This is a genomic window from Massilia sp. 05N420 (genome assembly GCF_056397205.1).
In genome coordinates this window covers 55,803-108,724 of sequence record NZ_JBFTMX010000017.1, presented here as the reverse complement: position 1 = coordinate 108,724, position 52,922 = coordinate 55,803, and the positions used below count along the sequence as shown (strand labels likewise).

64 protein-coding genes (2 of these 64 cut by a window edge) are annotated in these 52,922 nt (G+C 65.8%); 21 read left to right on the top strand and 43 right to left on the bottom strand.

The window, feature by feature from the left end; all coding sequences use genetic code 11:
- From AC1DIX_RS14180 to AC1DIX_RS14170, 3 genes are all read left to right on the top strand, one after another.
- Positions 1-1,062: the 3' portion of a urate hydroxylase PuuD gene (locus AC1DIX_RS14180; RefSeq protein WP_477325142.1), read on the top strand. 195 nt of this gene lie to the left of the window's left edge; only the last 1,062 of its 1,257 coding nucleotides appear in the window; its start codon lies off the left edge, out of view; its stop codon occupies positions 1,060-1,062.
- A gap of 70 nt (positions 1,063-1,132) precedes the next feature.
- On the top strand, positions 1,133-2,644 hold the full coding sequence (locus AC1DIX_RS14175; protein WP_477325140.1) for a nucleobase:cation symporter-2 family protein: 1,512 nt from the start codon (positions 1,133-1,135) through the stop codon (positions 2,642-2,644).
- Positions 2,641-3,483, top strand: coding sequence for an outer envelope protein (locus tag AC1DIX_RS14170; protein WP_477325138.1), 843 nt, complete (start codon positions 2,641-2,643; stop codon positions 3,481-3,483). Before AC1DIX_RS14175 ends, AC1DIX_RS14170 begins: the two co-directional genes overlap by 4 nt.
- A 7-nt stretch (positions 3,484-3,490) precedes the next feature.
- Here the strand turns inward: AC1DIX_RS14170 and AC1DIX_RS14165 are convergent, their stop codons facing one another.
- The 10 genes from AC1DIX_RS14165 to AC1DIX_RS14120 form a co-directional block, all read right to left on the bottom strand.
- On the bottom strand, positions 3,491-4,225 hold the full coding sequence (locus AC1DIX_RS14165) for an ABC transporter substrate-binding protein (protein ID WP_477325136.1): 735 nt from the start codon (positions 4,223-4,225) through the stop codon (positions 3,491-3,493).
- Positions 4,222-6,357: an FUSC family protein gene (locus AC1DIX_RS14160; protein WP_477325134.1), complete on the bottom strand. Its 2,136-nt coding sequence runs from the start codon at positions 6,355-6,357 to the stop codon at positions 4,222-4,224. Before AC1DIX_RS14160 ends, AC1DIX_RS14165 begins: the two co-directional genes overlap by 4 nt.
- A 106-nt stretch (positions 6,358-6,463) precedes the next feature.
- On the bottom strand, positions 6,464-7,243 hold the full coding sequence (gene pcaD / locus AC1DIX_RS14155) for a 3-oxoadipate enol-lactonase (protein WP_477325132.1): 780 nt from the start codon (positions 7,241-7,243) through the stop codon (positions 6,464-6,466).
- Positions 7,244-7,252: 9 nt separating this feature from the next.
- Entirely contained in the window at positions 7,253-8,035 is a 783-nt protein-coding gene (locus tag AC1DIX_RS14150) for a 1,6-dihydroxycyclohexa-2,4-diene-1-carboxylate dehydrogenase (RefSeq protein ID WP_477325205.1), read from the bottom strand.
- Entirely contained in the window at positions 8,035-9,072 is a 1,038-nt protein-coding gene (gene benC, locus AC1DIX_RS14145; protein ID WP_477325130.1) for a benzoate 1,2-dioxygenase electron transfer component BenC, read from the bottom strand. Before benC ends, AC1DIX_RS14150 begins: the two co-directional genes overlap by 1 nt.
- 30 nt (positions 9,073-9,102) lie before the next feature.
- A complete protein-coding gene (gene benB / locus AC1DIX_RS14140) occupies positions 9,103-9,594 on the bottom strand; it encodes a benzoate 1,2-dioxygenase small subunit (protein ID WP_477253532.1) in 492 nt (163 codons plus the stop codon).
- A complete protein-coding gene (gene benA / locus AC1DIX_RS14135; protein ID WP_441933268.1) occupies positions 9,591-10,958 on the bottom strand; it encodes a benzoate 1,2-dioxygenase large subunit in 1,368 nt (455 codons plus the stop codon). The genes benB and benA overlap by 4 nt, the downstream gene beginning before the upstream one ends.
- A 9-nt stretch (positions 10,959-10,967) precedes the next feature.
- Complete coding sequence (catA, locus tag AC1DIX_RS14130; RefSeq protein WP_477325128.1) at positions 10,968-11,888, bottom strand: catechol 1,2-dioxygenase; 921 nt, start codon at positions 11,886-11,888, stop codon at positions 10,968-10,970.
- A gap of 24 nt (positions 11,889-11,912) precedes the next feature.
- On the bottom strand, positions 11,913-12,203 hold the full coding sequence (gene catC / locus AC1DIX_RS14125; protein WP_477325126.1) for a muconolactone Delta-isomerase: 291 nt from the start codon (positions 12,201-12,203) through the stop codon (positions 11,913-11,915).
- A gap of 19 nt (positions 12,204-12,222) precedes the next feature.
- On the bottom strand, positions 12,223-13,332 hold the full coding sequence (locus tag AC1DIX_RS14120; RefSeq protein WP_477325124.1) for a muconate/chloromuconate family cycloisomerase: 1,110 nt from the start codon (positions 13,330-13,332) through the stop codon (positions 12,223-12,225).
- 102 nt (positions 13,333-13,434) lie between these two features.
- Here AC1DIX_RS14120 and AC1DIX_RS14115 point away from each other — a divergent pair, with 102 nt between their 5' ends.
- From AC1DIX_RS14115 to AC1DIX_RS14105, 3 genes are all read left to right on the top strand, one after another.
- Entirely contained in the window at positions 13,435-14,349 is a 915-nt protein-coding gene (locus tag AC1DIX_RS14115; RefSeq protein ID WP_477325122.1) for a LysR family transcriptional regulator, read from the top strand.
- Positions 14,350-14,469: 120 nt separating this feature from the next.
- The gene (locus AC1DIX_RS14110; protein WP_477325120.1) at positions 14,470-14,652 is read left to right on the top strand and encodes a hypothetical protein; all 183 of its coding nucleotides are present in this window, start codon (positions 14,470-14,472) and stop codon (positions 14,650-14,652) included.
- Between the two features lie 61 nt (positions 14,653-14,713).
- The gene (locus tag AC1DIX_RS14105) at positions 14,714-16,003 is read left to right on the top strand and encodes an amidohydrolase (protein WP_477325118.1); all 1,290 of its coding nucleotides are present in this window, start codon (positions 14,714-14,716) and stop codon (positions 16,001-16,003) included.
- Positions 16,004-16,005: 2 nt separating this feature from the next.
- Here AC1DIX_RS14105 and AC1DIX_RS14100 read toward each other — a convergent pair whose 3' ends face one another.
- A complete protein-coding gene (locus AC1DIX_RS14100) occupies positions 16,006-16,905 on the bottom strand; it encodes a LysR family transcriptional regulator (protein WP_441933245.1) in 900 nt (299 codons plus the stop codon).
- A gap of 106 nt (positions 16,906-17,011) precedes the next feature.
- Here AC1DIX_RS14100 and AC1DIX_RS14095 point away from each other — a divergent pair, with 106 nt between their 5' ends.
- The 6 genes from AC1DIX_RS14095 to AC1DIX_RS14070 all read left to right on the top strand — a co-directional run bounded on the left by AC1DIX_RS14095 (position 17,012) and on the right by AC1DIX_RS14070 (position 23,032).
- Positions 17,012-17,656: a trimeric intracellular cation channel family protein gene (locus AC1DIX_RS14095; RefSeq protein WP_477325114.1), complete on the top strand. Its 645-nt coding sequence runs from the start codon at positions 17,012-17,014 to the stop codon at positions 17,654-17,656.
- A 3-nt stretch (positions 17,657-17,659) separates the two neighbouring features.
- Positions 17,660-19,366, top strand: coding sequence for a peptidoglycan D,D-transpeptidase FtsI family protein (locus tag AC1DIX_RS14090; RefSeq protein WP_477325112.1), 1,707 nt, complete (start codon positions 17,660-17,662; stop codon positions 19,364-19,366).
- A gap of 132 nt (positions 19,367-19,498) precedes the next feature.
- Positions 19,499-20,479: a sensor domain-containing diguanylate cyclase gene (locus tag AC1DIX_RS14085; protein WP_477325110.1), complete on the top strand. Its 981-nt coding sequence runs from the start codon at positions 19,499-19,501 to the stop codon at positions 20,477-20,479.
- 55 nt (positions 20,480-20,534) lie between these two features.
- A complete protein-coding gene (locus AC1DIX_RS14080) occupies positions 20,535-21,434 on the top strand; it encodes a LysR family transcriptional regulator (RefSeq protein ID WP_477325108.1) in 900 nt (299 codons plus the stop codon).
- 105 nt (positions 21,435-21,539) lie between these two features.
- Positions 21,540-22,325: a dioxygenase family protein gene (locus tag AC1DIX_RS14075; RefSeq protein WP_477325106.1), complete on the top strand. Its 786-nt coding sequence runs from the start codon at positions 21,540-21,542 to the stop codon at positions 22,323-22,325.
- A gap of 20 nt (positions 22,326-22,345) precedes the next feature.
- On the top strand, positions 22,346-23,032 hold the full coding sequence (locus tag AC1DIX_RS14070) for an alpha/beta hydrolase (RefSeq protein WP_477325104.1): 687 nt from the start codon (positions 22,346-22,348) through the stop codon (positions 23,030-23,032).
- Positions 23,033-23,158: 126 nt separating this feature from the next.
- Here AC1DIX_RS14070 and AC1DIX_RS14065 read toward each other — a convergent pair whose 3' ends face one another.
- The gene (locus AC1DIX_RS14065; RefSeq protein ID WP_477325102.1) at positions 23,159-23,461 is read right to left on the bottom strand and encodes a hypothetical protein; all 303 of its coding nucleotides are present in this window, start codon (positions 23,459-23,461) and stop codon (positions 23,159-23,161) included.
- 64 nt (positions 23,462-23,525) lie between these two features.
- Between AC1DIX_RS14065 and AC1DIX_RS14060 the strand changes: the two genes are divergently transcribed.
- Positions 23,526-23,708: a hypothetical protein gene (locus AC1DIX_RS14060; protein ID WP_477325100.1), complete on the top strand. Its 183-nt coding sequence runs from the start codon at positions 23,526-23,528 to the stop codon at positions 23,706-23,708.
- 63 nt (positions 23,709-23,771) lie between these two features.
- Here AC1DIX_RS14060 and AC1DIX_RS14055 read toward each other — a convergent pair whose 3' ends face one another.
- The 31 genes from AC1DIX_RS14055 to AC1DIX_RS13905 all read right to left on the bottom strand — a co-directional run bounded on the left by AC1DIX_RS14055 (position 23,772) and on the right by AC1DIX_RS13905 (position 48,035).
- Entirely contained in the window at positions 23,772-24,278 is a 507-nt protein-coding gene (locus tag AC1DIX_RS14055) for a hypothetical protein (RefSeq protein WP_477325098.1), read from the bottom strand.
- Positions 24,275-24,745: a glycoside hydrolase family 24 protein gene (locus AC1DIX_RS14050; protein ID WP_477325096.1), complete on the bottom strand. Its 471-nt coding sequence runs from the start codon at positions 24,743-24,745 to the stop codon at positions 24,275-24,277. Before AC1DIX_RS14050 ends, AC1DIX_RS14055 begins: the two co-directional genes overlap by 4 nt.
- The gene (locus tag AC1DIX_RS14045; RefSeq protein WP_477325094.1) at positions 24,742-25,137 is read right to left on the bottom strand and encodes a hypothetical protein; all 396 of its coding nucleotides are present in this window, start codon (positions 25,135-25,137) and stop codon (positions 24,742-24,744) included. Before AC1DIX_RS14045 ends, AC1DIX_RS14050 begins: the two co-directional genes overlap by 4 nt.
- A 2-nt stretch (positions 25,138-25,139) precedes the next feature.
- Entirely contained in the window at positions 25,140-27,551 is a 2,412-nt protein-coding gene (locus tag AC1DIX_RS14040) for a glycosyl hydrolase family 28-related protein (RefSeq protein WP_477325092.1), read from the bottom strand.
- 55 nt (positions 27,552-27,606) lie between these two features.
- Positions 27,607-28,044, bottom strand: a complete 438-nt coding sequence (locus tag AC1DIX_RS14035; RefSeq protein WP_477325090.1) for a gp53-like domain-containing protein — start codon at positions 28,042-28,044, stop codon at positions 27,607-27,609.
- Complete coding sequence (locus tag AC1DIX_RS14030) at positions 28,041-29,465, bottom strand: hypothetical protein (RefSeq protein WP_477325088.1); 1,425 nt, start codon at positions 29,463-29,465, stop codon at positions 28,041-28,043. Before AC1DIX_RS14030 ends, AC1DIX_RS14035 begins: the two co-directional genes overlap by 4 nt.
- Positions 29,466-29,633: 168 nt before the next feature.
- Positions 29,634-31,838 (bottom strand): hypothetical protein, encoded by a 2,205-nt coding sequence (locus AC1DIX_RS14025; RefSeq protein WP_477325086.1) that lies wholly within the window; start codon positions 31,836-31,838, stop codon positions 29,634-29,636.
- Positions 31,838-33,154, bottom strand: a complete 1,317-nt coding sequence (locus tag AC1DIX_RS14020; protein WP_477325084.1) for a hypothetical protein — start codon at positions 33,152-33,154, stop codon at positions 31,838-31,840. The genes AC1DIX_RS14025 and AC1DIX_RS14020 overlap by 1 nt, the downstream gene beginning before the upstream one ends.
- Complete coding sequence (locus AC1DIX_RS14015) at positions 33,155-33,877, bottom strand: hypothetical protein (RefSeq protein ID WP_477325082.1); 723 nt, start codon at positions 33,875-33,877, stop codon at positions 33,155-33,157.
- The gene (locus AC1DIX_RS14010) at positions 33,874-34,227 is read right to left on the bottom strand and encodes a hypothetical protein (protein ID WP_477325080.1); all 354 of its coding nucleotides are present in this window, start codon (positions 34,225-34,227) and stop codon (positions 33,874-33,876) included. Before AC1DIX_RS14010 ends, AC1DIX_RS14015 begins: the two co-directional genes overlap by 4 nt.
- Positions 34,214-34,639, bottom strand: coding sequence for a hypothetical protein (locus AC1DIX_RS14005; protein WP_477325078.1), 426 nt, complete (start codon positions 34,637-34,639; stop codon positions 34,214-34,216). Before AC1DIX_RS14005 ends, AC1DIX_RS14010 begins: the two co-directional genes overlap by 14 nt.
- Positions 34,636-35,082 carry a hypothetical protein gene (locus AC1DIX_RS14000; protein ID WP_477325076.1) on the bottom strand — a complete coding sequence of 149 codons (447 nt, stop codon included), beginning with the start codon at positions 35,080-35,082 and terminating at the stop codon, positions 34,636-34,638. The genes AC1DIX_RS14005 and AC1DIX_RS14000 overlap by 4 nt, the downstream gene beginning before the upstream one ends.
- A 54-nt stretch (positions 35,083-35,136) precedes the next feature.
- Entirely contained in the window at positions 35,137-36,348 is a 1,212-nt protein-coding gene (locus AC1DIX_RS13995) for a P22 phage major capsid protein family protein (RefSeq protein ID WP_477325074.1), read from the bottom strand.
- Between the two features lie 11 nt (positions 36,349-36,359).
- Positions 36,360-37,139, bottom strand: a complete 780-nt coding sequence (locus tag AC1DIX_RS13990) for a hypothetical protein (RefSeq protein WP_477325072.1) — start codon at positions 37,137-37,139, stop codon at positions 36,360-36,362.
- Between the two features lie 48 nt (positions 37,140-37,187).
- Positions 37,188-39,302: a portal protein gene (locus tag AC1DIX_RS13985; protein WP_477325070.1), complete on the bottom strand. Its 2,115-nt coding sequence runs from the start codon at positions 39,300-39,302 to the stop codon at positions 37,188-37,190.
- Positions 39,303-40,817, bottom strand: coding sequence for a terminase large subunit domain-containing protein (locus AC1DIX_RS13980; protein ID WP_477325068.1), 1,515 nt, complete (start codon positions 40,815-40,817; stop codon positions 39,303-39,305).
- The gene (locus tag AC1DIX_RS13975; RefSeq protein ID WP_477325066.1) at positions 40,808-41,242 is read right to left on the bottom strand and encodes a terminase small subunit-like protein; all 435 of its coding nucleotides are present in this window, start codon (positions 41,240-41,242) and stop codon (positions 40,808-40,810) included. The genes AC1DIX_RS13980 and AC1DIX_RS13975 overlap by 10 nt, the downstream gene beginning before the upstream one ends.
- 355 nt (positions 41,243-41,597) lie before the next feature.
- The gene (locus AC1DIX_RS13970; RefSeq protein WP_477325064.1) at positions 41,598-41,948 is read right to left on the bottom strand and encodes a hypothetical protein; all 351 of its coding nucleotides are present in this window, start codon (positions 41,946-41,948) and stop codon (positions 41,598-41,600) included.
- Between the two features lie 88 nt (positions 41,949-42,036).
- Positions 42,037-42,405, bottom strand: a complete 369-nt coding sequence (locus AC1DIX_RS13965; protein WP_477325062.1) for a hypothetical protein — start codon at positions 42,403-42,405, stop codon at positions 42,037-42,039.
- A complete protein-coding gene (locus AC1DIX_RS13960; RefSeq protein WP_477325060.1) occupies positions 42,402-43,139 on the bottom strand; it encodes a deazapurine DNA modification protein DpdA family protein in 738 nt (245 codons plus the stop codon). Before AC1DIX_RS13960 ends, AC1DIX_RS13965 begins: the two co-directional genes overlap by 4 nt.
- A gap of 109 nt (positions 43,140-43,248) precedes the next feature.
- Entirely contained in the window at positions 43,249-43,701 is a 453-nt protein-coding gene (locus AC1DIX_RS13955) for a RusA family crossover junction endodeoxyribonuclease (protein ID WP_477325058.1), read from the bottom strand.
- The gene (locus AC1DIX_RS13950) at positions 43,698-43,901 is read right to left on the bottom strand and encodes a hypothetical protein (protein WP_477325056.1); all 204 of its coding nucleotides are present in this window, start codon (positions 43,899-43,901) and stop codon (positions 43,698-43,700) included. Before AC1DIX_RS13950 ends, AC1DIX_RS13955 begins: the two co-directional genes overlap by 4 nt.
- Positions 43,902-43,962: 61 nt before the next feature.
- Entirely contained in the window at positions 43,963-44,406 is a 444-nt protein-coding gene (locus AC1DIX_RS13945) for a Gp49 family protein (protein ID WP_477325054.1), read from the bottom strand.
- 12 nt (positions 44,407-44,418) lie between these two features.
- Positions 44,419-44,679 (bottom strand): hypothetical protein, encoded by a 261-nt coding sequence (locus AC1DIX_RS13940; protein WP_477325052.1) that lies wholly within the window; start codon positions 44,677-44,679, stop codon positions 44,419-44,421.
- Entirely contained in the window at positions 44,676-45,332 is a 657-nt protein-coding gene (locus tag AC1DIX_RS13935) for a DUF6475 domain-containing protein (protein ID WP_477325050.1), read from the bottom strand. The genes AC1DIX_RS13940 and AC1DIX_RS13935 overlap by 4 nt, the downstream gene beginning before the upstream one ends.
- Entirely contained in the window at positions 45,325-46,332 is a 1,008-nt protein-coding gene (locus AC1DIX_RS13930) for a DUF1376 domain-containing protein (RefSeq protein WP_477325048.1), read from the bottom strand. Before AC1DIX_RS13930 ends, AC1DIX_RS13935 begins: the two co-directional genes overlap by 8 nt.
- The gene (locus AC1DIX_RS13925; protein ID WP_477325046.1) at positions 46,329-46,958 is read right to left on the bottom strand and encodes a hypothetical protein; all 630 of its coding nucleotides are present in this window, start codon (positions 46,956-46,958) and stop codon (positions 46,329-46,331) included. Before AC1DIX_RS13925 ends, AC1DIX_RS13930 begins: the two co-directional genes overlap by 4 nt.
- On the bottom strand, positions 46,955-47,158 hold the full coding sequence (locus AC1DIX_RS13920; protein WP_477325044.1) for a hypothetical protein: 204 nt from the start codon (positions 47,156-47,158) through the stop codon (positions 46,955-46,957). The genes AC1DIX_RS13925 and AC1DIX_RS13920 overlap by 4 nt, the downstream gene beginning before the upstream one ends.
- A gap of 2 nt (positions 47,159-47,160) precedes the next feature.
- Entirely contained in the window at positions 47,161-47,352 is a 192-nt protein-coding gene (locus tag AC1DIX_RS13915; RefSeq protein WP_477325042.1) for a hypothetical protein, read from the bottom strand.
- 74 nt (positions 47,353-47,426) lie between these two features.
- Positions 47,427-47,678 (bottom strand): hypothetical protein, encoded by a 252-nt coding sequence (locus AC1DIX_RS13910; RefSeq protein WP_477325040.1) that lies wholly within the window; start codon positions 47,676-47,678, stop codon positions 47,427-47,429.
- 105 nt (positions 47,679-47,783) lie between these two features.
- On the bottom strand, positions 47,784-48,035 hold the full coding sequence (locus AC1DIX_RS13905) for a hypothetical protein (RefSeq protein ID WP_477325038.1): 252 nt from the start codon (positions 48,033-48,035) through the stop codon (positions 47,784-47,786).
- Positions 48,036-48,144: 109 nt separating this feature from the next.
- Here AC1DIX_RS13905 and AC1DIX_RS13900 point away from each other — a divergent pair, with 109 nt between their 5' ends.
- From AC1DIX_RS13900 to AC1DIX_RS13865, 8 genes are all read left to right on the top strand, one after another.
- Positions 48,145-48,918, top strand: coding sequence for a LexA family transcriptional regulator (locus tag AC1DIX_RS13900; RefSeq protein ID WP_477325036.1), 774 nt, complete (start codon positions 48,145-48,147; stop codon positions 48,916-48,918).
- A gap of 4 nt (positions 48,919-48,922) precedes the next feature.
- Complete coding sequence (locus tag AC1DIX_RS13895) at positions 48,923-49,528, top strand: hypothetical protein (protein ID WP_477325034.1); 606 nt, start codon at positions 48,923-48,925, stop codon at positions 49,526-49,528.
- A 32-nt stretch (positions 49,529-49,560) separates the two neighbouring features.
- Positions 49,561-49,878: a hypothetical protein gene (locus AC1DIX_RS13890; protein ID WP_477325032.1), complete on the top strand. Its 318-nt coding sequence runs from the start codon at positions 49,561-49,563 to the stop codon at positions 49,876-49,878.
- 214 nt (positions 49,879-50,092) lie between these two features.
- Positions 50,093-50,458: a hypothetical protein gene (locus AC1DIX_RS13885; RefSeq protein ID WP_477325030.1), complete on the top strand. Its 366-nt coding sequence runs from the start codon at positions 50,093-50,095 to the stop codon at positions 50,456-50,458.
- 448 nt (positions 50,459-50,906) lie between these two features.
- On the top strand, positions 50,907-51,308 hold the full coding sequence (locus AC1DIX_RS13880) for a hypothetical protein (RefSeq protein ID WP_477325028.1): 402 nt from the start codon (positions 50,907-50,909) through the stop codon (positions 51,306-51,308).
- The gene (locus AC1DIX_RS13875; protein WP_477325026.1) at positions 51,305-51,478 is read left to right on the top strand and encodes a hypothetical protein; all 174 of its coding nucleotides are present in this window, start codon (positions 51,305-51,307) and stop codon (positions 51,476-51,478) included. The genes AC1DIX_RS13880 and AC1DIX_RS13875 overlap by 4 nt, the downstream gene beginning before the upstream one ends.
- 103 nt (positions 51,479-51,581) lie before the next feature.
- Positions 51,582-52,571: a recombinase RecT gene (locus AC1DIX_RS13870; protein WP_477325024.1), complete on the top strand. Its 990-nt coding sequence runs from the start codon at positions 51,582-51,584 to the stop codon at positions 52,569-52,571.
- Positions 52,568-52,922: the beginning of a lambda exonuclease family protein gene (locus AC1DIX_RS13865; RefSeq protein WP_477325022.1), read on the top strand. It continues 620 nt past the right edge of the window; 355 of the gene's 975 nt are visible here — the first part of the coding sequence; its start codon is at positions 52,568-52,570; its stop codon lies off the right edge, out of view. Before AC1DIX_RS13870 ends, AC1DIX_RS13865 begins: the two co-directional genes overlap by 4 nt.

Genomic DNA, 52,922 nt, shown 5'->3' with positions numbered 1-52,922 from the left:
CCGCAAAAATACCTGGTCGCACCCAAGGCCATGCCCGAGAACCTGCACTGGTTCTATTGGGAGAGCTACGCCACCTGGCTGTCCGGCTTTGGCCTGTTCACGGTGCTCTACCTGTTCAATGCGGGCACCTTCATGGTCGACAAGACAGTCCACGACTGGTCGTCCGGCGCCGCCGTCGCCACCGCGCTCGGCTTCCTGGCCGCCTTCTGGTTCGTCTACGACATCATCTGCCGCGCCTTCGGTCGCAGGAAGAACGGCGACCTGATCGTCGGCGCCTGCGTGTTCGTCTTCGTCGTCTTCGCGGCCTGGCTGGCCTGCCAGCTGTACGCGGGCCGCGCCGCCTTCCTGCTGGTGGGCGCGATGCTCGCGACCTCGATGAGCGCCAACGTCTTTTTCTGGATCATCCCGGGCCAGCGCAAGGTGGTGGCCCAGCTGAAGGCCGGCCAGCCGGTCGACCCGATCTACGGCTGGCGCGCAAAGCAGCGCAGCGTGCACAACACTTACTTCACCCTGCCGGTGCTGGTGGCGATGCTGTCGAACCACTACGGCTGGCTGTACTCGGGCGGCAACAACTGGTTCGTGCTGGTGCTGCTGATGCTGGCCGGCGCCCTGATCCGCCACAGCTTCGTGGCGCGCCACAAGGCCCTCGTGCTGGGCAAGCGCGTCCCCTGGGAACACGCGGTCGGCGGCGTCGCCGCCCTGCTGGCGCTGGCCGTCTGGCTGGTGCCGACGCCGGAAGCCGAAGCGCCGATGGTCGCCAGCGCGCCTGCCGCCGCCGCTCCTGCCGCCACCGCCGCCGCGGCCGGCGTCACCGTCCACCAGGTCAGCTTCCAGCAAGTCAAAGGCGTGATCGACCAGCGCTGCGTGATGTGTCACTCGGCCCAGGTGCAGAGCAAGGGCCTGGCCTTCGACAATCCCGCATCGATCAAGCGGCACGCGCAACAGATGTATCAGCAGGCCGTGGTACTGAAACTCATGCCGTTGAATAACGCCACGCAGATCACCGCCGGAGAGCGGGACTTGCTGAAGCGTTGGTACGAAGAGGGCGCCCCGGTGGAGTAAACATCCGGGATGGCCAGCAGCATGCAATCTTTGGTTTCGGACGTACGTCAATAATAATCAGGAGACAAGCATGAAACACCAGAGCCGCCATCCGGTGGATGAAAGACTACCCCTCGGGAGATTGACCGCCCTGGGGCTGCAGCATGTGCTGGTCATGTACGCGGGCGCCATCGCGGTGCCCCTGATCGTGGGCCGCGCCCTCAAACTCTCGCCGGCGGAAGTCACGATGCTGATTTCGGCCGACCTGTTCTGCTGCGGCCTGGTAACCCTCATCCAGTCGCTCGGCCTGTCTCCATGGTTCGGCATCAAGCTGCCGGTCATGATGGGCGTGACCTTCGCGGCGGTCGGCCCGATGGTGGCGATCGCGAATGCCGTCCCCGGCGTCGACGGGGCAAGGGCGATCTTCGGCGCCGGCATCGGCGCCGGCGTGCTGGCGATCCTGATCGCGCCGCTGATGAGCCGCATGCTGCGCTTCTTTCCGCCGGTCGTCACCGGCACCATCATCCTGGTCATCGGCGTCAGCCTGATGCGGGTCGGAGTGGGCTGGGCGATGGGCGGCCCCGATTCGGCGGCCCAGAGCGTCGACGTGGCGCGCCTGGCCGTGATGGTCGACGATGCCAGGGCGACTGCCGCCGCTGCCGCCGCGGCGGCCCCCGAACAGGCCGTGGCGCCGGCGCTGAAACTGGCCGGTCCGGTGCCGATGACGCCGAACCCGTCCTATGGATCGCTGGACAACCTGGCGATCGCCGGCTTCGTGCTGCTGGTGGTGCTGGCGTTGGTGAAGTACGGCCGCGGCTTCATCTGCAATATTTCGGTCCTGCTGGGCATCGTGGCCGGCTGCGGCGTGGCCTACAGTGCCGGCAAGATGCACTTCGATAAGGTCGGCAAGGCCCCGTGGTTCGAGATCGTGACCCCGTTCGCCTTCGGCATGCCGACCTTCGACATCGTCATGATCCTCACCCTGACCGTGGTCATGATGGTGGTGATGATCGAATCGGCCGGCATGTTCCTGGCCCTGTCGGACATGACGGGCAAGGAGATCGACCGCAAGAGCCTGGCCGCGGGCCTGCGCACCGACGCCCTGGGCACCCTGCTGGGCGGCGTGCTGAACACCTTCCCGCACACCAGCTTTTCGCAGAACGTCGGCCTGGTGGCCGTGACCGGCGTGAAGAGCCGCTGGGTCTGCGTGGCGGGCGGCATCATCATGATCGTGCTGGGCATGCTGCCGAAGATGGCCTCGCTGGTCGAAGCCATTCCCCAGTTCGTGCTGGGCGGCGCCGGCCTGGTCATGTTCGGCATGGTGGCGGCCGCCGGCATCCGCATCCTGACCCGGGTCGACTTCAAGACCAACCGCTTCAATCTCTACATCGTGGCGCTGTCGATCGGCTTCGGCCTGATTCCGCTGGTGGCGCCGCGCTGGGCCCAGCAGATGGCGCACAGCCTGCATCCGCTGCTGGAATCCGGCATCCTGCTGACCGCGCTCGCCGCCGTGGCGCTGAACCTGTTCTTCAACGGCACCCGAGGCATACCCGAAGAATCGCATGAGGAAGTGGAACCGATGGCACAAGGGAGCAAGGCATGAAGCGCGCGGTACTGACATTCGCATTGATCGCCGGCGCGGCGGCGTCAAGCATGGCCGCCGACTGGAGCGATACCTCGATCGCCTACCGCACCGGCACCCGCTTCGCCGAGCCCTTCAACGCCAACGACATCCGCAAGGACATCGTGCAGTTCACGCATGCCAGCGGCTACAAGTACGGCAGTAACTTCGTCAACCTGGACATCCTCCTGTCCGACAAGACCGATCCCTCGTCGAAAGGGGCGAGCTCTGGCGCCCAGGAGTTCTACGTGGTCTACCGCCACACGCTCGAATGGGGCAAGCTCACCGGTGCGCCGGTGCGCTTCGGCCCGGTGCGCGACCTGGGCCTGACCGGCGGCTTCGACGTCAACACCAAGACCGACGCCGGCTACAACTCCAAGAAGCGCATGCTGGTGCTGGGGCCGACCCTGATGTTCGACGTGCCCGGCCTGCTCAACGTCGGCGTGTATCAGCTATGGGAGAGCAATGCGCCCTACAGCAGCTTCACCCAGGTCAGCACGCCGCGCTACCACTACGATCCGCACCCGATGCTGGGCGCGGTCTGGGCCTTCCCGCTTGGGGCCACCAGGCTGTCCTTCGAAGGTTATGCCAACTTCATCGCCGCCAAGGGCCAGAACGAGTTCGGCCGGGGTACCAAGCCGGAGACGAATATCGACATGCAGCTGATGCTCGACGTCGGCGCGCTGCTCGACACCAAGCCGAAGCGTTTCCGCGCCGGTATCGCCTACCAGTACTGGCGCAACAAGTTCGGCAACGACAGCAACACGATTCCCGGCGCGACGGCCAGGACGCCGATGGTCAAGGCCCAGTACCACTTCTAGTGCTTGGTCACGCCGCGGCCGGTGCCACCGAGGCGCCGTCGATGCGGTGGCGGGCGAGGGCGGCCGCCACGAAGCCGCTGGCTTTCATGTGTTCGACGAAGCGGGCGAGGAAGACGGCGGCTTCCGCGCCGCGGCTCTTCGGCGTGCCCATCGCCTGCTGGATGACCATGAAGCGGCCGTCAAGCAGGCGCAGCCCGCCGAAGCGCCGCGCATCCGCTTCCAGCTGCTGCTTCACCCCGGCCGCGACTTCCGCCCCCAGTTCCATGAAGGTGTCGACCACGGTGGGCGAGGTCGGCGCCCGCAGGATCCGCGCATGCGCCAGCGTGCGGCTCAGGTGGAGATCGTAGGCGCTGCCCTTGCCGACCACGACGCGGTTTGTCTCGGCGTCGACTTCCTCGTTCGCCTTCAGCGGCGAATCCTGTTTCACCAGATAGCAGCCCTCGATCAGCACATAAGCGGCGCTGAAGGCGATGTTCGCGCCGCGCAGCGGGTCGATGGCGAAGAAGCCGATGTCGGCCTGCTCCGAGGCGACCGCGTCGACCGACTTTCCGGCCGCATCGACGACCACCAGTTCCAGTTCCGCGCCCAGCAGGCGCGCGAATTCGCCGGCGAGGTCGACGGATACGCCGCGGGCGCCGCCATCCTCGCCCTGGCAGGCCAGGATCGGGTTGCCGAGGTTGATGGCGGCTCGCAGCTTGCCGGTGGGGGCAAAGGCGGAGCGGATGGAAGGAGTAGTAGTCATGGTGCACCGGTTGATGTTTCAAGAACCTGTCCAATCGCGTCGCCGCATAGCGCCACCTGGGCCGCATCCTCCTGCAGCAAACGCAGCCTTCGCTGCAACGGCGCCCAGCCCGGCCATTCCGCGATCCAGACCGTCGCTTCGCCGGCAGGTGCAAGGCCGGCCTGCGGCGCTTCCCCGAGTGTGGCACGGACTTCGGCGAACATGCGTTCGAGCGCGGCATCGACCTCGGCGCGCGGCAGGTTCTCCGCGTAGCGCTGCAGCAGCAGGCGCAGCGCCGCCATGTGGGCCACCAGCAGGTAGTTCTGCACCGTGAAGCGGGCCAGTTCGGCCGGGGCGCGCTGCTTGCCGGCCGGCTCGTCCAGCATGCGGCCGAGCGCCGCGCTGAGGGCCGCCAGGCTGTCCATGAAGCGCTTGCGGGCGATCCGGTAGTGGAAATCGTCGCCGTTGCGGCGCCTCAGGAGTTCGCCGGCGGCGTCCACGTATTTGCGGTTGGCCTCGCGCACCGCGTCCACCAGCAGCGGCAGGTTCTGGTATTCCCAGTTCGGCAGCACGTAGCTGAAGAAGGTGGCGATCAGGGTGCCGACCACGGTGTCCAGCAGGCGTTCGCCGATGGCGCCGCCGCCGTGCGGCACCGTCAGGCCGATCAGCAGCAGGGCCTGGACGCTGGCGGCGATCGCCGTGTAGCGGTATTTCACGTACAGGAAGGTGGGTCCGGCCGCGGTGGCGACGAACAGGAAGCCGAACAGGATGGCCGGCGCGTGGACGAAGTGCAGGATCACGGCGGTCAGCATGCAGCCGATCAGGGTGCCGGTCAGGCGGTCGGCGCGGCGCTGGCGGGTGATGCTGAAGCTGGGCTTGAGGACCACGGCGATGGTCAGCGCGGTCCAGTAGCCGTGCGTCTTGTAGGGCAGCCATTCGGCCGACATGAGTCCGACCGAAATCGCCATCGCCACCCGCAGCGCGTAGCGAAAGGTCGGCGAGGTCCAGCGCAGGTTCGACAGCAGGATGCCGATGTTGTAGCGCTGCTGGGTAAGGAGGGGCGTGAGGTCGGCGTCGCGTGCCGTCGGCAGCTCGCCATGGGGCGCCTGGCTGGCCGCGTGCAGGCGCGCGATCATCGCGATCAGCTCGCGGATCTTGTTGGAGGTGGCGCGCAGCACGGCCTGGGCGCCCCCGGCCGGGCCTTCGCCGGGGGGCAGGGTGCGCAGGGCCTCCTCGAGCGCGCGCAGTTCCGCGCGGTAGTCGGTGGCGGCCCAGGAGGGCCGGTTGCGCGTCATCGCATAGGCGACCGATTCGATGTCGCGCGCGGCCTTGCCGATCAGGTCGCCCAGCAGAGGCAGGACCGGGCCATCGGCGAAGTACTCGCGCAGCAGGGCGTAATCGGTGTGGGTCGACAGCACCAGTTCGTACAGGTCGAACATGGCGTAATGGACCTGCACCAGCACCGCTTCGTCGGGCCTGGGCCGGCCGCGCAGGATCAGGTCGCGCGAGGCCTGCTGGCGCTCGGCCAGCACGCTCTGCTGGCGCACCAGCTTTTCCAACTGCGCCGGCAGCGGATTCGCCAGGTCGTAGCAGCCGGCCTTGTTGCTGGTGTAGGCCGCCAGTTCGTACAGCGCTTCGGCCAGCACCTGCTGCTTGAGACGGCGCCGCAGGATCCACACGACCACCATCGCATAGGCCATGTAGCCGGCGCCGCCCAGCAGGAACAGGCCGCCGTGCCGCAGCGCCTGCAACGGCGTGGCCGCCGCCTCGCTCGACAGCATCATCACGAACAGGGCCACGAACTGCAGCGGCATCGCCTTCCTGCCGTAGACCACCATCATGCTGGCCAGGAAGGAGACCAGCACGATGACGCTGCGCAGCAGCCAGGGCACCGGCGAACAAAGGCTGACCAGCAGCGCCACCAGGGAGCATGACAGCACGCCGGCCAGCATCTCGTTGAACTTGTGGCGCAGCGGGCCGGGCATGTCCATCAGGCTGGTGCACAGCGCGCCGATGGCGACCGCCATCGCGGCCGGCAGGTCGGCGGCGAGGTAGGTCAGGTAGGTCAGGCCGACGATGCCGGTGGCGATCCGCAGGCCGGTGTAGAAGTAGTGGCTGAACAGGAAGGTGCGCGGTGCTAGGGTGTAGTGCATGGGATCGAATGGGCCGCGCCTGCCAGGAGTCGGGTAGGCTTTGCTGGCGATTCTAGCAAAAAACGCCAGCCGGGCCGGCCCATCGCACAGCCATTCGTGTCCGTATTTACGCCGGCAGGAAGCGCCGCAGCAGCGCCGTGAATTCCTCCGCCGCCTCGATACTGGACAGGTGGGAGGCGTCGAGCACCGCCAGCTGCGCTCCCGCCACCTGGGCGGCCAGCCATTCGCCGTCGGCCACCGTGGTCACCGGATCGTGGCGGCCGGCGATCACCAGCGTCGGACTGGCGATGTCCTGCGCCTGTTCGCGCAGGTCGCAGCGGGCAAGCGCATCGCAGCAGGCGGCATAGCCCTCGGCGTCCTGTTCGCGCAGGCGCCCGATCAGGTGGCCGACCACACTGGGCTGGCGTGCGATGAAGGGGGCGGTGAACCAGCGCGATGCGGCGCCGTCCGCCACGGCGCCCATGCCTTCGACGCGGACCAGCGCGGCGCGCGTCGCCCAGCCATCCAGGTTGCCGATGCGGGCGGCGGTATTCGCCAGCACCAGCTTGTGGACGCGCTGCGGCGCATGGATGCCGAGCCATTGGCCGGTCAAGCCGCCCATCGAGATCCCGCAGAAGTGCGTCCGCGTGATGTCGAGATGGTCGAGCAGGTCGAGCACGTCCAGGCCCAGGCGCGCGATGCCGGCCGGACCGGTTCCGCGCACGGAACCACCGTGTCCGCGGGTGTCGTAGCGCACCACATAAAAATCCTCGGCCAGCGCCGCGGCCTGCGCGTCCCACATGCCCAGGTCGGTGCCGAGGGAGTTCGAGAGGAGGAGGCAGGGGTTCCTGCGGTCGCCGTCGGTCCGGTAGTACAGCCGGCCGTCATCGAGGTGTGCGTAAGGCATGCGTTCTCCTCAGCCAAGGTCGCCGCCGGCCACGGGCAGGACGGTACCGGTGATATACGAAGCCTCGCGCGAGGCCAGGAACAGGATCGCGCCGACCTGCTCGTCGATGCTGCCGTAGCGGTGCATCAGGCTGGTGGCGACGGTCTGGTCGACGATGCCCTGGTACCACGCCTGCTCCGGTCCGCTGAGCGGCTCCGGGTTGCGCGGCACCTTGCGCGGCGGTGCCTCGGTGCCGCCGGTGGCCACCGCGTTGACGCGGATGTTGTCGCCGGCATGCTCGAAGGCCAGGCTGGCGGTCAGCGCGTTGACGCCGCCCTTGGCCGCCGAGTACGGGATGCGGTAGATGCCGCGCGTCGCCACCGAGGACACGTTGACGATGGCGCCGGCCTGGCGCCAGATCATCGACGGCAGCACGGCGCGACAGCACCACAAGGTGGGAAACAACGAGCGCCGGATCTCCGCTTCGATCTGCCACTCCTCGTATTCCTGGTAGGGCTTGGCCCAGATGGTGCCGCCGACGTTGTTGACCAGGATGTCGATCCGGCCGTAGTCGTCGAGCGCGTGCGCCATCAGGGCTTGCGCGCCGTCCCAGGTCTCGAGGTCGACCTCGGCTACCACGACTTGCGCGCCAAGCGCGACTGCCTCCTGCGCGACTTCGTTGACCAGCGCCGAGCGGTCGGCCAGCACCAGCTGGGCCCCTTCGCGGGCGGCGGCCAGCGCCACCCCGCGGCCGATGCCCTGGGCGGCGCCGGTGACGACCATGACCTGGTCCTTGAAACGGTCGGGATGCATCATGCGGCGACCCTCTGGCCGGCGGCGGCGCTGGCGGAAAATTTCTCGAAGTAGAAGTTGGCCGGCTTCACGCCCGTGGTTTCCAGCCAGCCGCGCACCGCCTCGACCATCGGCACCGGGCCGCACAGGTAGACGTCGACGTCGCCGCCGTTCATCCAGCCCGCCTCGACGTGGGCGGTGGCATAGCCCTTGCGCGGGTGGCCGCTGCTTGCCGCGGCGACGCAGGTCAGGTACTCGAACTGCGGATGGGCGGCGGCGATGCGGTCCAGGTGGGCCAGTTCGACCAGGTCATGGTCGTTCGTCACCGCGTAGACCAGCCTCACCGGCTGCGTGAAGCCCTTGGCGGCGAGGACGTCCAGCATGGACAGGAAGGGCGCGATGCCGGTGCCGCCGGCCAGCATCAGCAGGGGACGCTGGACCGGCCGCAGGTAGAAGCTGCCGAAGGGACCGCTGAAGGAGACTTCCTGGCCGGCCGCGGCGCGCTGCGCGAGGTAGCCGCTCATCAGCCCGTCCGGCACGTTGCGCACGACGAAGCTGGCGAGGGCCGCGCCGGGCGCGGAGCGGAAGGAATAGGAACGGGTCTCGCTCGTTCCGGGTACCGTGACGTTGACGTACTGGCCGGGCAGGAAGTCCAGCAGATCCGGCTGGTCCAGGGCCACCGAGAAGCGGATGGTCGAGGGCGAGAGCTGCTCGACGGCGGCGAGCCTGCCCTGGTATTCCGCGACGCCGGTGCGGYAGGCGCCCGAGGTGGCGGGAATCTTCACCACGCAGTCGGAGGTCGGCCGCATCTGGCAGGCCAGCACGTAGCCGGCGGCGGCATCCTTTTCGTCCAGCGCGTCCTCGATATAGCTTTCGGGCGGCATCTCGTACTGCCCCGACTCGCACAGGCCGCGGCAGGTGCCGCAGGCGCCGTCGCGGCAGTCGAGGGGAATGTTGACCTTCTGGCGGTAGGCCGCGTCGGCCAGTTTTTCGTTGTCGTTGCAGCTGATGAAGCGGGTGACTCCGTCTTCGAACTGCAGCGCGATCGTATGCGTCATGATCGGCTCCTGCTTTGCATGGTGCGTTGCTTAGATGTGGTAGATGTCGATGACCTGGCTGATGTAGTCGTTTTTCAGGACGACGTACTTGTCCAGGATCTGCGGACGCGGACCGGAAAAATCGATCGCGTAGCGCGACATGCCGAAATAGCTGTGGTTCGTGTGGTAGCGGTGGCTCAGCGTGTGCCAGTTGAAGCGCACGGTGAGCACGCCGCCGTCGACCCGTTCGAGTTCCACGTTGGCGATGTTGTGGCTGGTGCGGGTGTCGGGAATCGTCGCGCTGGAGCGCTCGGTCTTGATCCGGAACACCCGGTCTTCCAGGCCCTGGCGGTTCGGGTAGAAGATCAGCGAGATCTCGCGCTGCGGATCGGTGACCAGCTTGCCGTCATCGTCCCAGGACGGCATCCAGAAGCGGGCGTCCGGGTGGTAGCACTCCAGCCACTCGTCCCACTGCTCGTCGTCGAGCAGGCGGGCCTCGCGGTAGAGGAAGGCGAGGATGTCCTGCATGCCGGCTGCGCTCATTTCGTCTCTCCCTGTGCGTCGATGGCCTTCTTCATGACGTCCAGCCAGTAGCGGTGCTGCACCGTGTACAGGCCTTCGTCCTCGGTGCGCACGCCGCTCATCACCGGCCGCAGGCCGATGTCGCCGGCGGCCGGGTCGGCGCCCGCGATCCAGTGGGTGGCGCCGCGGCACATGTCGTTCCAGGCCATCGCCGCGCCGGCATAGCCCTGCTGGCAGGCGCGGAACTCTTCCAGGTCGTCCGGGGTCGCCATTCCGCTGACGTTGAAGAAGTCTTCATACTGGCGGATGCGGTGGGCGCGTGCCTCGTCGGATTCGCCCTTCGGCGCGATGCAGTAGATCGTCACCTCGGTCTTGTCCACCGACAGCGGACGCAGCACCCGGATCTGGGAGCTGAACTGGTCCATCAGGTAGACGTTCGGGTACAGGCAGAGGTTGCGCGAGCGCTCGACCATCCAGTCCGCCATCGGCTTGCCGTGCTTTTCGGCGTATTCCGCATGGCGCCCGAAGTTCGGCCGGTCTTCCGGATTCGCCCACTGCGACCACAGCAGCATGTGGCCGTGCTCGAAGGCGTAGAAGCCGCCGCCCTGGCGGCCCCAGTTGCCGGCATCCATGGCGCGGACCTTGTCCTCGCGCGCCTGTTCGTCCTTGCGGTGCCTGGTGGTGGCGGCGTAGTTCCAGTGCACGGCCGTCACGTGGTAGCCGTCGGCGCCGTTCTCGGCCTGCAGCTTCCAGTTGCCGTCGAAGGTATAGGTCGAGGAGCCGCGCAGCACTTCCAGCCCTTCCGGCGACTGGTCGACGATCATGTCGATGATCTTGCCGGCTTCGCCCAGGAACTCGTCGAGCGGCGGCACCTCCGGGTTCAGGCTGCCGAACAGGAAGCCCTTGTAGCTGGCGAAGCGTGCCAGCTTCTTGAGGTCGTGCGAGCCCTCCTTGTTGAAGCATTCCGGGTAGCCGGCGCTTTCCGGGTCCTTCACCTTCAGCAGCTTGCCGCTGTTGTTGAAGGTCCAGCCGTGGAACGGGCAGGTATAGGTCGCCTTGTTGCCGCGCTTGTGGCGGCACAGCTGGGCGCCGCGGTGGCTGCAGGCGTTGATGAAGGCATTCAGCTCGCCCTGGCGGTTGCGCGCGATGAAGACCGGCTGGCGTCCGATGTGGGTGGTGTAGTAGTCGTTGACGTTCGCGACCTGGCTCTCGTGGGCGAGATAGATCCAGTTGCCTTCGAAGATGTGCTGCATCTCCAGTTCGAACAGGCCTTCGTCGGTAAAGGCATTGCGGTGCAGGCGGTACTGGCCGGTGGCGGCGTCCTCCACCAGGTAGTCGTCCAGGCTCCTGGGTTTGAACGCGTTGACGGGACGGATCGGGATCATGGCGGGTCCTCAGGCGGCGGCGCGGTTGCGCTCGACGATGGTGCTCGGCGCGGCTTCGGTGTCGCGGTACAGGTGGAAGTCGAAGTCGATCGAGGCGAACGGCTTGTCCAGGCGCCTGGCGTCGATCGCGGCCGGATCGTCGATGCGGGCGATGGCCGGCACCAGGCCTTCGCGGCTGGCGAAGGCGAAGTCGTCCCACAGGTATTCGTCGCCGTCGATGTTGATCTGGGTAGTCAGCTTGCGGTGGCCGGGTGCGCTCACGAAGAAGTGGATGTGGGCCGGGCGCTGGCCGTGGCGGCCGAGAAGATCGAGCAGTTGCTGGGTGGTGCCGTCCGGCGGACAGCCGTAGCCGACCGGGATGATGCTGCGGAACTGGTAGCGGCCGTCGGCGTCGGTCACGATGGTGCGGCGCAGGTTGAAGTCGGACTGGGTGCGGTCGAAGAAGGAATAGTTGCCCAGCAGGTTGGCGTGCCAGACTTCGACCTTCGCGTTCGGCAGCGGCTTGCCTTCCTGGTCGAACACCGTGCCCTGCATGAACAGGGTCTCGGCGCGGTCGGACTCGCTGCCGTCGTCGAGGCGGGCGAAACCCACGCTCTCGGGTGCGCCGGCCACGTACAGCGGGCCTTCGATGGTGCGCGGCGTGCCGCCTTCGAGGCCGGCCTTTTGTTCGGCCTCGTCGGCGCGGATGTCGAGGAAGCGTTCCAGGCCGAGGCCGGCGGAGAGCAGGCCCAGTTCGTTGGCCGCGCCGGCCGCCGACAGGTAGGCGATGCCGTGCCAGAACTCGGTCGGCGTGATGTCCAGGTCTTCGATCGCCTTGCACAGGTCGCCCAGCAGGCGCTGCACGACCTGCTGCACGCGCGGGTTGGCGGGGCGGCTTGCGGCGTCCACGATCCAGTTCTTTACCAGGGTGTCGATGTCTGCGTGATTCATTGCGGTCTCCTTCGTGTTATGGGCTTACTGGTCGTTGCTGCGGATCGAGGACGGGTGGCGGCACAGCGGCATCACCTCGATCTGCATATAAGGGAACAGGGGCAGGGAGGTCAGCAGCGCGTGCAGCTCCTCCACGCTGCCGACGTCGAAAACGCTGACGTTGGCGTACTGGCCGGCGATGCGCCACAGGTGGCGCCACTTGCCTTCGTGCTGCAGGCGCTGGGCGAGTTCCTTCTCGTCCTGCTTGAGTTTCGCGGCCTGCTCGGGCGGCATCGCCGGCGGCAGGTTGACGTTCATTCGTACATGGAACAGCATCAAGGTCTCCTTGGGTGTCTCAGTTGCGCTGCATCCGGCGCAGTTTCTCGATATCGATCTCCACGCCCAGGCCGGGGCCGCTCGGGACCTGCAGCATGTGGTCGCGGTAGACCAGCGGCTCGCGCAGCACTTCCTCGGTCAGCAGCAGGGGGCCGAACAGTTCGGTGTCCCAGGCCAGTTCGGGGAAGGTGGCGCAGAGGTGGGCGGTGGCCGCGGTGCCGATCCCGCCTTCGAGCATGGTGCCGCCGTACAGGCCGACGCCGGCCAGGCGCGCCACGGTGGCCACTTCCAGCGCCGGCAGCAGGCCGCCGGACTGGGCGATCTTGACCGCGTAGACGTCGGCCGCATCCATGCGCGCCAGCGCCAGCGCGTCGTCCGGGCCATGCAGGGCTTCGTCGGCCATGATGGCGACGTCGAAGCGCTGCTTCAGGCGGGCCAGGGCGCCGACGTTGACGGCCTTCACCGGCTGTTCGATCAGGTCGATGCCGCCGGCTTCCAGCGCCGCGATGCCGCGCACCGCGTCCAGTTCGCTCCAGGCCTGGTTGACGTCGACCCGCACGCTGGCGCGCTCGCCGAGGGCGCGCTTGATCGCCAGCACGTGCTTGACGTCGTCCTCGACGCTGCGCAGGCCGATCTTCAGCTTGAAGATGCGGTGGCGGCGAATCTCGAGCATGTGCTCGGCCTCGGCGATGTCCTTGGCGGTGTCGCCGCTGGCCAGGGTCCAGGCCACCGGCAGCGCATCGCGCACCCGGCCGCCCAGCAGTTCCGAGAGCGGCACGCCGAGGCGGCGCGCCTGGGCGTCGAGCAGGGCGGTCTCGAGGGCGCATTTGGCGAAGCGGTTGCCCTGGATGATCTTGCGGATCTTCGCCATGGCCTTGGCCGGCTGCCGCGCGTCCATGCCGACGAGCAGGGGCGCGATGTGGGTGTCGATGTTCACCTTCACGCTTTCCGGGCTTTCGTCGCCGTAGTTCAGGCCGCCGATGGTRGTGGCTTCGCCCCAGCCTTCGATGCCGTCGCCGCAGAGGACGCGCACCAGCACCAGGGTCTGGGTGCTCATCGTCGCGACGGACAGCTTGTGAGGCCGGATCGTCGGCACGTCGACGAGGATGGTTTCAATAGTTTGAATCATATTTATTTCGTATAATGCGCTAAGGTGATGACACGATATTCCTGCAAATAATGGCCGTCCAACACCGTTTTGGTATCCCTTTAATACCTCAAAGGTATGGTTATGGAATTGCGACACTTGCGGTACTTCGTTGCGGTGGCAGAAGAAAGGAATTTCACGCGCGCGGCCGAGCGCCTGCACATCGCCCAGCCGCCGCTCAGCCGGCAGATCCAGCAGCTCGAGGAATACCTGGGCGTGGCGCTGATCGAAAAGGGTTCGCGGCCCCTGAAACTGACCGAGGCCGGGCAGTTCTTCCTGGCGCATGCGAAGCCGCTGCTGGACCAGGTGCGCGACCTGAAGGCGATGACCCAGCGGGTGGGCAAGCTGGAACGCACGCTGTCGGTGGGTTTCGTCGCCTCGACCTTGTACGGCCTGCTGCCCGACATCATTCGCCGCTACCGCGAGCGCCATCCCGAGGTCGAGGTGACCCTGCAGGAGATGACCACGGTGGAGCAGTTGAAGGCGCTGAAGGAGGGACGGATCGACGTCGGCTTCGGCCGCATCAAGAGCGAGGATCCGAGCATCCGCCGGATCCGGCTGCGCGACGAAAGGATGGTGGCGGCGTTGCCGGCCGGCCACCGGCTGGCGCAGCGCCAGGAAGGCCTGCGCCTGGTGGACCTGCTGCACGAGCCGCTGCTGGTCTATCCGAAGGCGCCGCGGCCCAGCTTTGCCGACCAGGTGCTGGCCGCGTTCAGCGACGCCAACCTGATGCCGGACCACGTGACCGAAGTGCGCGAACTGCAGATCGCGATGGGGCTGGTGGCCGCGGGCGAGGGCATCTCGATCGTGCCGGAAAGCGTGCAGGGGATGCACCACCGGAACGTGGCCTATCGTGCGATCGAGGACAAGCACGCCTTTTCGCCGGTCCTGTTCAGCGTGCGCCACATGGACCGCTCGCCGGAACTGGAAAACATGCTGGCGGCGGTGTACTCGATCTACGACGACATGGGCCTGCTCTACGAGAAGGAAGGCCTCTGACGCCGGCCCGGCGATCGGGCGGGCCTGATTCAGGCCGCCACGGAAATCCCGGCCGCCCTCGCGGCAAGTCCGCGTAGCCATTCGAGCCCCGGCCAGCAGGCCGGCCGGCAGGGTCGAGACATGGTCCGACATCCATTCATGAGCGACACCAACATGCTGACCCCCAACATCCAGTACGAGATCCATCCGACCACGCGCGGCTTCGCGACCGCGGGACGGGACATCGGCGATCCGCTGGTGCTCGACCTCAAGCTGACCGCGGATCTCGGGCGGGTCGGCGGTTTTGTGCGCGCGCCACGCTGAATCGCCCATGTCTATACTCGGAGCTGCGCCGGAGCTCCGGTGCGGATTCCGGGGAGTCGTCATGGAAAATCGCCTCGGGCAAGGCGCCGGCCAGGTGCTTGCCCCCCTGAAGCAAATGTTGCCGGCGCTCGAAGCGCTGTACACCGACGTCCACGCGCATCCCGAACTGTCGATGCAGGAACACCGCACCGCCGGGCTGGCCGCCGAGCACCTGCGCGCGGCCGGCTATGACGTGACGGCCGGCGTCGGCGGCACCGGCGTGGTCGGGGTGCTGCGCAACGGTCCCGGACCGACCGTGATGCTGCGCGCCGACATGGACGCGCTGCCGGTCAAGGAAATGACGGGGTTGCCGTATGCGAGCACGCTTGATGCCGTCGACCGCGAGGGCCGCACGGTGCCGGTGATGCACGCCTGCGGCCACGACATGCATGTGGCCTGGCTGGCCGGCGCCGCCAGCCTGCTGGCGCAGGGACGCGCGGCGTGGAGCGGCACGCTGGCGGCCGTGTTCCAGCCGGGCGAGGAAACCGCCGAGGGCGCGCGCGCAATGCTCGACGACGGCCTGTACAAGCATTTCCCGAAGCCCGATGTCATCCTCGGCCAGCACGTGATGGTCGCGTCGGCGGGCGAGGTCGGCGGGCGTACCGGCACCATCACCTCGGCCGCCGACAGCCTGCAGATCCGCCTGTTCGGCCGCGGCGCGCACGGTTCCATGCCGCAGGCGTCGATCGACCCGGTGGTGATGGCGGCGGCGACCGTGATGCGCCTGCAGACCATCGTCGCGCGCGAGCTGTCGCCGAACGAGGCCGCGGTCGTCACCGTCGGCTCGCTGCAGGCCGGCACCAAGGAAAACGTGATCCCGGACGAAGCCCTCATCAAGCTGAACGTGCGCAGCTACGACCCCAAGGTGCGCCAGCGCGTGCTGGACGCCATCGCGCGGATCGCCAACGCCGAGGCGGCAGCCTCCGGCGCCCCGCGGCCGCCCGAGATCACCACGCTGGACAGTTATCCGATGGGAGTCAACGACGATAGTGCGGGCGAACGCGTCGGCAACAGCTTCCGCGACTACTTCCCCGCCGCCCGCGTGCATCGGACCGGCCCCACCTCGGCCAGCGAGGATTTCGGCTCCTTCGGCCAGGCCTGGCAGGTGCCGGCCGTGTTCTGGTTCGTCGGCGGCACCGATCCGGACACCTATGCGGCGGCCAAGGCGTCAGGTGAGGTCAACAAGATCCCGAGCAATCACAGTCCCTATTTTGCGCCCGTGATCCATCCGACCCTGGAGACCGGGGTGGAAACCCTGGTGGTGGCGGCGCTGGCCTGGCTGGGGAAAGGCGTTGCCGCCGCGCCGGCGTGAGCTCAATCGCGCAGCCGCTCGGCGGCGAAGGCGCGCAATACCGCCATCACCGGCGCCTCGGTACGGCCGGCCAGGGTGACGTAGGCGAAGCGCGCATTCGCCTCGAGCCGGGGCCGCACCGGCAGTTCGACCAGCCGGCCCGACTCGATGCCTTCGCGCGCCGCCGCCGCCAGTCCCAGGAACACCGCCTGCGAGCGCTCGACGGCGCCGATCAGGCTGCCCACGTCCTCGCACTGCAGCGTCGTCATGTGTTCCGGGTCGGCCTGCGGTCCGTAGAGCTCGGCCAGCAGGCGGGCAATTTCGTCCGACAAGGGCGCCGACGCGATCGGGTAAGCCAGCGCCTGCGCCAGCGTCACGCTGGCCAGCCGGGCCAGCGGATGATCGGCGCGGCAGACGAAGCAGGTGCGCAGTTCCCCCACGATGTCGACCCGCAGGTCGGCGGACGGCGCGACGCTGCGGGCATCGACGATCAGCGCGTCGAGGCGGTTGGCGCGCAGCTGCATCAGCTGCAGTTCGGTCGGGCCGCGCGTGATGGCGACCTGGACTTTCGGATGCGCCTGCGCCATATGGCAGAGCAGGGGTGTCATCAGCATGGCGCCGGGGTTGGCGCCCATGCCGATCCGCATCGACCCGCCTTCGCCCTGCATGAACAGCTCGGCACTGCGGCGCAGCTCGCCGGCATCGCGCACCAGCCGCTCGGCGCGCGCCACCACGTCCTTGCCCAGCGGCGTCAGTTCGTTGCGCTTGCCGATCCGGTCCAACAGGGGCGCGCCGAGTTCTTCTTCGAGGGCCTGGATGCTGCGGCTCAGGGCCGATTGGGTGATGAACAGCTGCTCCGCCGCCCGGCTGAAGGAGCGCGTGCGTGCCAGGGCCAACAGGTGCTCGAGTTGCTTGATGTTCACGTTATGCAAAGAATGAATGAAATTCAGAAAAATAATGCATTGGACACATGGATACGTGGATCGTACCATGGCCGCGTTTCCTGCAGTCGCCCATAGCGGACCCTGAATGACCCTGCTTCACACGATTTACCTGGTCGCCATCGCCGCCGAAGCGGCGTCCGGAGCCCTGATGGGCATGCGGCGGCGCATGGACCTGTTCGGCCTGTGCGTGGTGGGCACCGTCACCGCCCTCGGCGGCGGCACCATCCGCGACATCATCCTCGGCCACTATCCGCTCGGCTGGGTCGCGCATCCCGAATACCTGGCCTTCACGGTCGGCGCGGCCATTGTCGCCGCCCTGCTGGCGCGCCGTATGCACAGGCTGAAGACCGCCTTCCTGTGGATGGACGCGCTCGGGCTGGTGGCGTTTACCGTGATCGGCTGCGATATCGCGGCCTCCACCGGCGCCAACCCGGTCGTCGTGATCCTGATGGGGATGACCACCGGGGTGTTCGGCGGCCTGCTGCGCGACGTCCTGTGCAACCAGGTGCCGCTGGTGCTGCGGCGCGACCTGTACGCCACCGTCTCGCTGGTGACCGGCATGCTGTACGTCGGTCTCCTGCACGGCGGCGTCGGTGCCGGACTCGCCACCTTCTGCGCCATCGGGACCGGCTTTGCCCTGCGCCTGCTGGCGATCCGCTTCGCGCTGGCGTTGCCGGTGCTGGAAGCGGATCTCAGTTCCTTCGACGACGGGCTCGGCGAGCACCACTGAACCATGCGCCCGGTTTGCCAAGATCCGCAGGCCTGGCGTTCGCGCCTGGTGCTGTTCCTGATGTTCGCGGCATTCGCCGTGCTGGCCGGGCGCGCGGTCTGGCTGCAGCTGGTTTCCGACGAGTTCCTGCGCCAGCAGGGCGCGGCGCGGCAGGTGCGCACGCAGGAGCTGGCAGCCAGTCGCGGACGCATCCTCGACCGCAATGGCCATGTGCTGGCGATGTCGCTGCCCGTCAAGGCGGTATGGGCGGTGCCCGACGAGGTGCGCGGCGCCGCTCCGCAACAATTGGACGCGTTGGCGCGGCTGCTCGGCCTGGGCCGGGTGGAGCTGGACGCGAAGCTCGCTTCGCCGCGCAGCCTGGTCTACCTGAAGCGTCAGGTGGAGCAGGACAGCGCCGAGCGCATCCTGCGACTGGGCATCCGCGGCATCGAGACGCGCGGGGAATACAAGCGCTACTACCCCTACGGCGAGTTGACCGCCCACGTGGTGGGCTTCACCAGCATCGAGGACGCCGGGCAGGAAGGCATGGAACTGGCCCACCAGGCCAGCCTGGCCGGCGCCGCCGGCAGCCGCCGGGTGCTCAAGGACCGCCTCGGCCACCTGCTCGAGGACATGGGCACGACGCGCCAGGCACGCGACGGCAAGGACCTGACGCTGTCGATCGACCGCAATATCCAGCACATCGCGCAGTCGCACCTGAAGGCGGCGCTGGAAAAGCACCAGGCCCGGGCCGGCGGCATCGTCGTGCTCGACGTGCGCACCGGCGAGGTGCTGGCGCTGGCCAACCTGCCGAACTACGACCCCAACGACCGCGGCCGCCTGACCGGCGCCCAGCTGCGCAACCGGGTGCTGACCGACACCTTCGAGCCGGGATCGGTGATGAAGCCCTTCACCATCGCCCAGGCCCTCGAGAGCGGCCTGGCGACGCCGGACACCATCGTCGAGACCGCGCCGGGCAGCCTGTCGATCGGCCGGGCGACGATCCACGACGCCAGCCGCCACGGCGCCCTGACGGTGGCGGAAGTGCTGCAGAAATCCTCCAATGTGGGCACCGCCAAGCTGGCGCTGCGGATGGCGCCGCGCGAGATGTGGGCGCTGCTCACCAGGGCCGGCTTCGGCCAGGCGCCGGCGCTCGGCTTCCCCGGCAGCGCGGCGGGAAGGCTGCGGCCTTACGCCGCCTGGAAGCCGATCGAACAGGCCACGATCAGCTACGGCCACGGGGTCTCGACTTCGCTGATGCAGATGGCGCAGTCCTACCTGATGTTCGCGCGCGACGGCGACGTGGTCCCGGTGACGCTGCTGAAGACGGACGCCGCGCCGCCCGCCCAGCCGGTGATCTCGGGCGCGACCGCGAACGCCGTGCGCGGCATGATGGAGCGCGCCGCCGGACCCGGGGGCACCGCGCCGCGCGCCCGGATTCCGAGCTATCGCGTGGCCGGCAAGACCAGCACCGCCCACAAGGCGGTCGGCGGCCGTTATACGAATACCTATGTCGCCGCCTTCGTCGGCTTCGCGCCGGCGTCGGCGCCGCGCGTGATCGTTGCGGTCATGATCGACGAGCCCTCGGCCGGCGGCCACTACGGCGGCACGGTGGCGGCGCCGGTATTCGCGGCGGTCGCGCAGGACACGCTGCGGGCGCTCAACGTGGCCCCCGATGCGCCGGTCAGCGACATCATCGCTCCCCTCGAGGCGACCGACGAAGAGTCCTGAGCGCGGCGAGGGCACGGCGTCCCGGTCGCGGACGCCGAACAACAGATCCTGCCGATCGGCGGTCTTTTGTTGACGGGACGCCTCCGTTCATACTACATTGCCTTCCCCCGCAATTGCCGCATGGAAAGCAATATGAGCAAGGAAGTACCGAACCGGCAGGTGCCGCCTTTGCCGGAAGACGGCATCCATGACTTCGCCGCCGCCTTGCTGGTGCAGCTGGTCGTTCCGGCGTTCGTGCTCGACGCGCAGGGGCGGGTGGCGATCTGGAACCATGCCTGCGAGCGCCTGACCGGCATTCCGGCGGCCGAGATGGTGGGGACGTCCAATCACTCGCTGGGCTTCTACCATGCGGCGCGGCCGACGCTGGCGGACTTGATCCTGAACGGCCGCATCGAGGATGCGAAGACCCTGTACCGGGTCTATGACGACGGCCAGCAGCGGGGCACCGTGAGCGGAGCGGGGTGGTGCGACATGCCGCGCACCGGCGAGCGGCGCTTCCTGGTGATGGATGCCGGCCCGGTCTACGGCAGTTCAGGACAGCTGTTCGGGGTGCTCGAGACCTGGCGCGACATGACGGTGCAGAAGGAAGCGCAGCTGGCGCTGGAACGCCTGGTGATGCGCGACGGACTGACGGGCATCGCGAACCGCCGCTGCTTCGACGAGACCCTGCACAGGGAATGGGAGCAGGCGCGCCGGAACGGCCATCCCCTGTCCCTGCTGCTGCTCGACGTCGATCACTTCAAGCATTACAACGACAGCTACGGTCATCCGGCGGGCGACGAATGCCTGCAGCGCGTGGCCGCGATCGTGGCGAAACAGGTCCGGGTCTACGATCTGGTGGCCCGCTACGGCGGCGAAGAGTTCGCGGTGATCCTGCCGCAGCAATCCCTGGCCGGCGCCGCTGCCGTCGCCGAGCGGATCCGCGCCGCCGTCGAGCAGAGCGCGCCACCCGACCCGGCGCAGGCCGGCGGCAAGGCCACCGTCAGTATCGGTGCGGCCACCTTCGCCGGCAACGAGCCGTCTTCGCCGGAGGCACTGCTGGCCCAGGTCGATGCCGCCCTCTACCGGGCCAAGCGCGAAGGCCGTAATCGCGTCGTGCTCCACGGTTCTTGAGGCATGTCGGGATAATCGTCGTAGAATCGGCCAAATTGTTTCACTTGCCGAGATGATGGACAAATTCCAGGAAATGAAGGTGTTCTCGGCCGTGGTCGAGGCCGGGAGCTTCACGGGTGCGGCGCACGCGCTGGCGATGTCGAAGGCGGCGGTGTCGCGTTACGTGGCCGAGCTCGAGCAAAGGCTGGGCGTGCGCCTCCTGCACCGGACCACGCGCAGGCTGTCGCCGACGGCGGAAGGCGAGGTCTTCCACGCCCGCTGCCGCGAGCTGCTGGAAAACCTCGACGAGGCCGAGGCCGAGATCACTTCGCGCAGCGGCGAGGCGAGCGGGCTGCTCAAGGCAAACGTCCCGGTCAGCTTCGGCCTCATGCACCTGGCGCCCCTATGGCCGGCGCTGATGGCGCGCCACCCGGGCCTGGCGCTCGACGTCACGCTGTCCGACCGGGTGGCCGACCTGGTCGACGAAGGTATCGACCTCGCGGTGCGCATCGGGCAGTTGCCGGCATCCTCGCTGGTCGGCCGCAAGCTGGCGTCGACGCGGCTGGTCCTGTGCGCCTCGCCCGCCTATCTGCAGGCGCGCGGCGAACCCACGCGTCCGGACCAGCTGCCGGCGCACGACGTGATCTCGTACAGCCTGTTCTCGGCGGGCGAGCACTGGCGCTTTGCCGGACCCGCCGGCGAGGTGACGGTGAAGGTGTCGCCACGCATGCGGACCAATAGCGGCGACACCTGCCGCGCCGCCGCGCTGCAGGCCCAGGGCATCATCCTCCAGCCCAGCTTCCTGGTCGGGGCCGACCTGGCGGAGGGCCGGCTGAAGGAGATCATGCCGGACTACCGCGCGGACACGCTCGGCATCTACGCGGTCTACCCGTCCAGGAAATTCCTGGCGCCGAAGGTGAGAGTGGCGATCGATTTCCTCTCCGAGGTGTTTGCCGCGCCGGACTGGGGCGATTAAGCTGGCAATTGTTCCACTTTCAGGAACAGTATTGTGAGCATGGACCCGTTTATTCCGGCTATCGGGAAGATTACACTGGAGGCTGTTGATCGAACGAGGTAAGACATGAACAGGCTTCCCACACTATTCGTTTCCCATGGCTCGCCCATGCTGGCGTTGCAGGACAGTCCCGCGCGCCGCTTCCTGCAGGAGCTCGGCAAGTCCCTGCCGCGGCCGCGGGCCATCGTGGTCGTCTCCGCGCACTGGGAGACCGCCAACAGCCCGGCGGTGAGCCTGGCGCCGCAGCCCGAGACCATCCACGACTTCGGCGGCTTTCCGCGCGCCCTGTTCGAGATGCGTTATCCGGCCCCGGGCGCGCCGGAAGCCGCCGAGCGCGCCGCCACGCTGCTCGAGGCGGCCGGCATCGCGGTCGGCCGCAGCGCGCAGCGCGGCCTGGACCACGGGGCCTGGGTGCCGCTGCGCCTGATGTATCCGGACGCCGACATCCCCGTCGCCCAGCTGTCGGTGGTGCGCGGCGCCAGCCCGGCGGTGCACGAACAAATCGGGCGCGCGCTGGCGGCGCTGCGCGAGGAAGGCGTGCTGGTGCTGGCATCCGGCTCGCTGACGCACAATCTGTACGAGTTCCGCGGCCAGCACCTGGACGCCCCGGTGCCGCACTGGGTGGCGGAGTTCGAAGTCTGGATGAAGGCGCGCCTGGAGAACGACGACCAGGCCGCGCTGCTGGACTACCGCCGCGCCGCGCCCTTCGCCGCCGAAAACCATCCAACCGACGAGCACCWGCTGCCGCTGTTCGTGGCGATGGGCGCGGCGGGGCCCGGTGCCAGGGCCAGGCAGATCCACGCCAGTTACGAGCATGGGATCCTCGCCATGGACGCCTACGCTTTCGAATAATGAGTATGAAAAGGAACGATATGTTAGACACGCTCGCTGAACTCCACACGGATCCGGCGTCCGGGCTCGCCTACCGCATCCGCCCGCCGCAAGCGGGCCAGGACAAGGCGCCCTGCCTGCTGCTCCTGCACGGCGTCGGCGCCAACGAGTCGGGATTCGTCGAGATGGCGCGCCGGCTCGATCCGCGCCTGGCCGTGATCCTGCTGCGCGGCCCGCTGGTGTTCGCGCCCGGCCGCTTCGGCTGGTTCCAGGTGAAGTTCACGCCCACCGGACCGGCCATCGACCCCGACCAGGCCGAGGAGTCGAGGCTCAAGCTGCTGCGGTTCATCGGCGAGCTGCCGGTGGCGCATGGCGTCGACCCGCAAAAGACCTGGATCGCCGGCTTCAGCCAGGGCGGCATCATGAGCGCCAGTGTCGGGCTGACGGCGCCGCGCAGCGTGGCCGGTTTCGGCCTGCTCAGCGGCCGCATCCTGCCCGAGATCCTGCCGCTGGTGGACCGCAGCGATCCGCGGCTGGGCAGGCTGCAGGCTTTCGTCAGCCACGGCGTGGGCGACCAGACCCTCGGCATCCATTTCGCCCACAAGGCGCGTGCGCTGCTGGAGGAGTTGGGGGTGCCGCTGGAATACCGCGAGTATGCGGCCGGCCACGTGCTCGACGGCGACATGGTTGGCGACTTCCAGCGATGGTTGGGAGAGCGGATCGGCTAGATCCTGATGGTGCCGGTGACCGGAAACCAAAGCCGAGTTATATCAGAGACTTACGAGGGTGGCGCGTAATTTATGCGAAGTGCTGCTGAGGTTTTGCGAAGCGGGATGTGGCGTCTTGATGGCATTCTAACGCGTCACGACCACGACCGCCCATTCCTGGATGTATTCCGGCCCGGTCTCGCCCTGGGGCCGCTCGACACCCCAGAACATCATCTTCTCGTTGCGCAGGCCGACCAGCTCGACCCTGCATAGATCGGGAATCAGGGACGGGCTGACGCTGTCGCTCGGGTTCCGCAGAGACATGACTCGCTCAAGCGTCCACTGCTGGCCGGACATCGAGAGTTCGCCCTCGACAGGCTGGGTGTTGGCGATTTCTTGGTCCGTGAGGCGCTGGCCGCGGTGGCGCAGGCGTTTGACTTTGGCATACATGCGGTCGAGTATAACTCTTGAGGTAGCGCAACCCCTACCTCGACGGCGCCGGCACCATTACCGGATGCCCACCGACCGCCCAAACTGCCGCCTGGCCGCCGACGTCGAGCTGGCCCTGGTGCTGGCCAAGCAGGCCGGCGTCCGCGCCGCGGCGCGGTTCCTGGCTGAGCGCGGCGCCGGCTTCGCGCTCATTTGCCGGGTGCTGGCTGAGCCGGCGCAGCGGCGGGCGGCGCAGACGGCACGATGACCCGGCCGTCGACCACTTCCACCACCAGTTGATCGCCCTGCGGGGTGAGCAGGTGGATCTCCATCACTTCGCGTTCACGGCGCGGCAGGCGTCGAACCGGTCGACGACCTGCTGGTATCGCCGCACGAGTCCCGCAACGTCTGCGGCGTCGCCGAGAAGCGCTGCAGCAGCCTCCGGCACAAGGTCCGGTCCTTCTCGGTCAGCAGCAGGTTCGGCGGCAGCGGGTCGATCACCGGCCGGGGTGGCGGGCTGTACGGGACTGGCTGCCGGGCAGCGCAGGCTGTCAACGCCAGTGCGCACGCGGCGCTGAGCAGCTTCGAGGTTCGATGCATATTCCTGTTCCTTTCGTAGAGCGAGTGTGTCTTGCTCGAGCAAGCGCGTGCGCAGGCCCGATTCGATGGCGAGGTTGGCGGTGGCGGCGCTGTCGCGGACTTCCTTGCCGGCAGCGACGGCCGCTTCGTAGCCGGCCTGGTACTGCTCGGCGCCGCAGTGGTGAACCCACCAGGCGCCGCCCAGCAGCAGGATCAGCACCAGGACCACGCCGGCCGTCAGCCGCTCGAGCGCGCTCATGCGATCACCCCGCCGGAGCGGCGGAAAGCAAGTGCGAGCGTGTCGAAGTCGTTCTCGCGCTGACCGTAGCCGGCGCCCGGCAGCGAAGCCCAGCGCGAGCGGCACTTGTTGATCGCGGTGGCCAGGCGGCCGGCTTCGATGTCGCCCAGCGCTCCGCACTCGCGGATCATCTGGACGGCGATCGCGTCCTGACTGGCCGGCGAGAAGTCCTTCAGGCCGAGCTGCTTCTTGTACGTGTCGAAGTAGCGCGCGAGGATCTGGTAACGTCCGGCTGCCGTCGACTTCACGCCGAGCCTCGGCAGATCGACCAGCTGCCGGGGATGGTCGGTATAGCTGGAGAAAAGGCGCGGGTGGTCCGGCGTGCTGCCGACCAGGATGTTGTAGCCGTTGTCCGAGATGGTGAGGAGCCGCGCGGTGAGCTCGCTGACGGCGATCATCTGCAGGAAGGCGCGAAGGTTCGGGCTCACACCATCTCCTTCACGTCCTTGACGATCTCAGCCAGGTCGGCGTCCTTCTTCTTGTTCAGGTAGTTGAACAGCGCGCGCACCAAGGCCCAGGCTGGCAGGCCACAGGCGAACGACAGGGCCAGCATCGCGACCATGCCGAAGGGATCAGCAGCCCAGTGCTGAATCCCGAGGTAGCGCACCAGCGCGGCGCCGCCGCCGATTGAGCCGACCAGGGTGCTGGCCAGGGCTACGCGCCATTCTTTCTCATCCTTGGGCTTGGTCATGCTCATGACGACGAAGGCGGCGAAGCCTGCACCGATGGCACCGGTTGCGGCGAGGCCGGACAGCAGTTTCCAGCCTGCTACGCCGGCCGCGCCGGTGGTAATGGGTTCGCTCATATCTTGGACTTTCATGGTTAGATTTCGTAGGTGATGGAAAAAGCAATGACGTTTCCGGCATGGGCGCCAGAGATCGGTAGCAGGGTCACGCTGGCGTTGTCCGCCGTCTGCCAGAACAGCAGGCTCGATGCGGCGCCGGTGGTGCCGAAATAGCAGCTGATCTGTGTACCGTTTCCGTAGTCGATGCCGGAGAACGCGCCGATGCCATACGCGGCGGAGTTCGCGCGCTTCGGGAACGGGATGCCGGACACCATCAGGTTGCCGGTCCCGCCGCCAGTGATCGCAGCAGCGAGCACGATGTACGCGTTGATGTGCACCAGGTTGCCGACACGGGTGGCGGTCGCCCGCGTGAGCGCCGCGTTGATCTCGTAGGTGCCTCCAACTGCATCGCCCTGAATTACCGGTGCCCACACAAACGGCACATCGACGTCGTACAGGGTTGCGGACCCCATCGGGGCCGAAATCACGCCCTTCGGCATAGAGTTGCGCGCGACCTGGGTCTCGTTGAACAGCGCCGGATTCCCGCTCAGGATCAGGCCGTAATCCGACGTGGTATTCCCGAAGCACTCCAACGTATTGCTGCTCACATAGGTGAACATGTTGTAGCTCGCCGTCGCGGCCAGGTTGCCCGTGTCGCGCCCAATGACGCGATCGCCAGACGTCACACGCAGTCGGCTCCCCGAGACCTTCAGGTTGCCGCCGCCATACGTGCGGATCGCGGCCAGGCTGCCCGCGATATCGGCGCCACTCACGTTGAACGCCACATTGTCGACCGCCCACAACCCATACTGCCCGCCATTGATCCGGCATCCGACGACATTGATCTCGCCGCTGGTGTAGCCGGCCACCGTGACCCCGCTGGACACGTTGAAAACCTGGCTTGCCTGAGCGGCCCAGTATGAAGTCGGCTGAATGTCCATGCGCACGCCGATGAAGGAGACGTCGGCGCCGCCGTTGGCCGTGCCGATCGCGACGTGGGCGCCAGTGACGGCGCAGGCGTCGAAGTAGCCGCCCGAGACCCGGCACCACGATTTGTCGACGGCACCGCCGCGCTTTTGCCACGAAACGCCGATGTAGCAGTTCTTCACCGATACACCCGACATCGTCAGGCGCGTTTCGAAGCAGCTGATGCCGGCGCCGAGGTACAGCACGTTGCTCCCGGTCGCGCAGTCTTCGAAGGTGCCGCCGGCCACCTCGAGATTGATCAGGCGGCCAGTTTCCTGGTCGCCCTCGGCCGCGATGCCGGCCTTGGCCGAGACGTCCGCATCTTCCTTGGCGACGCGGCAGGCCACAAGCTTGTAAGTGCGCTTCGGCTTGAGATCGCTGTGGGCCCAGTTGTCGATCGCGAAGCCGGCGTAGCCCACGCTGCGGGCGTTGGCGAAGCAGTTGATCACGACGACGTCTTCGCAGGACGACAGGTACACCACGCCGCACGAGCCGCAGCGGCGCGCATCGATATTCTCGATCAGCACGTTGTCGCTGCGCGAGACCACCAGGGCGCTGCCGCCGAACTTGCCGATCGCCTGGGCACGCGGATCGCCGCCGGCGAGGGCGCCGTAGGCGTCGATGTTGCCGTACGATTCGCCCTTGCTCTCGATGACCATGTCGTGCACGGTCAGGTAGCTGCACAGGTCGAACTGGATCGTGCTCGGGTAATCCTGCTTCACGGGCGCAACGCCCTGCACCGAAGGGCGCACGACGGTGGCCTTGCCGTCGCCGAAGACGCGAATCCGCTGTTTGTTGAGGAAGGTCACACAGGCGGTGTCGACGATGTACGTACCGGCCGGGAAGTAGAGCGCGCCGCCGTTCGGCAGGGCGTTGGCCGCCTTCTGCAGCGCCGCGGCGTCGTCGGTCACGCCGCCGCCCTTGGCGCCGAACTGTTTCACGCTGATTTCCGAGGTCGCTGCGATCTTCCAGCGGCCGCCATCCGCCGCCACGATCACTGTACCGCCGTTGTCGGCCGAGGCAGAGTCCGCGGCGTCGAAGTAGTAGATGCCGCCGCCGCCATCGCCAGGAGCGTAGTAGCCAGTCACCATCACCTGGGTGTTCTTGCTCTTGTCGACAGCACGCAGCGCCGAGACGGAGCCCACGACCTTGTGCAATGACGTTTTCAGGATGTCGCCCAGCTGCGCGCCGGCGTAGATGATGCTGGAAACGTCGGTGCGGTTCGAATAGTTCGTTACCGTGTAGATCACGATGCCGTTCGCGTCAGTGACCTTGACGTCGTAGGCGCCGTCCCAGAACACCAGGGCCTCGCCCCGGGCGTTAAGGATGATCGGATTCGGGTTCTCGACGGCACCTGCGGCATCCTGATAGGTAGCCTTCGGCGTGGTGGTGCCGGCGTCGAAGGTGTAGATCTTCCCGCCCGCGAGTGGCACGCCTACGTTGTTGGTGAACTGCTGCTTCCCGGTCGGGAGTAAGCTCGGCATCGATTGCTCCAAGAAAAAAGCCGCCCAGAGGCGGCCTGTGTTGAAAATTGTTCGGTCAGTACCCGATCGCTTCCCACGTGAAGCGCTTTGCTGCATTCGTGGTCCCTGCGCCCGAGCTGAACACGGTCACCTGGTCAGCGGCCGGTTCGCCGTGCGAGAACGTGATGCCGCTGGGCTCCGTAGCGCCCGTTTCCTCGCACTTCAGCGTGACGCATCGCACCTTGAAGGGCATCGGGAACTCGATCACCACGGTGCCCTGGTCGTCGGTCGCTGCCGCACCCCACTGCCGCATCAGGCCGCCGGGGAAGACCTGATAGCCGGTTTCGCCCAGCAGCTGGCTCTTGCCGGTAAAGTCGGCCAGGCTGAGAAGTTCGGCGGCCACGCCGCCCACACGGTCGAACAGCTGCTGGAAGTAGTTGAACCAGGTGCGGGAGAACAGGCCGGTGCGCGGATCGATTGCCGGCTCCCGGGATGAGGGCGGAGTCACCTTCATGAGGTGCCCATCCTGACCTGCCCGGATCCGCCGAGGATCACCACCTTGACCGGGTCGGAGAGCGTCAGGCGGAACACCCGGCTACGGCTGCGCCCCAGGCGTCGCCAGATGGCCCTGGCGTTGTAGTTACCAACGGAGCCGATCGAGCGCGCGTGCTGGTGGCTCCAGACCTTGGCTTTGTCCGACCACTCCAGCACCGCTTGCGGATCGCTCCCCTGGCCAGACTGCAGGCCGACACCAGCCTCGAACTCCACCTGCACCGAATCGAAGTGCATGTGGTGCGATTCCGGATTCGCGACGTACCCGGTCACCCGGATGCGCGGCAGCGGCGCGCCGTTGTCGGTGTAGCAGTCCATGTCCAGTGCATACAGATTGCCGTTCTCCCAGTCGCCCACCACGTGCTGGCCGGCGAAAGCGATATGGCAGTTCGAGCGGTGCCGGTTCAGGCTGCCCCCGGCCGGATCACGCCACAGGCGCTCGTGCCATTCACCGGTTGCGGCATCGAACACCCAGGTCGCGTTCGCGGTCGGGAACGACAGCACGTAGAACGTGTGCCCCTCGTGCTCGTAGGCGTAGGCGATCGCATCGCTGACCGTTGCGTACTGCGATATCGCGTAGTCGATCGCTTCCGTCGAGATGCGTGCCGGCTGGTAGCCCTGTGCCCGATACACGGCCAGGGAGCCCGAATCGTCGGCGCCGAGCCAGATCAGGGAGTTATCCATGCGCGCCACCGACCAGGGCGCCGAGCAGCCGACCTGGATCGATGTCGAGGTGCGTGACAGCGGGAAGTCGGCGTCGCCGCTGTTCACCCAAACCTCGATGTTGTTCCGCTTGAAGAACCACAGCTCCCGGTGGTCGACGATGTGGCGCACGATCTGATCGGCCGTGCCCTCGACGCTGGCAAAATCCAGGGCGTCGAACGTCGTGGCGAACAGACTGGAGATGTAGAACTGCGCGGTGCCCGGCTTGTTGAAGATGAAGTAGCCGTCGAGGTAGACCACCCAGTTCGCGCCGTAGAAGGCTTCGTCGACGATCTGCTTCAGGGTGTTGTCGGTTAGCCCCAGGCTGTAGCCGTTTGCACCGTCGACGATCATGGCCGTTTTGCCGTTGTCGGCGATCGACACCGGTCCGGTAGCGGTGGCCAACGTGCCGACCAGGGTTGCACCCCATACTGCATTGACGCGGAAGACCGACGACCCCTGCACGATGATCGGATCGCCGACCGACGGCACGTGCATCCCACGGATGCCACCGGCGCCGGGCAGGGCCAGCAGCAGGCGCAAGCCGGGCGTGCCGTACATGGCGGTTACCGTGCGCGCGCCGCCGCTCTGGTCGACCACCGGGAACAGGTTGATGCTGCGCTGGGCGTCCATGCCGCGCGAGCGGAGGGCATAGGCGCCGCCTACGAATGGAATTTGCATGGTATTTGTCGTAAAAAAAGCCCACTGGGTGAGGGTGGGCTACAATGCTTTCTCAACAACACAAACAGGCCGAAGCCCAGCGAGACATGAACTACACCGATTACCTGCTCTGGAAATTCATCGTCCTGGTGGCGATCGTCTTCGTCTGGAAGTTCTTCGAGGGCATGCTCAGCGGTCGTGCGAACTTGCGGGAGCTACGCGAAGTAGAGGCTGAGCGAAAATCGGATTCTCAAGGAATCGTTCCAGGGCGGATCGACCGCTCGTAGCCTGCTGACGCGCCAGCAGCGCCGCCGTATTCGGATCAAGCACTGCATCCGCCAAGAGCTTTTGAATCTTTGGATCGGCCACGCCGCCATACAGCATATTCAGCGGTTTGCCGAGCACCGTATTGGTGAAGGCGCTCTCTGCGAGAGTGTTCCCCAGTAGCGACTGAAGAATGTTTTGCGAGGCCAGCCGCTGCGCAGATGCCGAGCCAGGCCCGTTTCCGGCTCGAGCAACAGCAGCCGTCTGACCGAGTTCATCAGCCACACCACGAATCGCCGCGATCTGTTCAGGCTCCATCACGTCGGCTAGGCTCTTGATACCCTTGACGCCAGTCGCCTGCTTGATGAGCTTCCCTTCGTCCTGTAAAGCCCGATTGAACGCTTCAGCTCGCAATTGCGGATTCCCCGAGAGGTCCTTCGTCGCCGAGGAATAGGCCTGCAGCAGCCGATTCCCGATGTCCATCTGATTGACTGGCCTGTTCATCTGAATGTGGCTTTGCCGCGCTACTTGGTACGACTCCGGCAGAAGATCGAGTAGCTTGTTGCGGGTCGCCATGACGGCTGCGGCCTCGCGCCCGGCGATGCCGAGCGTTGGGTCGGACAGCAGTGCGTCCATGCCCATCTTCAGTGTGTGCATGTCCCGTACCGGCACTGATTCCACCGGCGGGATGTCGACGAAGGTTGGCGCGCGGCCGCTGGGCACCGACATATTCCTCACGCCGGCGGGCAGGTCGATGTACATGTCGACCGAATCTCCCGGGATGCGCCGCGGCGTCACGACAGGCTGTGGGTTCATGGTCAGCGGAGAAACTTGTTGGCTCACGTCGTCCACGATGGAATCTGGTAGCCGACGCGTGCCGGCGTAGACCGGGCCCGGGTTGTCCGGCACGACAAAGCCAGATTCTGGAAGCTCGCGCATGCCCGCATACACGCTGCGTGGCCGCATGTCCTCCAAGCGCGCTTCAAACGGCGTCCCTTGCTCGCGCGCCAGCTGGATCGCTCGCGCCTCGGCCTTCTGCACCGACGGCTTGCTGACCAGGCGTTGCAGAGCAGGAGTTACCGGGACATTCTCCTGGAATGCTTCGCCATACAACTGCTTCGCCTTGGCCTCGACAGCGGCTACAGCTGCCTCGCGGTCCGATGGGGACTTGGCGATTCCCTGCAGCGTGTTGACGCGTGCAGCGTTGTTCGCGGCTAGCCGGCCACCGATCATGTTTTCGATCTGCGGGTCTACCGAGCGCAGCGCGTCCTGCAGGCGTGCAATACCAGCGTCGCCGGTCGCCTCGGCGACAGTTGGAAGTGCACCGGTGACCGATTGTCCGCCAGACGCAGCAGCAATCTTGCTCGGGTCGTCGGCAAACCGGTTTAGCGTACGCCCGACAATCGTGGCACGGCCAGCTTCGGTAAATGGCTCGATAAGCGACATTAGCGCGTTGCCGCCGTAGCTGGCGAGCTTGCCTGCGCCGACCAGTGCGGGCGGCAAGGCAGCGCTGATCGCTGCACCGCGAGCGGCATGGTCAGGGTCGACCAGCGCGGCAGATGCGCCGCCAGTGATTGCGCCACCGGCTGATCGGATGCCCATCTGCGCGAGCTTGCCGCCGATGGTAGTTGCCTGTGGCAGCCCGGTGACGAAGCCGCTCGACCCGATGGAATTGACCAGTGGCGCGGCAGCACGTGCGACTATCGGGATCTTCGAAAGACCTTGGGCCAGCGCTCCGCCAACCGGCAGCGTTGCGGCTATGTTGCCTCCGACGCGACCGAGGTTGAAGCCGGTCGAATCCTTGTTCGCCTCGGTCAGCGCGTCGAAGTCAGCGTTCTTTGTGCGGATGAACTGCTGGGCGGCTTCCGGCAGCGGCAGCTTGCCGGCGAGGTTCAGCACCGTGCGCCCGACGTCGGCAATGCCCAGGGCCGCGCCGGCGGCGACCCGGCCGGCCAGGTTGTCCGGGCTGTTGGCCGGCGCCGTCTTGAACTTCAACGGGCCGGCCTGAGCCGGTGCGCCGGCGTCAGCGGGCAGCGCCTGGATATAGGTCGCCAGCTTGCGCGCGCCTTCGGCGTCGCCAGCCGCATCCGCGTTGCGCAGGGCGGTGTACAGCTCTTCGCGAGTGGGCATTACTTTCCTCCGTGTTTCTTGATCAGGGCCGCGATGTCGGCGGGGACGCCTGGAGTATCGGCCGGCGCCGAGAAAGCTGCATGTCCTGCATTGTTTCTAAGTCCCTGGACCGCCAGCTTCCGGTTAGCGGCTTTCTGCTGGATCACCGCTGCGCTATCGCCGGGCTGCGGGAAATACTGCTTCCGCGCGTTCTCGAACTCACCTGTGCTGATGGCTGCGCCGGATTCCTGGCGCAGCACGGCATTGACAAAATCGCGCTGCGCCTGCTCGGCCTTCTGGTCAGCTTCGCTCATGCCAAGCTTGTTGGTTGCCGCGCCCAGCGCGCCACCGACCAACCACGTGTTTTCGACGGTGTTCTTCGAGTTGATCATGGCCGGCCTGTATTGCCCCTGCAGGCCAGTCAGGATCTTGTCTGCCTGCTCCGCGCGCGCGCCGAACGCTGCCGACTTGCCCTGAAACTCGGTCGGCGCCTTGTTGCCCTGGTCGGCCGGGCCGCCGGGGATTGCCACGAGCGTGCCGTCCGGGTTCTGGCGATAGCCAGAGGGCACCTTTCCTTGGGCCAGCTGCTCGCGGGCGCGGGCGTCGTTCAGGTCCTGGCCGCGCACGGTCGCCGCCACCGTCGCCGCGGTGTTCGCGCGCGAGGTGTTCGCCTGGAGCACAGCATCTGGCGACACGGTGTTTTTGACCGTGTTCACAACCTTGACCTGGCCGGTAACGGGGTCGATTGCGAGGGTTTCGGTCGCGCCACCCGTGTTGCGGGTCTCGGTCTTCGGCAGCAGCTCCTTGGTCGCTATGGCATGGCCGGCGGCCCATTGCTTGATCTGGTCCGGCGTCTGCAGGTTGGCCAGCAGCTGCCGTTGGGCGGCCACATCGGCGTCGACGTCGAAACCGAGCGCTTTCCCGTACTGCTGGAAAGCGTCGAGCGCGGCCGTAGCGGTCGCTATGTCAGGAGTCGCGACCACGCGGCCCAGCAGCTCGTGGCCGGTGGTCATGAACTTGCCGAACGCCTCGGCCTTCTTCGCCTGGGCTTCGGATGCCGTCTTGGTGCGATTCTGGATCGCAGTATCGACCTGATCAGCTTCGTTGAGGTAGCCGTTGTTACGAAACGCGGTACTGAGCTGCTCGCTGGTCGTTCCGGGCGGAAGCTCCTTCAGCAGCTTGTTCTTGCCGTTTTCCCGATCCACACTGCGCTGGCGATCCTGCAGCAGCAGGTTCGTGATTCTGTTCTGATTCCCAGCCTGAAGGCCAGACTGGAACGAATCGGCAAGGTCGGGTTGCTGGCGGCCCAGCGCATAAATTGAAGTATCGATGCCCATTTATTTCCCCATGCCGCCGGTCATGTACTGTCCGGCCAGCTTCGTCAGCATATTGACGTCTCGGCCCCACTGATTGCCCTGCGTGATATAAGCCGAGGCTCTGGCATTTCCGGCGCCGAGCAGGTTATTTTGCACCGCGCTCGACGTGTTCTGTCCGGCCGAGGCGATGGTGCCGTAGGCGTTCTGCCCGGCTTGGCCGATCTGGTTCGTGGCTTGCTGACCGACGCCGGCCAGGGACGCCAGCCGGTTGTAGCCCGTGGCCTGATCGTTTCTCGTGCGGTTATATCCGTTATTGAACTCCTCGGAAGCCACGCCTTGGCTGTAGCGGGTCAGCGCCTTCGCTGCGGCGCCCGACAGCAGGCCGCCGCGTGCGGCCGCGCTGCGTTCGATTGCCTGCTGGCCTTGCTGCTGTCGGAATTGGTAGCCCGGATCGTTGAGGATATCCGCGCCCGTGTACGGCTGGATAGTGAACTGGCCGTCAGGGCCGATGCCCTGCATGATCTGCGTCAGCGCGTTCCTGCCCGCGTCCACCCAGGGCTGCTGGTCGCTGCGCTGCTGGGTGAGCAAGTTCAATTGGTCCTGGCGCGTCACGTCATACTCGCGCCTGGCTTCTGCCGTCGCGTCGGCGGCGGACTGCGCTTGGGTGCTGGCGGCACGGTCGGCGGCGCGCGAGGCGTCACGCGAGCCGGTGACCTCGCCGATAATATTCTTTACAAAGCTCATGCATCTCTCCTGAGAAGTGTCCATTCGCCCGACCGCGCTTCCTTGTCGAAGCCGAGCTTTCTTGCCAGTGCAACGGCTTTCGGGCGGTCACCTTTGATTGCCGCCACCAAGAAGGGATGCGTCTTGAGGGCTTCGTTCACGATGCGCCGCACAGCCAGACCACAGGGCTTGACCGACCCGACATGGATGAACGGCCCGTCGATCACCACCGCGCCGGCTGGCCCAGGTGCGTACAGGGCGTAGAAAGTCGCTGCTCGAGCGCGATCGAAGAAGGTGTCGTCGTCCTGCATGCCGCAGGCGGTTCGCATCGCCGCAGCGCAGGCGGAGTCGTACTGTTTAGCAGCACGCATCGTCGTCCTCGGTGTAGACGCCGAAGCGGCGCCAGAACTGCAGCGCGCAGGGCATCTCGGCATCAGGAATGACCAGGTTCGCGCGCTTGAGCACCTTGCGCGCCTGGACGGCCAGCCGGATGATGTCGGGCCGCACCGGCAGCGAGAACACCGTCGGCAGCACCTCGCCCAGCGAGTAGCGCAGCGCCGGCTCGTACGGCGGCGGCAGGTTGAGCGAGTCAGCCTGATCGGCGAAGGGGGCCAGCACGAACGGCGCTAGCGGCACACACGCGGGAATGGCTTGCCACTGCATGACGATGTCGTTGAGCGCGGCCAGGGCGTCGGCGGCATCCTCGGCCGGCGCCGTTTCACCAGCCGCGATCACGCCGGCGTCCTTCAGCGCACGGTTAATGATGTCGCCGGCGGTGGTCATTGCGCCGCTGCCTGCTTGCTGCGGGGCTTGGTAGCCGGCTTTTCCTCGGCAGCCTGCTCGGTAGGCGTTGCAGGACCGTCTGCGCGCTTGCCAGCCTCGGCTCCGGTCGAGGCCAGTCGCGCTGCTAGGTTCGCTTCCGCTTCTGCGAGTTTCGCTTCTCGGGTCGCCAGCTCCTGCTCCTTGGCCGACAGTTCGTGGTCCTTCGCCATCAGGTGCATTTCCAGCTCTTCGAGCTGCGCCTTCGCTTCGTCGATCGCTGAGGTGTCGGGTTTCGCCGGCTCCAGAGCCGCTTCAGCCACGGTGGCACCGTCCTGCATGCGCTTTTGGTCGACGTGCCATTCAGCGTGGCCTGCCTCGCGCAAGTCGTCTTCCCGATCCTCGTCGGCAGCCATCGCCATGATGCCGCCCTTGWAAAGGGCCTTCGGGTATTCCTGGAATTCCATCTTGTTCTCCGGTAGCGGCGCCCAGCCGAAGCCAGGCGCCGCGGGTTGGCGGGATTACTCGGTGATGCGGGCCGCGTGGTCCGGGCGGACGGCCGCGAAGCCGTACAGCACGTCGATACGGGTCGACTCGGTGTCGGACTGGCCGTTACCGAAGGTCATGACGCGTACCGAGAAGCCGTTCACCGAGGCGGTGTAGCCCTCGCACGATGCCAGGATCGGCAGCGGGGCGAACGCCGCGGTGAAGGCGTTCTTGTGGAACGCCAGCTGCTGGCGGTAGGCCGTCGACGCGGAGCCGACCAGTGAGACAGCTTGGCCGTTGCCCGGCAGTGCTGACACGGTGCCGATCACGGCAGCGCTCGTCGCCGAGAGCGCCGGGAAGATGCTGATCGAACCGGTGGCACCGGCGGCGGTGAAGTCGGCGGTCACGACGAACTGGCGCAGCTTGCCGTTCGAGACGCCCAGGATCGGGTGCACCGCGTAGACGCCCGGGATGGTGAAGACGGTGCCCTTCAGGATGGTCCAGCCGCCAGTCAGTCCGCCGATGTTCAGCGTGGCGCCGGTCTGGCCAGCACCGTTGATCGTGAAGCCGGTCGCGGTGCCCAGCGCGAACATGGGCAGCGACTGGTTCTCGAACATGCCGAAGCCCTGGGCCTTGGTGATGTAGCCCTGCAGGAAGGACTTGTTCACGGTGTCGCCAGGGTTCTGTTGGTTCTTGATCGCGTCGGCCAGCTCGTTGCTGGCGTCGGAGCTCAGCAGCACGGTGCGGTCGCCTTCGGGGGCCATGAAGCGCTCCATGGAGCCACGGGCCTGGCCGTAGACCTTGAACGTGTTCGGCAGGGTGCCAGGGGTGCCGACCACGTTCGGGGTGGCGACGACGGCGCGGTTGATCAGGTCAGCCTGCACGACCGAACCCAGCGAGTTAATCGCCGGCTTCAGGAAGCGCTCCTTGAAGTCGCTGATGTTGAGCGCCTTTTCCTTCGCGGTGAAGGTCAGCGGCACGTGCTTCTGGGTCGCCAGCTGCAGGGTGACCTTCTGCTCGTTGACGTCCGGCGCAGTGCCGCCGCCAGCGAAGTTCGAGCCGTCGAACACGGTCGGCACCGGCGGGATGCCGATGTCGACCTTGTCGCCCTTGCGGTAGCCGTTGGGCTGCGACTTGAATTCGTCTTCGCGGCCGCGGTTGATGTTGGAGAGGAAGTTCATCTCCTCGGACAGCATGGCGGCCGCCTCGCGGGCCAGCATCTGGTGGGTCAGGATGTTATTCGACATGGTTCAGATTCCTATTTGCGGTTTTTTTGACGATGCGCGAACCACTCTGAGTCGCTCATGCGCGTCGGATCGACATCGGTCGATGAGGACGAGCCGAGCGGAGAGATCGGCGCGGGTGCCTTGCTGACGGGTTTCGGCGCCGCGGGCTGGGCCAGCTTGAATTCCAGCCGGGTCAGCTCGCGCGCCATCTGCACAGGAGGAAGGGTCAGCAGGCGTGCGGTTTCGTCGAGATCGGTGCCCAGGTGGTGGAGCAGCTTGGCCCCGGCATCGGATGAGGTGGCCAGCTCGAGGAATTCTCGGCTGACGCCCAGCATCTGAAGATTGGCCACGGCGGTGGGGAAGTCCTGGAACTCCTTCGTGCCCTGGTCGTAGATCCTGTTGCACTGCTCGTTGAAACGCTGGTCGGCCACCATGCGGGCTGCTTCCTGCTGCGCCAAGGTGCGGACGTCGACTTCCTGCGCCTGGTGCTGCGGTTGCTGGTCCGGCTGGTAGCCCTGCTGAAGCGCGGCGAGCTGCTGCTGGTAACGCAGCGCCTGCTGCTGTGCTTCATCGGCCCGGCGGCGCTCGTCATGCCGCGCGCGGGTCAGCTCGTCGATGCGGGTCTGGAACCAGGGGGTGCGCTTCTGTTCCTGCTGCTCGGCTTGCTGATCCTGCTGGCCTTGTTGGCCCTGCTGCTCCTGTTGCTGTTGCCCGGCGGTCGCTTCCGTGCTGGTTTGCTGCTCGACCTGGTGTGCACCCGTTTCGGCGCCGGGCGCCGGCGTCGGGAGGCCGCTTTCGGTTTCAGTGCTCATGGTTTCCCAAGTAGATTGAAGCCCCGTCGATCCGGACGGGTACGGGTTTTACTGCGGTTCGGGCAAAGAAAAACCCGCGCTCGGCGGGTTTTCTTCGGCTTGCGGTTCTGCTGCCTCGGGCGGGCCCGGTGGTGCGCCAGAATCGGCGGTGGCCGGTACCAGCGGTTGCTCGTTGATCAGCTCGAGGCCGAACTCCTGCGCGATTACCTGCGAGATCTGCTGCGGCATCGTCGGGTAGATGATCTTCAGGCGGTCGGTCTCGGCGCGGTAGCGATCGAGCAGCAGCTGCTGTCGCGCGGCATCCTTGTCTTCGTGCAGCTGGTTGTATTCCTGGCCCAGGGTCTGCAGCTGCGACTGTGCCTGCTGGAGCTGCTGCTGCATCTTCTGCACCTCGGGCGACGCGCCTTGCTCCTTCGCGGCGGCGACGTCCGGCGGTGTCAGGCGCTCGGCGAGTTCCTCGGCCATCGGGAAGTCGGCCGCGCGCATGACCAAGTCGCCAGCGCGCTCAAGAATCTGCGGGCTGCGGCTGGCCATGTCGGTCAGCGTCTGGAAGGCTTCCTGGCGTTTCGTGCTGTAGCTCGGGCCCACGGCGACGACCACGTCGTAGCGGCCGATGCTCGGGTTGTAGATCTCTTGCAACTCGCCACCAGGCGCCTGCTGCTGGACGTAGGCCTGCTTGAGGCTCGGGTCGATCTGCGCGTGCTTCTCCTTGCCGTCCTCGCCCAGGATGCGCACCAGGCGTGGCGTGTCGTAAACCTTCGGGATCAGGTCAATCAGGATCTTCCCCGTGTACTTGATCGCGCGCGCCTCGTTGTCGATGAAGTGGAACGTGGCCGTGTCGCCCTGGGCGCGGCGCGCCATGATCGCGCGGCCCGAAGTTTCGTTCGACTTCGCTCCCATGCTGGCGTCGTACTGGCCGCTGGCCATCTTCATCTCTTCGGAGGAGACGCGCATACCTTCCAGGAAGAGAGTTGCCGGGGCCGGCGCCTGGATCCGCTGAGGGATCGGCAGCGGGTTCCCCTGCGCATCCGCGTGGTTATAGGGCAGGTATGGCTTGTTCTGGGTGTTGGCGTTGTTCCAGTGGTCCTCGTAGCCCTCGATCGCCTCGGCGGCGGCCAGGATGGGTGTCTTGGTCTGCAGCGCGCCGTATTCCACACTCGCGGAAGAGTTGTAGTTGTACATGCGCTGTGCGTCCTTCATCTGGCGCGTGTGGCCCTTGCGGTCGACCTTGCCGTCGATCTCCACCTCGTCGCCCACCACGCGCACGATCGGGATGTAGCGGCCGGGCCAGTCCTTCTTTTCCAGTAGGGTGTCGCCAGCTACCAGGTACCACTCGACCTGCTGCCGGCGAACTGGGCGCGAACGCCAGCCGGCTGCGGCCGCGGCTACCAGTGCGGCCTTGTCCATCTCCGAGGCTTTGAGCACGTTGCCCTGGGCGTCCACGAACAGCTTGTCGGCCAGGTCGACCCGGCGGAAGTATTCGCAGATGCGGACGGTATCCTTGCTGAGCCAGGCGTCGACGCCATCGAGCGGCCAGGACGCGGCATCCGCATTCGGATAGCGTGCCTGGAACTCTTCGCGTGGCAGGTCTTCGAACACGAAGCCGAAGCGGGCGTCGCTGCCGTCGGCCTCCTGAATGTCTGGGTCCAGGTAGATGTTCAGCGGGTTCTTGACCCGCTTGATGAAGATCTCCTGATCGAAGCTGTCGTCGCTGGCATAGTCGGTGATGACGCGCCAGTAGCCGAGGCCGGCGTCGACGGCATGCTCCGCGGCGGTGTCGTAGGCGACGTCCGCATTGCTGTTCTGCTCGATGTGCCGGATAACGCCATTCAGGATTTCAGCGGTCTTCTTGTCCGCGCCGCTGTCCACCGGGTACACCCGGATGCTGGGCTTGTTCTGGCGCGCATCGTTGGTGATCTGGCGGTTGTGCTGCTTCACCTTGTTGACGGTCAGACACGGGCGCTTCTCGGTCTGGCGCGCCTTGCGCATCATGTCGTCCCATTGCCAGCCATTGTCCGGGTCGCCGTTGGCGAAGCGGAGATCGGCTTTCCAGAGGGGGCGGGTCTCGGACTCGAAGTCCTCGCAGCGCTGGAAGCGCTTCTTGGCCTCGGCGACGATCTTGTCGTCCGCCTTGGCGTCTGTCTTTTCGGTCGTCGTTTCCATTTATCCCATCCAGCCGTTGGGGCTTGGTGTTGAATTCAATTTCGGGCGGCTCTGCAGCTTGGGCTTGAGGGCGCGGCCCAAGGTGTCCGCGCCGCGACCCATGATCGACAGAGCATCTACGCCATCGTCGGGTGAGCCGGCCGGGAAGACTAAACATTGCCGCTGCAGCTCGGCCACCCACGCGGCACGCGGCCACAGAATGCGACCCATGCCGGCCTGCGCGATCGCCGACTGGGCGCGCGTGGCCTTGTCCTGAATGGACGGCAGCCACTCGATGCGGCACTTGGTCTGGCGATCGATCATGCGCTGACGCAGCCGGCCCTCGGTGGAGCGGCGAATCGGCCCGGCCTCGCCGAACCAGGCGAGCGGCGACCAACGGATCATCATGTCGATCTTCCGCTCGATCCAATCCTCGGGGCCGACCTGGCCGCGCCACCAGTCGAGCAGGTACCAGGTACCGTCCTCGGCAATTCCCATGATTCCGTGCTCGGTCCAGTCGCCGCCGTCGGGGGTGACCGCATAGTCGCTGCCGCCGATGATGCGCAGGTCGTCCGGTACCTTCGTATAGGTGCCCATGTCGTCTTGGCGGAACAGGATGCCTTCGGCCGGCGCCGGAATCTGCTGGTACAGGCTCGACCAGGTGCGGCGGTTCATCCGAAACTGGTCCCAGTGCTTCGCGTCGAACCACTCGGCCCATAGCATCTCGCCGGGCTGGCGGCCAAGCGGATCGGTCCTGGTCTGGCATTCGGCCTGAAGGCAGAGCACGCGCCACACGTTGCCATCGCGGCACTCGATGTCGCCAGACTCGCCGGCCCAGTCTTCAGGCAGAATCCGGCCACACAGGTCATCCTCGTGCCAGCGGGTGTTGATGATGACCACCCAGCCGCCCGGAATCAGGCGGGTCAGCAGGTCGTCCTCGTAGGCCGCGAAGGTCTTGTTGCGCACCACCTGGGAATCGGCCTGCTCGCGGCCCTTGATCGGGTCGTCGATGACGATGCCGTGCGCGCGGTTGCCGGTCATGCCGGACATCATGCCGCCGGCGATGTACTCGCTGCCGTTGGTCAGTGCGAACTCGGTGGTGGACCGGGATTCGGGGCTGAGGCTGCATTGCAGGATTCCCTCGGTCTCCTGGGCGCGCAGCAGTTGACGGGTGCGGCGCCCGTGGCGGCCGGCCAGGTCCGAGCCGTAGCTGGCCAGGATCACCCGGCGGTTCGGCTCGCGACCCAGAAACCAGCTCGGGCCGACCACGGTGGCGTAGGTGCTCTTCGCGGAGCCCGGCGGTGCCATGATCATCAGCCGGCCATGTCGCTTCGTCATGCAGGCCTGCAGCTCGCGCAGGATCAGCTTGTGGTGCTCAGCCTGGTGGCTCTCGATCAGCGGGATCGGCGCCGCCTCGTCGGCATCCTCGGAAGGGGAGCCTGGCACCGGCACACGGGAAGCGAAAGTGACCAGGTCGGCGCGTGCAGAACGGCGCTCGAGCAGGACGGCGGCGGCTTGCTGGGCGGTCAGCTGCATTTCGCACCTGCAGCGATGGCAGCAAGCTGGTCGTCGGTGAGGGCCGCGGCGTTCTGCACCTGGATGGCGCCGCCACCGGCGCCGACCAGCTCCTGGGTGATCTTGTCGCCGAATTCCTTGGGCTTCAGCCGCTGCGCAACCTTGATGCGTGTCTCGATGCGCAGCTTGGCCTTCTGGATCCCTTCAGCGGTCGGCGGTGCCTTGTCGGCGATCTCCGTGCATTCATCGATTCCCCCGTACAGCTGCTCGACCTTCGCAGCCTCGTACATCGTGGCGAACTCGGTGATCTCGGCCTTCCAACGGAACACGGTGGCCTTGCTGGGCATTCCCTTACGCTTGCAGATGGTGGTGATACTGTCAGTGGTGGAGGCCATGGCGGCGCAGAACTTCGCGCCCAGCTCCGGCGTGTAGGTGGTGGCGGTCATGGTGTTCGGTCAAAAAGATGGCCCGGCGCGCTTGTGGGCGGCCGGGCCGGAAGCCCTGGTCGATAAGCAGGGCAGGAGACACGGTGGTTCAGGTGCGGAGCAGGGCGATGCGCGTCTGCTCGAGCTGCTGCAGGACCAGCACCCAGCGGCGCTCGGCTTCGTGGGTCAGCTGGAAGGGCATGTAGGCTCCGGAAAGCAAAAAGCCCCGCGTCATCGCTGACCGGGGCTTCGGGATTCGTTCACGCCGCGGGCTGCCATCAGGCAACCGCACACGTCATGATCGACGGAAATAAATTGTGAACAGGAATTTACTGCTGAGATTTCCGCGTGTCAAGTGACTTCCGGAAATCTGTGGTTATTTCTGGGCGTAGTTCGGGGTGCGCTCGAGGTACAGCTCGATCTGCACCATCGTGAAACTGCCGACGCGTTGACCAGCATACCGGCCAATGATTTTCCCCTCCGGCGTGGTCGCCATATCCGTGAGGCCAGAAGAAAAGCTACCCCCGTTTTCCAGGTAGGGGACGGACAGTTGCGCTTCCGCGCCAACATGCGGCTTCGACTCCGGACCGGAAGTTTCTCCCTTGTTGGCAGCGCTGAAACGAATGCTGGCTCCTTTCAACTCGACCGGCGCCAGCACGGCTTCTTCGCCAGGCTCAACCATAAACGACTTCGAAAAAAATACCTCTTTCCCAGCTACCTTCAGCATTGCGTTCTCCTGTTTTTGGCTTATGCGCGACGACTGCCGCGTTAAATCAATGCTAACACAACGAGCGTTGAGGAAAGGCAATAATCGCTCATTCTTCAGCCCGCGGTGCCGCAGCCTCGATCGCGGCCTGCGCCTGCCGGAACAGGTTGACGAACACAGTCGCCGGCCGATGCGCGATGCTGACCTTCCTGCACACCACCTCGGGCATGGCCTGGCGGATATAGCACCAGTACAGCAGCAGCCGGTGCTTCGTTTCCAGCTCGCGCATGCCGACCTCGATCAGGCGCGCGTCAGCTTCGTCCACCTTGCGGCGCTCGGCCTGCGGCAGCTCGCCCAGGGCCTCGCGGCGGAGGTGGTCGCAGAAGGCCCCGGTCGGGCTGATGCCGGCGCGGTAAGTGTCCCGGTAGACCCTCGCCCAGTTCTCCAGGCGAGAGCCGATGTCGCGGCGTTCGGTCAAGGGTGGCCTCCGAATAGTCCGAATTGCAGTGGGCGGGCAGCGATGCGCGCGGTCCAGGCGTGCGCCTCGCGCCAGTCGTTTGGGTTGCGGCCCTCGCGGCGCGCAGCGTAGCTCCACGCCATCGAGTCGGCCGTGTGCAGCAGTTCCGTCACCAGCGAAGATGACAGCGCCGTGGTCTTCACGCCGAAGCCGTGGAGGCGCAGGTCGGGTCGAACCTTCTTGATCGCGAACAGCACCCGCTCGATGGCGCGCGGGTCGCCGTTCCTCTTGCATACGCTGCCGACACCGACCCAGGCACCAGGCCTCAGACGGTCGCCGTACATCTCGATGTGCCGTACGTAGTCCTCCGGCGCGTAGCCCTGCAGCACGGGCATGATGTACACGCTGCCAGTGTCGCAGGCCAGCAGCGCGTCGTAGCGTTCGATGGTCAGCGCCTGGTGCTCCTGGATGGTCTTGCCGGTGATCGCCAGCATGTGGGCCTCGCACATGTAGTCCTGGGCCACGGCCGCCAACAAGTTGCCGTTGGTCGACCAGCGCTTAATTTCGGCGGCGTAGGCCTCGACGCCTTCGGTGTAGCCGCCGTGCCGCAGGATCTGCGTGAAGGCGCCCGAGTCCATGATCCAGTCGCCGACCTTGAAGCCGGACCGGCGCCCGCGCAGTCTGTTGACGCTGACGAAGTTCGCGTCGTGGTGCTGCGCGTCGCTCGGCTGGTGGGTGCCGGTGAAGAACCGCATCAGGCACACTCCTCCGGCCGCAGCTCCACCATGCCGACGCTGATGAAGCGGCCGGCGAGCCAGCCGATAACGGGCGAGACGGCCACCCAGACGGTAATGACGACGCCGATCATGCCGCCTCTCCCAGCAGGTCCGCCTGCGGCTGCACCACCGGCAACGGGGTGATCGTTACGACCACGCGCGCCTCGCCGTCCGGCTCCATGCGCTCGGCGGTCAGGCGGCGCACCCACTTATCGTCCTCGATCGCCACGTCCTTGAGCGCGTCGAGCAGCACCTTGTTGGCGTTGTCGATGTCGATGCATCGCACGGTGTCGTCCCAGGCGGCGCCGTCCTGGCGCATGCGCTTCTGCCAGTCCTGCGGCCGGGCCGGGTACAGCTTGACGTCCACGTGCACGCGGCCGGCCAGCGGCGCGCGAACGCCCTGGGTGCGGCACAGTGCGGCGATCTCGGCGCGGAAGGCCTTCGCCTCCTTCGTCGGCACGATGCTGATGTGCGCGCCGAGCTTCACCGGGCGCCAGTAGCGGTTGGCCGAGAGCGGGTAGGGCAGGACGAGGCGGATCATGGTTGCACCGCCYTGCAGCCCATGTGCGTCTTGCCGTCGGCGGCGATGCGCGGTGTCAGCGCGTTGGGTCGGCTGAGGTATTGGCAACCGGTCGCGTTGTCCTGGCGCAGGTCCATGCCACTGATGCCGCCAGGCGGATCGGTATCGTCCTTCATCATGCAGCCGGCAAGCAGCACGGCCAGGATCATGATTCGTTTCATCGTTCAGGTTCTCCCGTGTCGTTGTTGTGCCGCCCGGCGTGCGGGCGGGGTGGTACCGGCGTCAGGCACCCATCTGGTCGATGACGCCGCCAGGCAGCTGCTGCAGGCGCGCCTCCTCACTGGTCTTGGGCGAGGTATCGAACACCGCGCGGCGGTGCAGCTCGTCGCGCAGCTGGTAGCCCATCAGCGGCCAGATCTTCTGCACGGCGTTCTGGCGCGCGATGTTGCGGCCGATCTCGGCGTCGAAATTCTCCGGGCTGGCGCAGGCGCTCTCGCCTGTTACGGTGAAGCCGTTGCGCAGGACCAGTACGCAGAAGGTCAGCAGGGACAGTGCATACGGGTGATCGCCGCCGATGCTCAACTGGCCGGCGCTGGCCTGGAGCGCCCCTTCCTCAGCCGTGAAGTAGTGCTCGCTGGCGATGTTCGCCTCGATGTCTGCTGGCGTGACGCGCGGCGCGGTCTTGCCCTTGGCCTGGATCTGCTGCTCGATTGCTTGGTCGTTCATGTGGTCTTGCTTTCAGGTTGTTGCTGCGGTTGTGCGCTTGAGCGTCGGGCTCGCGCGCGAAATGGTCTCACGGTGCCGGCGCTGCAGCTCGGCCAGCAACTCCTGGCTGTTCTTCGCCGCCACCCTGGCTTCCCGCGATCCCTGCCGGACGAACAGCACGCAAGGCGCGTCGTCTGCCTGCGCTGGCCGGTCGAAGCCGGTGCAGTGGCCCGTTCCCGCTTTCGCGGGGACGAACTTCGCGCAGGCGCCGCAGGGCTGGTGGTCGCGGTTCACGCGCGGCGGCCGTCCGTGATCTGGTGCACCTCGGCGCTCGGCAGGAGCACGTCGGCGGCAGACTTCATGCCCAGCAGCGGCGCAGTGGTCCCACCCTTCATCACGGCAGCGGCCTTGCGTTCGTCGCCCACCAGGATCGGCGGGTTCTCGCGGAAGCCCGCCTTGCTGTTCTGCGCGTTCGCCAGGCCAATCAGCACCGGTGGATACTCGGGCGTCTCGTCACGCATGCGGTAGCCGCGGTAGCGGTTCTGGAACTCCTTGGCGACGAACGGCCATTCGCTCTCGTCCTTGCCGCCGACGTACACCCAGCCGCCCATGTCGAGGATCACGCGATGGATCACCAGGTCATCGAACACGACGCATTGGTAGGTGCCGATGCGGCGTACGGCCTGGTCGACCTTGGACCATGCGACGGCGGCCTGGTCGTCGGTCCGGCCCTGGGTCATGCGGGCCACATCGGCGATCTTCGGCATGAACTGGCCGGTGTCCGGGTTGCGGACGTGGGCCCACAGGGCGCGCTTCACGCTGGCCAGGTCGTACTCGCGCAGGCCGTTCCAGTACAGGTCGACCACGTTCTCGGACAGCTCCTTGCCGTAGTAGTCGGCCACGGCCAGCAGGGTCTTGGCGAAGTCGGGCAGCTCGGAATCAACCATGGTTTTGCTCCTGTCGTTTTTTCGCGAGCCAGGCTTCCATGTTGCGGGCGGTGGCCTGGCCGGCTCTGGTGAGGGTCGTGGTGGTGGCCGGTTGCGTAGCGCCGGTGGCGTTGAGGCCAGCAGCCTCCTTGGCCCAGCGTTCGAGGATCGAGAAGACGAAGCCAGGCGGGATAGGCTCATCGCGCTTCACGCGCTTGGCTTCCTCGCAGGCGGCAGTCATCGTCTCGACGGAGACACCCTGGGCGGCAAGGGCGAGCAGGCGGGGATCGCCGGAGTTCGAGCCGATGCCGAAGGCGCGCATGGCCTTGCTCAGGAGCCCGGCGGGTGTCGGGTCGACCGCGCCCAACTCCGGTGGAGCAGAAGCGCGGTGGTCGGAGCCAAGGGTTTTAGAAGTTAACTCTCCCTCTCCCTTCTTCTCTCCCTTACTCACCGTGACACCCTGTGACATGTCACGCTCGTCATCCGTGACATGTCCTTGTGGTTCTTGTGACAAGTATTGGGCAGCCAGCCCGCGCAGAGCCTTCGTCGACACGTTCCATTCCGGGACAACACCGTGACCTTTCAGGATCTCGAACAGCGCCTTGCGGTCCTCGCGTTCGCGGGCTTTCCGCTCTGCGTCAGCACTCTTCTTGTGATTGAACTCTTCACGCCCAGGCAGCGCGGCCAGGGCCTTCTCGGCCACTACAGGGTGATACCAACGGTCGTCCGAGCACAGGATCCAGCCGCGCATTGCGCCTTCCTTGATGCGCTTCCACTTCGCGGCGTTGCCCGACAGGTGCGCGAGCACCAAGTCCTTGTTCGGCAGGCTGGCGGCCGGAACTTGCGTCCAACTCTTGCACCAGAGAGCGACTGCGGCCTTGAACTCGTCGCCGGTCGTCTCAGCGAACATGTCGGAGTCGAGAAGGCGGATGACGTCGAGGGGCATGTAAGGCAGGCCGCGCAGGTCGCAGTCGGGTGGGGTGAGCGGCGCCGGCAGGTTGGTCAGGTCGGCCGGCTTCATGCGGTCACCTGCGAGCGGCCGGCGTCGAGCTGCTGGAAGGATTCCCACATGCGCAGGCTGGCCAGACGCGCGATATCGACGGCCGCTGCGGCGCTGATAGGCTCGGCGTGACGGTTCGGTGTGGCGCGGCGGATGCAGTCGACACGCATGTCGGCACCGGCCGGGCGCGGGTAGCCGTCGCGATCGAGCAGAAGGATGCCGCTGGCGGGGCTCGGCAAGCAGRCCTCCAGCTCGGGTGCCCAGATTTCTTTCGGGAGGGCGTAATAGTGCTTCCAGACCTTGGGCGGGTGCTGGTTCCGCATGTCCGGGCACGGCGGGCCGGACTGGGCGAAGCCGCTGCCAGCTTGCGTGAAGGGGAAGTTCCAACGGCGGGTCCACCACTTTTCCTTCCTGGCGTCCGCTTTGAGGTCGCCGCGGCTGATCTTCACCTCGACGTCGATGATGCGCAGGTTGTCGGTGACGACGAGCAGGTCGCACTCGTGGCCGGTCCAGTTGCAGTTGGGGACGGCCACCAGATAGCGGCGCTTGAAGGTCTGCAGCGCGATGGCGCGCGCGATCAGGCGCTCACTCCAAGGTTGCAGCACCGGGCGAGCCGGTGCTTCGAGAATATCGGTGGTGGTCGTCATGGCGGGCAGCTCTCCGCCAGATGCTGATTCCCGGTTTCGCGGGGATTCTCGGCGGCGCACAGATCCCACTCGTGCTGCCAGGTGGAGATCACGGCGGTGCTATGCCAGTTGAAGCCGTGGTCGTCACGGCCGACGCCGCGGGCGAATGCGTCCCGGGCCTTGGCCTTGATCATGTCGCGGGAGATGATGCTGGTGTCCATCGTCAGCGCTCCTTCCTGGCCTTGCGGTACTTCACGACCGCCTTCGCCAGCTCACGGCCGCTTGCCTCATACCGGCCGACGACACGCGTCTTCTCGTGCGGCAGCGCGCGTTTGGCTGCTTCGCGCAAGTCCTCCCACTTGTCGGCCTTGGCCAGCACCTCGGTTGCTGCGTGCTGTTCAGTTGATAAAGTCATTGCTCCTGTTCCTTCTGTGGCCTGGCACGTGGCCGGGCTATGGTTTTGCGATTTCGTGGCGAAGCCGGAAGCCATTAAAGGTGCCTCCGGCTGTTGGTCACGCCGCGCGCCCGGTTCGCCGGACGACCAGGACCCCGACAACCTCGGGATTCCCTCGCCGGCGGCGGCGCCATACCATGCGTGCGCACGGCGCTGTTGATGAGGGCGCGGTTGAGCGCGCTTTTCGAAATGCCGAGAAGCTTGCTCAGCGCCGTGAAGCCGCTCAGCTCCTCGGGGTTCAGCAGGGTCTCCAGGGTCTCGGTGCGTGCTGCGGGGTTCAGGCTCATGGTGTTTCTCCTTGGTGGTGCGGATTGCGAGGACGGCCAACTGGCCGGGGTGCTGCTGTTCAAATGCCTATGTGCAACTTTTTGGGCAAACGAAAAACCGCAGGGTTACTGCGGCTGGGATGCCGCGTGCGCCAGGGCGCTGCGACGGGAAGGTGATTCGCCGTACATGTCGGCGCAGTCTTGGGGGGTGACACGACCTTCGGTGACGCGCTCGATCTGGAGGGCGTAGTCCAGAGTGATGCGAGTAATACCGCGGGTCCATTGGCTGACCAGACCTTGAGAGGCCGGGGGATTCAGCTGGCCGCCAAACTCGCTCTGGCTCTGGCTGACTTCCTTGAGGTATTCGTCGAGGTGCATAAGGGTTCCTGAATTTAAGAGCAATGCTACTTTTCTAGGAATTCTACAGTATGAGCAATGCTTTTCAAGATGTTTCGACGAAAAAAAGTAGTACTAATAAAATGTCAGAATGAAACGACGGGAACTTACTGCTGAAGAAAGAGGGGAGGCCGAGCGCCTGAGGGCGGCGTGGGAGAGCTATCGCGCTGCCCACGACGGCGCCACCCAAACCTGGTTGGCCGCCGAGGCGGGTCTGGGTACGCAAGGTGCCGTAAGCCAGTATCTGCGGGGTGTGATTCCACTAAACCTCCAGGCGCTGCTGGCGATCTGCAAGGTGATTGAAGCAGATCCGCGCGCGATCAGTCCGCGGCTGATGGAAGTTGTAGGTTACGTAAAGGCGGAGGGGGAGGTGGAGGCTTCAAATTCGCTTCCTGAGCTTCCTCCCGGCTTCATGCGAGTGCGTGCAGCTGACCAAGATGATCCGTCGATGACGCAGATCAGGCGAGTGAAGATCAAGGTGCAGGCAGGCATTACGGGCTTCCAAGTTGAGCCGGAGGACTACGACGGCGAAACCCAGGGTGTACCTACGAAGTGGATACTGAAAGAAGGGTTGAGTCGTGACGCCTTAGTTTCGACCACTGTTCGCGGTGAGAGCATGGAGCCGGCTCTGTACGACGGTGACGTCATCGTGGTGAACACGCGCGATACGAAGCCGGTATCAGGTGCCGTCTACGTCGTGAACTATGAGGGCGAAGCGATCGTGAAACGGATGCTGCGCGACGCTGGCCAATGGTGGCTGACTTCGGATAATGCGGACCAGCGGAAATATCACCGGCAATTATGCAAGGGTGCCGAATGCATCGTTATTGGTCGGGTTGTTCGAAAAGAGAGTACTCATATTTAACGCTATGAAAACAAAAATCATCTTCGCAGCTTCAGTTTTCTGGTCTAGCTTATCTTTTGCGCAGAGTGTTATTAAAGCGGACTCAATAGAGGTTCAGCCTCAAGTTGAGCGTGATGAAAATGGTTTCAAGTCTTGCGGCGTTCGCGTGGTGACATCGACTCTGGGCTCAGACAACAAATTTCTTTCTTACGATTTCAGCGTTAACTTGTGGGAAAGCGCGACTGGAATGATGAAGGCTGGCCAATACTCGTTCGATATACTCAAGGCCAAAAAGATTGATCTCAAAAACATGACTGTGGTATTGCCTGCGCCGTCGAGTTTCTGGCTAGCAAAGCGAGACGACAGAGTTACGTTAAAGCCGACGAAATATATTCCAAGCAACGATGCAGGGTTTACTCTTGGCGGAGCGGACGGGATAAACGCTACGAAGATGATTTGGGCAATTATAAATGGCGAGCCAATGCAGGTTTCTCTTGAATACAAGAACACGAGGAATAACCGTATTGTCGCGTTTCAAGCTGCGATGAGCGAGGATGATAAACAGGCCGTTCAGTCTTGTATGGCCGGGATGATGGCTCGAATGAAAGAGAAGATCCAATCGGAGAAATAATCCCCGCTCGCGGCGGGGAATGAAAGGCTGAAATGTCGATCGATATTCGTGTTAAGAATTTAGAAAACGAACTCGCTGATCTTAAGCAAATACTTGGCGAGTTTGGACAAATGTATGAACGAGAAGCTGGAAAGGCCGAAGCCTTCCAAGCTGCCATCACAGCCCTGATTGCGGCTCATCCAGACCCAGATCGCCTGGCCGAGCAGATGGGCCAGCATGTGGCGCGGCCAGAAGCCGCAGCAGTGTTTGGCCAGGTGACAGAAGAGCGCCTGGCCGGCCTACAATCCGCTCAAGGTTATCTCGCTGAAGTCTGCAGTATCGCTCAAAAGCTGCATCGTATTCCTCGGTAGCTACCAGACACATCTCTTCCTCCACGCCCGCACCAGCGGGCTTTTTTTCGCCCTAACGCCGGGCCGGCGCGCCCGAGGTGTTCGGGCTGTTGCTAGAACGCAGTATCCCATCGTGAAAAAATAGAAGCAATGCTCTTGACAAGAAAAAAAGCACAGCTAATAATGTGATCCATCGCAACGAGCTCAGCACCGCTGGGCACAGATAGAGACCACGATGGACCGCCACACCTTCCCCTACGCCGCCGAGGACCGCGAAGACCAGCTGTGCGAGCTGATCGACGCGCGGATCCACGCGATCAAGCACGACATTCGCATCAACCGCGTCAGCACCGTCTCGGCCGTGCTGGAACGCCTCGACCTGGGTGACTTCGAGGGCGATGCCCGCCACGTCCTTCGCCAGGCCGTCGTCGGCCACTCGGCCGCCGTGGGCGTCCAGCATGCCGGCGCCGTCGAACTGGCGATTTTCCAGGAGGCCGAGGTGCTGGCCGCGAGCGATCTGGCCGACATGGAGCGCCGCCGCGCCGAATCCATCGCAGAAGACCGCCTCGAGCGCGCCACCTGGGCGCTGGCGGTCGCCTGAGCGAATAGGAGCGGCGCGCCCCTTCAACGCGCGCCTTGCCCTGAACTCGGGTCAGAAATCGAGGGAGTGGGATCTCAAATGCCCTGGCAGCCTGGAACAGACAGGCACTCCCGATAAGCGCCTTGGTCCCAGGGGCCTTATCGGGACTGGATGACGGTTGAGGGTACTCAAGACGGTCCCCGTAAATGTCTAGCTGAACCCCAGGGTGGCCACCGACAGCCTGACAGCCGGGAAAGACCGGCATCGAAACCCACGCGCTGCGCGTGCAGCACTCCGGAGGCACAGAGGTCCCGAGGAGATGCGCGCAGCGGTCCTGGTCCGACGCCTGCTACAGGCCGGGGCGATTGAGCAGGCCACCTGGTGCCCTTGAGGGCGGCACCGCCGGACGAGAGTAACCGGCACCGAACAACAACCGCCGGCGGCGCCGGCCAGAACGAGGAGCAGCAGGATGGAAACCGGGAACAAGCCGCTGAGCGCGAGCTACTACAAAACCAAGGGCCGCTTCAACTGGGCGGGCAGTGAAGATGAATGGCAGGTAGTTCTGCGAGCATCGAACGGCACGACCATCAGCGAACTGTGGGACTTGGGTGACGAGCCTGATGTCGATGGTCTCCCGCCGAGTGAGGTTGTCGAAATCATCGCGAAGCGCCTGGAAGGCTACTGGATCAATACCGACCGTGAAGCGAAGCGCAAGAAAATCGGGTGGCTCCGCCAGCATGCTGAACTGATCGATTCCGGCTGGGCGCGCAACCGTATCGAGTCCCTGCGGAAGCAGATCGACGACCTGTCGCGCTACGTGCTTGACGCCGACACCGAGGCCGAGCTGGTGGCCGGGATGGTACCGGCATGATCGCCACCACCACCGCGCGCCGCCAGCAGGCGGCCCCGGCACCGCGCCGCGACCCGATCGGCTGGGCCCTGTTCTACCGTATCGACGCAACCAACGCCCGCCCCTGGGTCGGCTTCGCTGGCATGGCCGCGTGCTGGGTGGTATGCGTGCTTCTGGAGCGCCTGCTGTGATCCGCTTCCTGACCCAGCAATTCCGCTACGGCTGCAGCGTTGGCTTCGGCCGCCGTGGCTCTCTTACCCGCGCTGTGCGCTTCTACATGAAAGGCTTCAAATAATGAGCAACGCCCTCGCCATCATCACCGGCGCCATCCAGGAAGCGCGCGACGATTTCTCGCGCGTTCTGGTCGACCGCAGCATCAATTTCGAGCGTGAGTCCGGCTTCGCGATCCAGATCCTGCAGAACAACGATTTCGCGATGAAGATCGCCATGAGCGCCAAGCCCTCGCTGATCGCTGCCGTGACCAACATCGCCGCCATCGGCATCAGCCTGAACCCGGCGCGCAAGCAGGCCTACCTGGTGCCGCGCGGCGGGAAGATCTGCCTGGACATCAGCTACATCGGCCTGCTGGACATCGCCGTCGCCTCGGGCTCGATCCTGTGGGGCCAGGCCGAGCTGGTGCGCGAGAACGACGCCTACCGCCGCGTCGGCATGGACAAGCAGCCAATCCACGAATTCGAGCCGTTCGGCAAGAACCGCGGCGAGATCGTCGGCGCCTATGTTGTGGTGAAGCTGCACAACGGCGACTACCTGACCACGAACATGGACATCGAGGAGATCTACAGCATCCGCGACCGCTCCGAATCATGGAAGCGCAACGGCGGTGGCCCGTGGAAGACTGATGAGGGTGAGATGATCAAGAAGACCGTCATCCGCCGCGCCTACAAGCTCTGGCCGAAGACCGAGCGCCTGGACAGCGCGATGAATCAGCTGAGCGAGAACGGCGAGCGCCTGGTCGATGTCAACGAGCGCCCGGCCGACTGGATCGATGTGGCACCAATGATTGCCGACGCCCTGGCCACCCGCACCGATGCCGAAGCGCTCAAGTACTGGCGCGAGAACAACGGCAAGCTGGCGCGTCAGCCGCAAGACCATAAGAAGCTCAAGGACGCAATCGCGGGCCACCGCCAAGCGCTGGCCGATGCCTCGCGCACCGTCGAAATGGAGCCGGCCAAGCCTGCGCCGCGCGCCGCACAGCCGATCGAGGATGTGCAGATGTCCGATGAGGATGCCGATTTCCTGCGTAGCCAAGGAGGCCAGCCGTGAAATTTATCGAATGCCCGCAAGGAACCGAGGAATGGTTCGCCGCTCGGTGCGGCAAGATCACCGCATCCTGCTTCGCCGACGCCATCAGCGTCTGCCAGAAAAAGTCTGCTGCGCGTGATCCGGGAGACCCGACGGCAGTAGCCGAGCGCTACGCGGCCGACCTGGCGATCGAGCGCATCAGCGGCCAGCCGCACGGCGAACCGCCGAAGGCCTGGGTACTGGAGCGTGGCCACGAGATGGAGGCGCACGCCCGCCGCTTCTACGAGGGCCGCACCGGCGCCTACGTCACCGAGGCCGGTATCTGCTTGACGGACGACGAGCGCTTCGGCTACAGCACCGACGGCCTGGTCG

Bases quoted from the DNA above. Each gene is read 5' to 3' on its own strand.
- AC1DIX_RS14110 (WP_477325120.1), top strand. From the start codon at position 14,470: ATGGTCCGACATCCATTCATGAGCGACACCAACATGCTGACCCCCAAC.
- AC1DIX_RS14025 (WP_477325086.1), bottom strand. From the start codon at position 31,838: ATGCCCACTCGCGAAGAGCTGTACACCGCCCTGCGCAACGCGGATGCG.
- AC1DIX_RS14085 (WP_477325110.1), top strand. From the start codon at position 19,499: ATGAGCAAGGAAGTACCGAACCGGCAGGTGCCGCCTTTGCCGGAAGAC.
- AC1DIX_RS14095 (WP_477325114.1), top strand. From the start codon at position 17,012: ATGACCCTGCTTCACACGATTTACCTGGTCGCCATCGCCGCCGAAGCG.
- AC1DIX_RS13900 (WP_477325036.1), top strand. From the start codon at position 48,145: ATGAAACGACGGGAACTTACTGCTGAAGAAAGAGGGGAGGCCGAGCGC.
- AC1DIX_RS13875 (WP_477325026.1), top strand. From the start codon at position 51,305: ATGATCGCCACCACCACCGCGCGCCGCCAGCAGGCGGCCCCGGCACCG.
- AC1DIX_RS13920 (WP_477325044.1), bottom strand. From the start codon at position 47,158: ATGGACACCAGCATCATCTCCCGCGACATGATCAAGGCCAAGGCCCGG.
- AC1DIX_RS13955 (WP_477325058.1), bottom strand. From the start codon at position 43,701: ATGATCCGCCTCGTCCTGCCCTACCCGCTCTCGGCCAACCGCTACTGG.
- AC1DIX_RS13985 (WP_477325070.1), bottom strand. From the start codon at position 39,302: ATGGAAACGACGACCGAAAAGACAGACGCCAAGGCGGACGACAAGATC.
- benB (WP_477253532.1), bottom strand. From the start codon at position 9,594: ATGAGCGCAGCCGGCATGCAGGACATCCTCGCCTTCCTCTACCGCGAG.
- AC1DIX_RS13945 (WP_477325054.1), bottom strand. From the start codon at position 44,406: ATGAACGACCAAGCAATCGAGCAGCAGATCCAGGCCAAGGGCAAGACC.
- AC1DIX_RS14150 (WP_477325205.1), bottom strand. From the start codon at position 8,035: ATGCATCCCGACCGTTTCAAGGACCAGGTCATGGTCGTCACCGGCGCC.
- benA (WP_441933268.1), bottom strand. From the start codon at position 10,958: ATGATCCCGATCCGTCCCGTCAACGCGTTCAAACCCAGGAGCCTGGAC.
- AC1DIX_RS13995 (WP_477325074.1), bottom strand. From the start codon at position 36,348: ATGTCGAATAACATCCTGACCCACCAGATGCTGGCCCGCGAGGCGGCC.
- AC1DIX_RS14055 (WP_477325098.1), bottom strand. From the start codon at position 24,278: ATGAGCGCGCTCGAGCGGCTGACGGCCGGCGTGGTCCTGGTGCTGATC.
- AC1DIX_RS13890 (WP_477325032.1), top strand. From the start codon at position 49,561: ATGTCGATCGATATTCGTGTTAAGAATTTAGAAAACGAACTCGCTGAT.
- AC1DIX_RS13930 (WP_477325048.1), bottom strand. From the start codon at position 46,332: ATGAAGCCGGCCGACCTGACCAACCTGCCGGCGCCGCTCACCCCACCC.
- AC1DIX_RS14065 (WP_477325102.1), bottom strand. From the start codon at position 23,461: ATGTATGCCAAAGTCAAACGCCTGCGCCACCGCGGCCAGCGCCTCACG.
- AC1DIX_RS14035 (WP_477325090.1), bottom strand. From the start codon at position 28,044: ATGAAGGTGACTCCGCCCTCATCCCGGGAGCCGGCAATCGATCCGCGC.
- AC1DIX_RS13970 (WP_477325064.1), bottom strand. From the start codon at position 41,948: ATGCTGAAGGTAGCTGGGAAAGAGGTATTTTTTTCGAAGTCGTTTATG.
- AC1DIX_RS13885 (WP_477325030.1), top strand. From the start codon at position 50,093: ATGGACCGCCACACCTTCCCCTACGCCGCCGAGGACCGCGAAGACCAG.
- AC1DIX_RS14020 (WP_477325084.1), bottom strand. From the start codon at position 33,154: ATGGGCATCGATACTTCAATTTATGCGCTGGGCCGCCAGCAACCCGAC.
- AC1DIX_RS13935 (WP_477325050.1), bottom strand. From the start codon at position 45,332: ATGGTTGATTCCGAGCTGCCCGACTTCGCCAAGACCCTGCTGGCCGTG.
- AC1DIX_RS13910 (WP_477325040.1), bottom strand. From the start codon at position 47,678: ATGAGCCTGAACCCCGCAGCACGCACCGAGACCCTGGAGACCCTGCTG.
- AC1DIX_RS13990 (WP_477325072.1), bottom strand. From the start codon at position 37,139: ATGAGCACTGAAACCGAAAGCGGCCTCCCGACGCCGGCGCCCGGCGCC.
- AC1DIX_RS14115 (WP_477325122.1), top strand. From the start codon at position 13,435: ATGGAATTGCGACACTTGCGGTACTTCGTTGCGGTGGCAGAAGAAAGG.
- AC1DIX_RS14010 (WP_477325080.1), bottom strand. From the start codon at position 34,227: ATGCGTGCTGCTAAACAGTACGACTCCGCCTGCGCTGCGGCGATGCGA.
- pcaD (WP_477325132.1), bottom strand. From the start codon at position 7,243: ATGCCTTACGCACACCTCGATGACGGCCGGCTGTACTACCGGACCGAC.
- AC1DIX_RS14080 (WP_477325108.1), top strand. From the start codon at position 20,535: ATGGACAAATTCCAGGAAATGAAGGTGTTCTCGGCCGTGGTCGAGGCC.
- AC1DIX_RS13870 (WP_477325024.1), top strand. From the start codon at position 51,582: ATGAGCAACGCCCTCGCCATCATCACCGGCGCCATCCAGGAAGCGCGC.
- AC1DIX_RS14045 (WP_477325094.1), bottom strand. From the start codon at position 25,137: ATGAAAGTCCAAGATATGAGCGAACCCATTACCACCGGCGCGGCCGGC.
- AC1DIX_RS14165 (WP_477325136.1), bottom strand. From the start codon at position 4,225: ATGACTACTACTCCTTCCATCCGCTCCGCCTTTGCCCCCACCGGCAAG.
- AC1DIX_RS13895 (WP_477325034.1), top strand. From the start codon at position 48,923: ATGAAAACAAAAATCATCTTCGCAGCTTCAGTTTTCTGGTCTAGCTTA.
- AC1DIX_RS14070 (WP_477325104.1), top strand. From the start codon at position 22,346: ATGTTAGACACGCTCGCTGAACTCCACACGGATCCGGCGTCCGGGCTC.
- AC1DIX_RS14170 (WP_477325138.1), top strand. From the start codon at position 2,641: ATGAAGCGCGCGGTACTGACATTCGCATTGATCGCCGGCGCGGCGGCG.
- AC1DIX_RS14005 (WP_477325078.1), bottom strand. From the start codon at position 34,639: ATGACCACCGCCGGCGACATCATTAACCGTGCGCTGAAGGACGCCGGC.
- AC1DIX_RS13880 (WP_477325028.1), top strand. From the start codon at position 50,907: ATGGAAACCGGGAACAAGCCGCTGAGCGCGAGCTACTACAAAACCAAG.
- AC1DIX_RS14090 (WP_477325112.1), top strand. From the start codon at position 17,660: ATGCGCCCGGTTTGCCAAGATCCGCAGGCCTGGCGTTCGCGCCTGGTG.
- catA (WP_477325128.1), bottom strand. From the start codon at position 11,888: ATGAATCACGCAGACATCGACACCCTGGTAAAGAACTGGATCGTGGAC.
- AC1DIX_RS14175 (WP_477325140.1), top strand. From the start codon at position 1,133: ATGAAACACCAGAGCCGCCATCCGGTGGATGAAAGACTACCCCTCGGG.
- AC1DIX_RS14060 (WP_477325100.1), top strand. From the start codon at position 23,526: ATGCCCACCGACCGCCCAAACTGCCGCCTGGCCGCCGACGTCGAGCTG.
- AC1DIX_RS14015 (WP_477325082.1), bottom strand. From the start codon at position 33,877: ATGAGCTTTGTAAAGAATATTATCGGCGAGGTCACCGGCTCGCGTGAC.
- AC1DIX_RS13960 (WP_477325060.1), bottom strand. From the start codon at position 43,139: ATGCGGTTCTTCACCGGCACCCACCAGCCGAGCGACGCGCAGCACCAC.
- AC1DIX_RS14160 (WP_477325134.1), bottom strand. From the start codon at position 6,357: ATGCACTACACCCTAGCACCGCGCACCTTCCTGTTCAGCCACTACTTC.
- AC1DIX_RS13980 (WP_477325068.1), bottom strand. From the start codon at position 40,817: ATGCAGCTGACCGCCCAGCAAGCCGCCGCCGTCCTGCTCGAGCGCCGT.
- AC1DIX_RS14040 (WP_477325092.1), bottom strand. From the start codon at position 27,551: ATGCCGAGCTTACTCCCGACCGGGAAGCAGCAGTTCACCAACAACGTA.
- AC1DIX_RS13915 (WP_477325042.1), bottom strand. From the start codon at position 47,352: ATGACTTTATCAACTGAACAGCACGCAGCAACCGAGGTGCTGGCCAAG.
- AC1DIX_RS13905 (WP_477325038.1), bottom strand. From the start codon at position 48,035: ATGCACCTCGACGAATACCTCAAGGAAGTCAGCCAGAGCCAGAGCGAG.
- catC (WP_477325126.1), bottom strand. From the start codon at position 12,203: ATGCTGTTCCATGTACGAATGAACGTCAACCTGCCGCCGGCGATGCCG.
- AC1DIX_RS14105 (WP_477325118.1), top strand. From the start codon at position 14,714: ATGGAAAATCGCCTCGGGCAAGGCGCCGGCCAGGTGCTTGCCCCCCTG.
- AC1DIX_RS14030 (WP_477325088.1), bottom strand. From the start codon at position 29,465: ATGCAAATTCCATTCGTAGGCGGCGCCTATGCCCTCCGCTCGCGCGGC.
- AC1DIX_RS13975 (WP_477325066.1), bottom strand. From the start codon at position 41,242: ATGACCGCCACCACCTACACGCCGGAGCTGGGCGCGAAGTTCTGCGCC.